The sequence below is a fragment of the Methylobacterium sp. NPDC080182 genome, from assembly GCF_050281105.1.
Classification (GTDB): Bacteria; Pseudomonadota; Alphaproteobacteria; order Rhizobiales; family Beijerinckiaceae; genus Methylobacterium.
The window spans coordinates 1-44378 of record NZ_JBNNWO010000031.1; the positions used below are offsets into that span (position 1 = coordinate 1).

37 protein-coding genes and 4 pseudogenes are annotated in these 44378 nt (G+C 63.5%); 21 read left to right on the forward strand and 20 right to left on the reverse strand.

Annotated features, from left to right (window positions below; genetic code table 11):
* Nucleotides 1-67 precede the first annotated feature (67 nt).
* Nucleotides 68-802, forward strand: coding sequence for a YggS family pyridoxal phosphate-dependent enzyme (locus tag ACQKQD_RS31380; protein ID WP_427510600.1), 735 nt, complete (start codon nucleotides 68-70; stop codon nucleotides 800-802).
* A gap of 145 nt (nucleotides 803-947) precedes the next feature.
* Here ACQKQD_RS31380 and ACQKQD_RS31385 read toward each other — a convergent pair whose 3' ends face one another.
* The 5 genes from ACQKQD_RS31385 to ACQKQD_RS31405 all read right to left on the reverse strand — a co-directional run bounded on the left by ACQKQD_RS31385 (nucleotide 948) and on the right by ACQKQD_RS31405 (nucleotide 7606).
* Nucleotides 948-1682 (reverse strand): AraC family transcriptional regulator, encoded by a 735-nt coding sequence (locus tag ACQKQD_RS31385; protein WP_427510601.1) that lies wholly within the window; start codon nucleotides 1680-1682, stop codon nucleotides 948-950.
* A gap of 13 nt (nucleotides 1683-1695) precedes the next feature.
* Nucleotides 1696-2598 (reverse strand): alpha/beta hydrolase, encoded by a 903-nt coding sequence (locus ACQKQD_RS31390; protein ID WP_427510602.1) that lies wholly within the window; start codon nucleotides 2596-2598, stop codon nucleotides 1696-1698.
* Nucleotides 2599-2859: 261 nt separating this feature from the next.
* Nucleotides 2860-3438, reverse strand: coding sequence for a putative glycolipid-binding domain-containing protein (locus tag ACQKQD_RS31395; protein WP_427510603.1), 579 nt, complete (start codon nucleotides 3436-3438; stop codon nucleotides 2860-2862).
* Nucleotides 3439-3869: 431 nt separating this feature from the next.
* Nucleotides 3870-5360 (reverse strand): HlyD family type I secretion periplasmic adaptor subunit, encoded by a 1491-nt coding sequence (locus ACQKQD_RS31400; protein ID WP_427510604.1) that lies wholly within the window; start codon nucleotides 5358-5360, stop codon nucleotides 3870-3872.
* On the reverse strand, nucleotides 5360-7606 hold the full coding sequence (locus ACQKQD_RS31405; RefSeq protein WP_427510605.1) for a type I secretion system permease/ATPase: 2247 nt from the start codon (nucleotides 7604-7606) through the stop codon (nucleotides 5360-5362). Before ACQKQD_RS31405 ends, ACQKQD_RS31400 begins: the two co-directional genes overlap by 1 nt.
* A gap of 250 nt (nucleotides 7607-7856) precedes the next feature.
* Here ACQKQD_RS31405 and ACQKQD_RS31410 point away from each other — a divergent pair, with 250 nt between their 5' ends.
* The 4 genes and pseudogenes from ACQKQD_RS31410 to ACQKQD_RS31425 all read left to right on the forward strand — a co-directional run.
* Nucleotides 7857-8282 carry a hypothetical protein gene (locus ACQKQD_RS31410; RefSeq protein WP_427510606.1) on the forward strand — a complete coding sequence of 142 codons (426 nt, stop codon included), beginning with the start codon at nucleotides 7857-7859 and terminating at the stop codon, nucleotides 8280-8282.
* A 94-nt stretch (nucleotides 8283-8376) separates the two neighbouring features.
* Entirely contained in the window at nucleotides 8377-9030 is a 654-nt protein-coding gene (locus tag ACQKQD_RS31415; protein ID WP_427510607.1) for a hypothetical protein, read from the forward strand.
* 486 nt (nucleotides 9031-9516) lie between these two features.
* A complete protein-coding gene (gene tnpC / locus ACQKQD_RS31420; protein WP_427510608.1) occupies nucleotides 9517-10797 on the forward strand; it encodes an IS66 family transposase in 1281 nt (426 codons plus the stop codon).
* A gap of 25 nt (nucleotides 10798-10822) precedes the next feature.
* Nucleotides 10823-11098 (forward strand): annotated as a pseudogene (locus tag ACQKQD_RS31425) (IS91 family transposase); the annotation flags it as partial.
* A 393-nt stretch (nucleotides 11099-11491) separates the two neighbouring features.
* On the opposite strand, the pseudogene ACQKQD_RS31430 reads toward ACQKQD_RS31425, so the two are convergent.
* Nucleotides 11492-11799, reverse strand: a pseudogene (locus ACQKQD_RS31430) (methyl-accepting chemotaxis protein); the annotation flags it as partial.
* 180 nt (nucleotides 11800-11979) lie between these two features.
* On the opposite strand from ACQKQD_RS31430, the gene ACQKQD_RS31435 reads away from it, so the two are divergent.
* A complete protein-coding gene (locus ACQKQD_RS31435; protein WP_427510609.1) occupies nucleotides 11980-17703 on the forward strand; it encodes an autotransporter-associated beta strand repeat-containing protein in 5724 nt (1907 codons plus the stop codon).
* A gap of 189 nt (nucleotides 17704-17892) precedes the next feature.
* Here the strand turns inward: ACQKQD_RS31435 and ACQKQD_RS31440 are convergent, their stop codons facing one another.
* Nucleotides 17893-18171, reverse strand: a complete 279-nt coding sequence (locus ACQKQD_RS31440; protein WP_427510610.1) for a hypothetical protein — start codon at nucleotides 18169-18171, stop codon at nucleotides 17893-17895.
* A 294-nt stretch (nucleotides 18172-18465) separates the two neighbouring features.
* On the opposite strand from ACQKQD_RS31440, the gene ACQKQD_RS31445 reads away from it, so the two are divergent.
* Together ACQKQD_RS31445 and ACQKQD_RS31450 are read left to right on the forward strand one after the other, a co-directional pair.
* Nucleotides 18466-18744, forward strand: a complete 279-nt coding sequence (locus ACQKQD_RS31445; protein ID WP_427510611.1) for a BrnT family toxin — start codon at nucleotides 18466-18468, stop codon at nucleotides 18742-18744.
* The gene (locus ACQKQD_RS31450) at nucleotides 18732-19259 is read left to right on the forward strand and encodes a helix-turn-helix domain-containing protein (protein WP_427510612.1); all 528 of its coding nucleotides are present in this window, start codon (nucleotides 18732-18734) and stop codon (nucleotides 19257-19259) included. The genes ACQKQD_RS31445 and ACQKQD_RS31450 overlap by 13 nt, the downstream gene beginning before the upstream one ends.
* Before the next feature lie 883 nt (nucleotides 19260-20142).
* Here the strand turns inward: ACQKQD_RS31450 and ACQKQD_RS31455 are convergent.
* The gene (locus ACQKQD_RS31455; protein ID WP_427510613.1) at nucleotides 20143-20331 is read right to left on the reverse strand and encodes a hypothetical protein; all 189 of its coding nucleotides are present in this window, start codon (nucleotides 20329-20331) and stop codon (nucleotides 20143-20145) included.
* A gap of 521 nt (nucleotides 20332-20852) precedes the next feature.
* Here ACQKQD_RS31455 and ACQKQD_RS31460 point away from each other — a divergent pair.
* Both ACQKQD_RS31460 and ACQKQD_RS31465 read left to right on the forward strand, forming a co-directional pair.
* Entirely contained in the window at nucleotides 20853-21401 is a 549-nt protein-coding gene (locus ACQKQD_RS31460) for a hypothetical protein (RefSeq protein ID WP_427510614.1), read from the forward strand.
* The gene (locus ACQKQD_RS31465) at nucleotides 21398-21673 is read left to right on the forward strand and encodes a hypothetical protein (RefSeq protein WP_427510615.1); all 276 of its coding nucleotides are present in this window, start codon (nucleotides 21398-21400) and stop codon (nucleotides 21671-21673) included. Before ACQKQD_RS31460 ends, ACQKQD_RS31465 begins: the two co-directional genes overlap by 4 nt.
* Before the next feature lie 9 nt (nucleotides 21674-21682).
* Here ACQKQD_RS31465 and ACQKQD_RS31470 read toward each other — a convergent pair whose 3' ends face one another.
* Complete coding sequence (locus ACQKQD_RS31470; protein WP_427510616.1) at nucleotides 21683-22078, reverse strand: hypothetical protein; 396 nt, start codon at nucleotides 22076-22078, stop codon at nucleotides 21683-21685.
* A gap of 207 nt (nucleotides 22079-22285) precedes the next feature.
* Here ACQKQD_RS31470 and ACQKQD_RS31475 point away from each other — a divergent pair, with 207 nt between their 5' ends.
* Nucleotides 22286-22828, forward strand: coding sequence for a hypothetical protein (locus ACQKQD_RS31475; protein WP_427510617.1), 543 nt, complete (start codon nucleotides 22286-22288; stop codon nucleotides 22826-22828).
* A 59-nt stretch (nucleotides 22829-22887) separates the two neighbouring features.
* Here ACQKQD_RS31475 and ACQKQD_RS31480 read toward each other — a convergent pair whose 3' ends face one another.
* Genes ACQKQD_RS31480 through ACQKQD_RS31490 form a run of 3 tightly spaced genes read right to left on the reverse strand, consistent with a single transcriptional unit; the run spans nucleotide 22888 to nucleotide 24069 of the window.
* Nucleotides 22888-23070 carry a hypothetical protein gene (locus tag ACQKQD_RS31480; RefSeq protein WP_427510618.1) on the reverse strand — a complete coding sequence of 61 codons (183 nt, stop codon included), beginning with the start codon at nucleotides 23068-23070 and terminating at the stop codon, nucleotides 22888-22890.
* Nucleotides 23071-23086: 16 nt separating this feature from the next.
* On the reverse strand, nucleotides 23087-23746 hold the full coding sequence (locus tag ACQKQD_RS31485; protein ID WP_427510619.1) for a hypothetical protein: 660 nt from the start codon (nucleotides 23744-23746) through the stop codon (nucleotides 23087-23089).
* Complete coding sequence (locus ACQKQD_RS31490; RefSeq protein ID WP_427510620.1) at nucleotides 23716-24069, reverse strand: hypothetical protein; 354 nt, start codon at nucleotides 24067-24069, stop codon at nucleotides 23716-23718. Before ACQKQD_RS31490 ends, ACQKQD_RS31485 begins: the two co-directional genes overlap by 31 nt.
* Nucleotides 24070-24168: 99 nt before the next feature.
* Here ACQKQD_RS31490 and ACQKQD_RS31495 point away from each other — a divergent pair, with 99 nt between their 5' ends.
* From ACQKQD_RS31495 to ACQKQD_RS31505, 3 genes are all read left to right on the forward strand, one after another.
* Nucleotides 24169-24867, forward strand: coding sequence for a helicase HerA domain-containing protein (locus tag ACQKQD_RS31495; protein ID WP_427510621.1), 699 nt, complete (start codon nucleotides 24169-24171; stop codon nucleotides 24865-24867).
* Nucleotides 24868-25463: 596 nt separating this feature from the next.
* Nucleotides 25464-26750, forward strand: coding sequence for a hypothetical protein (locus ACQKQD_RS31500; protein WP_427510622.1), 1287 nt, complete (start codon nucleotides 25464-25466; stop codon nucleotides 26748-26750).
* Between the two features lie 101 nt (nucleotides 26751-26851).
* A complete protein-coding gene (locus tag ACQKQD_RS31505) occupies nucleotides 26852-28489 on the forward strand; it encodes a DUF7343 domain-containing protein (protein WP_427510623.1) in 1638 nt (545 codons plus the stop codon).
* Between the two features lie 174 nt (nucleotides 28490-28663).
* Here ACQKQD_RS31505 and ACQKQD_RS31510 read toward each other — a convergent pair whose 3' ends face one another.
* The 6 genes and pseudogenes from ACQKQD_RS31510 to ACQKQD_RS31535 form a co-directional block, all read right to left on the reverse strand.
* Nucleotides 28664-29353 carry a hypothetical protein gene (locus ACQKQD_RS31510; RefSeq protein WP_427510624.1) on the reverse strand — a complete coding sequence of 230 codons (690 nt, stop codon included), beginning with the start codon at nucleotides 29351-29353 and terminating at the stop codon, nucleotides 28664-28666.
* Complete coding sequence (locus ACQKQD_RS31515; protein WP_427510625.1) at nucleotides 29350-33528, reverse strand: peptidoglycan-binding protein; 4179 nt, start codon at nucleotides 33526-33528, stop codon at nucleotides 29350-29352. Before ACQKQD_RS31515 ends, ACQKQD_RS31510 begins: the two co-directional genes overlap by 4 nt.
* Before the next feature lie 993 nt (nucleotides 33529-34521).
* A complete protein-coding gene (locus ACQKQD_RS31520) occupies nucleotides 34522-35079 on the reverse strand; it encodes a hypothetical protein (RefSeq protein WP_427510626.1) in 558 nt (185 codons plus the stop codon).
* 79 nt (nucleotides 35080-35158) lie between these two features.
* A complete protein-coding gene (locus ACQKQD_RS31525) occupies nucleotides 35159-35320 on the reverse strand; it encodes a hypothetical protein (RefSeq protein ID WP_238197301.1) in 162 nt (53 codons plus the stop codon).
* Between the two features lie 354 nt (nucleotides 35321-35674).
* A pseudogene (locus ACQKQD_RS31530) lies at nucleotides 35675-35893 on the reverse strand (IS200/IS605 family transposase); the annotation flags it as partial.
* 60 nt (nucleotides 35894-35953) lie between these two features.
* Nucleotides 35954-36331, reverse strand: a complete 378-nt coding sequence (locus ACQKQD_RS31535; protein WP_427510627.1) for a DUF6883 domain-containing protein — start codon at nucleotides 36329-36331, stop codon at nucleotides 35954-35956.
* 346 nt (nucleotides 36332-36677) lie between these two features.
* On the opposite strand from ACQKQD_RS31535, the gene ACQKQD_RS31540 reads away from it, so the two are divergent.
* The 4 genes from ACQKQD_RS31540 (at nucleotide 36678) to ACQKQD_RS31555 (ending at nucleotide 39827) form a co-directional block, all read left to right on the forward strand.
* Nucleotides 36678-36953 (forward strand): hypothetical protein, encoded by a 276-nt coding sequence (locus ACQKQD_RS31540; RefSeq protein WP_427510628.1) that lies wholly within the window; start codon nucleotides 36678-36680, stop codon nucleotides 36951-36953.
* 465 nt (nucleotides 36954-37418) lie between these two features.
* A complete protein-coding gene (locus ACQKQD_RS31545; RefSeq protein WP_427510629.1) occupies nucleotides 37419-37772 on the forward strand; it encodes a hypothetical protein in 354 nt (117 codons plus the stop codon).
* 277 nt (nucleotides 37773-38049) lie between these two features.
* Entirely contained in the window at nucleotides 38050-38484 is a 435-nt protein-coding gene (locus ACQKQD_RS31550) for a zinc ribbon domain-containing protein (protein WP_427510630.1), read from the forward strand.
* 746 nt (nucleotides 38485-39230) lie between these two features.
* On the forward strand, nucleotides 39231-39827 hold the full coding sequence (locus ACQKQD_RS31555; RefSeq protein WP_427510631.1) for a hypothetical protein: 597 nt from the start codon (nucleotides 39231-39233) through the stop codon (nucleotides 39825-39827).
* A gap of 610 nt (nucleotides 39828-40437) precedes the next feature.
* Here the strand turns inward: ACQKQD_RS31555 and ACQKQD_RS31560 are convergent.
* Both ACQKQD_RS31560 and ACQKQD_RS31565 read right to left on the reverse strand, forming a co-directional pair.
* Nucleotides 40438-40644, reverse strand: coding sequence for a helix-turn-helix domain-containing protein (locus ACQKQD_RS31560; RefSeq protein ID WP_427510632.1), 207 nt, complete (start codon nucleotides 40642-40644; stop codon nucleotides 40438-40440).
* A gap of 985 nt (nucleotides 40645-41629) precedes the next feature.
* Nucleotides 41630-41923, reverse strand: coding sequence for a helix-turn-helix transcriptional regulator (locus tag ACQKQD_RS31565; RefSeq protein ID WP_427510633.1), 294 nt, complete (start codon nucleotides 41921-41923; stop codon nucleotides 41630-41632).
* 255 nt (nucleotides 41924-42178) lie between these two features.
* Here ACQKQD_RS31565 and ACQKQD_RS31570 point away from each other — a divergent pair, with 255 nt between their 5' ends.
* From ACQKQD_RS31570 to ACQKQD_RS31580, 3 genes and pseudogenes are all read left to right on the forward strand, one after another.
* The gene (locus ACQKQD_RS31570; protein ID WP_427510634.1) at nucleotides 42179-42652 is read left to right on the forward strand and encodes a hypothetical protein; all 474 of its coding nucleotides are present in this window, start codon (nucleotides 42179-42181) and stop codon (nucleotides 42650-42652) included.
* Nucleotides 42653-42691: 39 nt separating this feature from the next.
* Complete coding sequence (locus ACQKQD_RS31575) at nucleotides 42692-43498, forward strand: hypothetical protein (protein ID WP_427510635.1); 807 nt, start codon at nucleotides 42692-42694, stop codon at nucleotides 43496-43498.
* Between the two features lie 2 nt (nucleotides 43499-43500).
* A pseudogene (locus tag ACQKQD_RS31580) lies at nucleotides 43501-44378 on the forward strand (hypothetical protein); the annotation flags it as partial.

The window sequence follows — 44378 nt, forward strand, 5'->3', positions numbered from 1 at the left end:
GCCATCCCATCCTCCTGAGGCTCCAAACCCGAGGATAGAATCACCCCACAGCCGCCGACGCTACCCCATGAGTCGTGCTCAACAAGGATTGGTATTAGCGATCCTCGAAGATCGAATTTCGGCGGCCTGCCGACGCGCCGGTCGCAGCCGCGCCTCGGTGCACCTGCTGCCGATCACCAAGACGGTGCCGGCGCATATCCTACGCTTGGCCTGGGAGGCTGGCGTCACGAGCTTCGGCGAGAACAAGGTGCAGGAGGCCGTAGCCAAGCGCGAGGCGCTCGCGGATCTCCCCGCGACGTGGGGTATCGTCGGACATCTGCAGACCAACAAAGCGAAGGTCGTCGCACGTTTTGCGAGTGCGTTCCATGCCCTCGACAGCCTCCGGGTCGCCGAGGCCCTCGACGCCCATTTGGAGCGAGAGGGCCGGGTGCTCGACATCTATGTCCAGGTCAACACCTCGGGCGAGGGGAGCAAGTTCGGGTTGCATCCCGATGCGCTACCGCCATTCGTCGAGATGCTGGAGCGCTTTCCCCATCTTCGCCCGGTTGGCCTGATGACCCTTGCCGTGTTCACCACCGACATGGATCGGGTGCGACCGTGCTTTGCCCTGCTGCGCCACTTGCGCGACCAAATTGCTCGCTCTCACCCTACGATCAACACGCTGTCGATGGGTATGTCTGGCGACTTCGAGACGGCGATCGAGGAGGGAGCGGACGTGGTGCGTGTAGGGCAGGCCATTTTCGGACACCGACCGACCCCGGATGGGACGTACTGGCCAGGGCTTGCCGACAGTCGCGCCTAACTTAACCCTGTCTAGGCCAGTGGCATCCACGACGGGGCGCCTCGCGTCCGAAGCTCGGCCGCCGCCTGCGTTGGGCCTCCGGGGCGGTGATGATCGCTCTCGGGATTAACCTCACCATGGTCCGGCGCTCCACCGGTTGACCGTCTCATCCGCAAGACGTCCGGTACTCGCGCGGTGACATCCCCACGAACCGTCTGAACATCGCAGCAAAAGCACCAGTCGTTTCATAACCCAGGGATCGGGCGGCCCCGGTCACAGGCTCTCCGGCAACGAGCATCGGCACAGCCGAGAGAACCCGAGCTTGCTGACGCCACATCGAGAGGGGGCAGCCGAGTTCATGAAGGGCGAGGCGTCCCAGGGTCCGAACCGACGCGCCGGCATGTCGGGCCAATTCGTCGATCCGGTGCTCCTCTCCCGGCTGAGCCAGTATGTTGGCACAGGCCCGGGCGAGGCGGGGGTCTGAGGGCATCGGGAGGGAGATCCCGTCCGGGTCGAGGTCGGCGAGTTCATCCACCAGAACGGCGGTGAGGCGACCGTGGCGCTCTCCATCGCTCGCCGCGCACGGATCGAGCATACGCAGGATCAACTCCCGTACCAGCGGCGGTACCACAAAGCCGCGAGGCACATCGCCCAAGAGCGGCTGGGCGCCCGCCGGTGCGATGTAGAGCGTCCGGAGCGACACGCCTCCCCGTGCCCGGAGTGCATGCGTCAGGCGGGGTGGGATCCAGAGAGCTCGCTGAGGCGGGATGAGCCACAGACGCTGAGCCACCTGGATCTGCATGACGCCGGCCGTGGCATGGATGAGCTGCCCGTCGACATGGCAATGCTCGCCGACGACCGAGCCATTCGCGTAGTCGCGCGCGATGGCGTGCAGGCACACTGGTCCTGCCCCGTCACGCGCTGCCATCGATGAGATGCTTACGGAACCAGTCACGGGCAGCGGTGCTGGTTCGCTCGAAGTGCCGGACATAGGGATCGAAGTGGCCCCCGGTGATCAACATCAACTGCTTGGGCGGCAGCGCCTGCTGGTACGCTTCCAGGCAGAGGTCGGTGGCCGTCAACAGATCGTGGTCAGCTACGATCATGAGGAGCGGGGTGGGGCTGATGCGTGCGATATGGATGGCCGGTTCGTTCTCGCGCGCCAGCTCGGCACTGCGGAGAGTGAGTGCATTGCGCCATGCTGGCGCGAAATCCTGGGTCTGGGTGAAGAACGCGTAGGCGTCGCTGCCTCCCATCGCACACCCCTCGTGCGGATCGTTCGAGACGGCGGGGAAGGTCGCTGGCTCCCCACTCCTGAAACGTGCGGCACGATCGGAGTCGAGATGGGACAGCAATGCCGGTACGAGATCGGCGCGTGTGCGCCGTAGTGCCGAGCGGTATCCGCTGATGGTCGGTACCTGGCTGACGACGCAGCGTACGCGCCGGTCGAGGGCGGCAACCTCCAGCACATGGCCGCCGCTGTAACTCGTCCCCCAGAGGCCGATGCGGGCGGGATCGATCCAGGACACGGTCTGGGTGAAGCTGATCGCATCGCGATAGCCGCGTCGTTGTAGGACGGGATCCGCTTCCTGCCTGGGCAAACCGTCGCTGGCACCGAAATTGGCGTGATCGTACACCAGCACACCGAGGCCGGCGGAGGCGAAGACCTCGGCATAGCGGTCGAGGTATTGCTCCTTCACGCCGGACAGGCCGTGCGCCATGACAATGCAGGGATAGCTCCGTGCGTCGCCCTCTGGCTCGTAGAGCCAGCCGCGCAGGATACGGCCTTCGGACTCGAACTCGACGTCGCGACGCATGTGGGATCCCCGCTTGAGCGGGGATCATCTATGCCGGTTTTTCGGATAGCCTGCGTCGCATGACCGGTCAGAAAAAACGCCGGATCGGTCAACCTTATACTGCGTCTATCATAGTGGCAGACGTCCGCTATCAGCCTTGAGAAACATTACCCTGAACGTCTCGGTAGAGACCCATACCGACCAGCTGGTCAGGGTGGAAAGGCGACAGGCAGGTTTTGAGACGTAACCCTCAATAACTGCCATGACCAGTGATACCAGCCATCAGCTGGACGGCGCTACGGTGCTCACCCTTCGGAATGTATTGGGATAGTCGATGACAAGGCTATCTTTATCAATCTCAAGCTCTGCGGTGAAGAACCGAAACAGACCTTCATAGCGGTATCGCCTGCTTGGAATGAGGCAGGTGTAACGCTGCTCCGCTCGCTGTGGCAGGAACTCTCCACCGATCTGATCGGGAAGTGGAATGTAAGCAACAGTGATGTCTCTGCTCTCATTCATATCGAGATTTAGACGTTTAATTGGGAGTGTGTTCGTGGCCGAGGTAATACCGATATCGACATCAAGGCATCCTGCAAGGAAATCCAACGATCGGTCCCTCACCACATCCCGCCAATTACCTTCTCCATCTGCTTCCACTTGGAGAACCGCGCCGCCGACGTATCGAAGATAGACCTCGCGGGTCCTGAAAGCAGCATCAGTGCGAACTCGGTAGTACCCACCATACAATCCATGGCGGGTTCCTGCGACAACCCCTTCGAGGACCAATCCGTCGCTGTCCTCCCGGCACTCACAATGTTCGAGACCGTGACCGTCCCAATCTTGCCAACGCACTACAGCCATCGACTTCTCCTCGAACACAGCGAACAAGCCGGGAACATTGTTAATGTGCCGACGGGCGGTCAAGGGGAGAAAGGGGGGATTCGCAGGGCTTTGAGCGATTGGGTGGTTGATCGCCGGAGGCTTGGGTTCATCGTGGGCGAAGAGCGGCTGATGGGTCGCTAGGCGGGTCGCGTTTCGGAGCGACGGGCGTCCGCTTTCAGGATTGTCGGGTTCACCCGTGAACGACGCGTAAGGGTCGCAAGCGGATCGTCCGCTTCCGGATGAGGGGCCGAGATCAGACGGCGATCCTCGACCAGCCGTTCGCGTAACGTCGGCTTATGGCATGTGAGGCGGCGAGGTGTCGGAGGGCTCTTGTGGCTCAATCAGGTCGTTCTCGCTGCCGTCGAACGTGATCCTCAGCCGATGATCTTTTTGGTCATCTGTACTCCGGCTCACCGCTCACGCATGGCGCTGGAGGCGATCTCAATGAGGGGCGAGAGCAGATACTCGAGGATGCGCCGCTCGCCGGTGCGGACCTCGACCGTCACCTCCATACCGGGCGTGAGCGGGATACGCTTGCCATCAATCCGCATGAAGGCCTGATCCGGCTCGACGGTGATCGGGAACACCAACCCTTGCGTCGGCTGAGTGGCGCGCGCCCCATCCTGCGCGGCGGCATTTGTGCCTGTGTTCGCTCCCGGTCGGAGGGCGGCCTGTCGCGCATCAACGGCGTCGGTCGAAACGCGTGTGACCCGCCCCGGCAAGGTGCCGTAGCGCGTGAAGGGGAAGGCGTCGATCTTGAGCACGGCCGACTGGCCCGGTTCGAGGAAGCCGATGTCAGCGTTTACCACCATCGCCTCGATCTCGAGATCGGCCCCATTGGGCACGACAGACATGAGCTGCTGCCCGCCCGTCACCACCTGTCCCGGCGTCGTGACGGCGAGTTCCTGGATGGTGCCCGTCACGGGCGCGTATAGCCGGGTGCGCTCGACCCTGGCGGTCGCTTTGACGAGGCTCTGCTGCAGGTCGGATCGCCTGCGTGCGGCCTCTGCGAGCTTGCCCGTATTCTCGGCCACGAAATGCGAGATCGCCTCGCGGGCCTTCTGCTCGAGCGAGGCAATTGCGGCGTGCGTCTCGCCGACCTGCCCCTGGTCGGCGACTAGGTTCGTGCGCGCCTGCTCGAAGTCGTGCAGCGCTACGACAACATCCGCGCGTGTTCCCGCGCCGCGGTCGACTAGCGTGCGCCGCATGTCCAGGCGCTCCTGTAGGGTCGCCAGGACGCGCCCACGCGCCTCAATGCCAGACTCGAGGCGTGCGAGCGTCGCACGCTTCTCCGCAATGCCGGTGGTGAGGCTCTCCAGACGCGCGGCGAGCTGAGCGAGGTCGGCGCGCAGCACGGCCTCTTCTCGGACGCGAACCGCCGGATCGCTCACGGTACCGGGGAAGGTAAGCGTATCTGGCACAGCGATGGGGGTTGCCGCCGCGGCGCGCAAGGCGGCTTGGCGCCGAATGATCTCCGCCTCCGTGCCCATGAGGTCTGCGCGGACGCTGTCGCGTTCGGCCTGGATCTCTGTGGAATCGAGTTCGGCCAAGAGATCGCCGGCCTCGACGTGCGAGCCGTTCTCGACCGTGACGCGCTTGATCCGGCCCGTCTCCATCGGCTGGACAAGCTTGGTGCGTCCGACCGGCTGGACCCGACCGGTAGCGACAGCATGGATGTCGATCCGGCCGAACCACGACCAGGCGAGCGTCGCCGTGAACAGCGCGCAGATCGCCAGCATCAGGCGCACGTGGATGGGGGAAGGTGGCGTCTCCAAGAGTTCGAGCACGCCGGGCAGGAACTGGCGATCGATCGCGTCGAGGCGAACCTGCCGCCGGGACGGCGCGGCGGGGCGCAGGGGCACCACCTTGTCAGACGTTGCACGGGCGTTCGCCGGTCGCATCACGTGCACCTCCCGCCGCTGGCGACGCGCATCTGCAGGCGCCAGAAATGGGCATAGGGGCCGTCTCCGGCCGCGAGCAGGCTCTCATGCGTGCCGTCCTCGACGATCCGGCCATCGCTCACGCTCAGGATACGATCGCAGTCCCGCACCGCCGCGAGGCGATGCGAGATGATGATGACCGTGCGCCCGCGGACGATGTCGCGCATGTTCGCCTGGATCACCTGCTCGCTCTCGTAGTCGAGCGCCGAGGTGGCCTCGTCTAAGATGAGCACGCGCGGGTTGGTGGCGAGCGCCCGGGCGATGGCGATGCGCTGGCGCTGCCCACCGGAGAGATTGGCGCCGCGCTCCTCGATCACTGTGTCGTAGCCGTTCGGCAGTCGGGCGATGAAGTCATGCGCGCCGGCGAGCTGGGCCACGTGACGCACCGCATCGCGCGGCAGTGCCGGGTGAGCGAAGGCGATGTTCTCGTGGAGCGTACGGTTGAACAGGAGGTTCTCCTGCAACACCACGCCGACCTGCCGCCGCAGCCAGACCGGATCGACCTCGGTGAGGTCGTGCCCGTCGAGGAGGACACGGCCAGCTTCCGGCACGTAGAGGCGCTGGATGAGTTTGGTCAGCGTCGACTTGCCCGATCCGGAGGGGCCGACGATACCGACGACCTGACCCGCTGGAATTTCCAGGGAGACGCCACGCAGCACCTCCGGGTCGCCCGGCTTGTAGCGAAAGATGATGTCCTCGAAGCGGATTGCGCCCTGCGCCGGCGGCAGCGTCGCAGCCGTCGCGGGCGGCTGCGCCTCGACCGGAGCGTTGAGGATGTCGCCGATGCGTTCGACAGAGATCTGAACCTGCTGGAAGTCTTGCCAAAGCTGGGATAGCCGCAGGACGGGTTGGGTGACCTGTGCTGCGATCATGTTGAAGGCGATGAGTTCGCCGACGCTCATCGTGCCGGCCATCACGTCCCGGGCGCCGAAGAACAGGATCAGCGCGGTCGTGGCCTTCGAAACGTACTGGACACCGTTCTGTCCCAGCGCCCCGAGTAGCGTCGCACGAAAAGAGGTGCCGACGTAGGCCGCCAGCCGCTCCTCCCACTCGAGCCGCATCAGCGGTTCGACGGCCGCAGCCTTGATCGTCTGGATGCCCACCACTGACTCGACCAGGAACTGCTGGCTCTGCGCTCCTCGATTGAACTTCTCCTTGGCACGTTCGCGCAGGAGCGGGCGGACAAGCGTGGCAACGAGGACGTAGATGGGAGCGGAGAGCACGACCACGAGGGCGAGGGGCGGCGAGTACAGGAACAGAACGGCGACGAGGATGGCAGTGAAGGCGAGGTCGATCGCGGAAGATACGCTCTGACCGGTGAGGAACTGGCGCACCGTATCGAGTTCGCGCGCGCGCGCGACGGTCTGGCCGGCTTGGCGGGTCTCGAAATAGCCGAGCGGCAGGCGCATGAGGTGGGCAAAGAGCCGGGCGCCGAGTTCGGCGTCGATGCGACTGGCCGTATGCGCCAGGACGTAGGTACGCAGGTACTGGAGCGTGACGTCGAAGAGGCCGAGTGCGGCGAGCCCGACCACGAGGACGACGAGGGTACTCAGGCCCTTGTGTACCAGAACCTTGTCGACCACCAGCTGGAAGAACAGCGGCGTGACCAGCGCGAAGAGCTGGATGAAGAGCGAGGCGACGAGTGCCTGGGCGAGTGGCCGCTTGTAGCGCGCGACGGAGGGCAGGAACCAGCGGAAGCCGAAGGTACGCGGATCGAGGCCCGCCCCACCGATCGCACGACGGGTGACGAGGACAACCTCGCCAGTCCAGAGTGCAGCAAGCTCCTCGCTGGCGATGTCCCACGGCGCTCGCGTGAATGGATCGAGGAGGCGCAGCCGGTTCTCATCCAGCCTCCGATCGATGAGGAGGGTGAAGCGTCCGTCTGTCAGCCTGAGGATGCAGGGCAGTGGCGCACGCCAGAGTCGTGCAAGGCTTTGTCCAGACAGATGCCGGGCTCGCAGACCGAGTCTGATGGCGGCTCGAACGACATCCTCGGGCAGATCCGAGTTGTCGTCGCACCGTAGATCCTGAGCGAGTTGAGCTGGGCTCGGGGCGGGGATCCGATAGAAGCCCGCGACCACACCGATTGCTGCAAAGCCGCTATAGGGCGCGGGCGTGTTCTGCGGCCCCTCAAACGGTGACCTCTCGCCCGCACGTGGCGAGCGTGACGCGGGCTCGACGCCGAGACCGGCCTGAGATGTCTGCAATGGGTTGACTCCAGAACAGAACAAATGGAATTACAATGGTCAAGCTCGCATTCGGGGCTTGCCATCGATAACCAAATGATGTGAGATCGACAATGGGTGTTGCGGCAAGCAACCCCAAACAGTCGTCGGAGTGAGCGGCGACGACCTAGTCAACAGAGGTCTTGGGACGAAGCGTGATTCTCTAGCGCCAGCACCTATCGAGCATATTTAGTCCTAAGGGCTCATGCCAAATTAGGAGAATTTTATAGCCATGGCTGATCTTCCAGGAGAATTCGGCTCCGACAATGTCGGCGAGCAGGCATTCGCGCAGACGCTGTACAACTACAGCCCCGACGCGTTCTATGCTTTCAGCGGTACGACCCCAGGATCGGCTTCCGCAATCGGTACCGAGCCGAGCTACGGCACCGGATATGACGCCTACGGGACTACCGCGTACGACCGCTCGGATGCGAGCCGTCAGGGCGGTTATCTCGGAACGGTGCTCGGCGGCGCCATAGGTGCGGATCTGGGGGGACCAGCAGGAGCCTCGGTCGGCGGCCCGACTGGTTCCTACGTCGGCCAAGTCAGCGGCGGATACCTCTACGACGCCTTCACCCAGCCTGTGCCGGTGCCGAACGGCGACTACGGCACACCTTCTCCGGGCAATCTCGATCCTTATACCGGCGTCGGCCCTTGATGAAGACGACCGCTAAATCAGCCTAACGTATCCCGGGTCTGGCGCGCCACCGCGCCGGATCCGGGCGATCTTGTGAAAAGCACGAGGCGGCCTCTTGGCACTCGCGATCAATCTCACCTTCGTCATCCTCACAGTTTCCGTTGTCTCCTATATCCTACGCGTATATCCGGCTGGACTGAAGGCGGTGGTCGTCGTCTCCGCCTTGGACGTCTGCATGGTTGCGCTGGCAATCTGGGTGAACACAGCTTTCCGATCGGCTTTGGCGGCGATACTGCTGATATGTTTTATCGGACCATTGATTGAAGAGTGCACACGATACGGTTTTCGCACGGTAGATGCACGTGGAATAATTACGTCAAAACCGATTTCTCAAGTTCTTGGCGGCATAGAAGCAATTGAAAAAGGGCTGAGATTAAATGTTTCATTTAATCCAAATTATCTAGCGATCGATCATCTAGCCATTCACGCACTTCTAGCCACGTTGATAACTGTTTTATTTCAGGCAAATGTCGGTATTTTATGGGACAGGCGAGCGGTAGATCAAGGTGCGCAGGGAGCAACTTTCGAGATGTTTCTGCTGCATGGCAGCTACAATTTCGTCGTCCTTGCGACGGAACCTCCAACGCTCGGCGGCAAGGTCACCCAAGGATTTGTGCTGCTCGCCTTACAGCTGGCATGCTTTGTATTAATGATCGCGAGGAGTGGGAGCATGGCCAAGGTTCAATCGCAAAAAATTGATCCGCCCTAGTTTTATATCGAAGGTTTATTCGCTTGATTAGCGGATGAGGTTATTATTATTCTTTTGTGTAAGGAAACTAAATAGGTACGCTAGGTGCATATATTTATAGATATATTAGCCTAGTTTTTATTGTTACTTAGAATAAGCTGTCGCGAACCTACACGACTCGGTCATTACAAACCTGTCCGTAAGGGATGGTTCTGCAGGGCTCTATATTCAGGACGTAGTGTCCTCAAGCACACGACCCATTGCGTAGGATGGTACATAGCCTGCAAGAGCATTCCCGGTCTGACGTATTGATCTCATAAGGATCTCCCGAGATTTGCCGGCGATGGCGCCAGCCTTGCGGAAGCCGAACAGATAGGGTCGGACGTCGGCAGGTAACGAGTTAAGCGATAGCCCTAACTCCTTATCGGATAGATGCGCCGTCGAAGCTGCCACCTCGTAATTACCCACGCCCTTGCGCGGGACGGATTTCGCTGATTCTCTCGTGAGATGGGCCGCAGCGACCTTGAACGGCTGAGCCGCGAAGAGCTGATCGAGCTGGTGCTGCGGCTGCAGCGGCCAGAGAAGACCTCGCGCACCTCGTCCAAGCCGCCCGCGACCGATCGCAAGGAGCAGCGGGAGCACTCAAAGCCCGGCGGTGCCAAGCCGGGTCATGAGGGCCATAGCCGCGTCGTCAGCGATGATCCTGACGCAGTCGTCGAGCATCGTCCCGAGGCGTGCGCGTGCTGCGGTGCCAGCCTGCACGCCGCTCTTCCGGCAGAGGTCGTCAGCGTCGCCGAGCAGATCGAGCTGCCCGCGGTGGCGCCGATCGTGACGCAGCACCAGCGTCTCGCGGTCCGCTGCCCGCGCTGTGGGGAGCGGGTGGTCGCACCGGTGCCGGAGGCAGCGCGCGGCACGCCGTTCGGCCCACGGCTGCATGCGGTGGCGACGTACCTGAAGGCCTTTCAGGCGCTCTCATACGAACGGTTGCAGGTGGCGCTGTCCGACCTGTTCGGCCTCACGCTCAGCCAGGGCGGGCTGATGAACCTGCTCCGCCGCGCGCAGGGCTGCTTCCACCCGGGCCGCGACGCGGCCATCGCGACCCTGCGTCGGGCCGAGGTCGTCGCCTGCGACGAGACCGGCGTGCGCATCGAGGGCTCGAACGCTTACCACTGGCTGTTCCACTCGGCCGACGCGGTGGTGCACACGCCGTCTCCGACGCGCGGTGCTGTCGTGGTGCGGGAGATGATGGACGGGCACCGACCGGCGGTGTGGATCTCCGACCGCTACACCGCCCAACAGGGCCATGCGGATAAGCACCAGACCTGCTTGGCGCATCTGGCCCGCGACGTCGCCTACGTCGTCGAGGTCAGCGACGATCCCGTCCCCTGGCGCCTGCAACTCTGGCTACAGAGCGTCTTCGCTCTGGCCGAGCGCGTCACAGACTTGGCTGCCGCGACGCTCTCGGCCAAGCGCCGGAGCCTGGATCAGCAACTCGGTGCCATCCTGGCCACGCCGAGCCGCTGTGACCTGACCCGCGAGCTCCAGGCCAAGATCAGCCGCGCGCGCGATCAGCTCCTGGTGTTCCTCGCCTATCCCGGAAAGGTCGAGCCGACCAACAACGGCTCCGAGCGGCTGCTGCGTCCCGCTGTCGTGCAGCGGAAGGTGACCAACGGCTATCGCGCCATGTGGGCGGCCGAGGGCGAAGCCGCCATTCGCACCGTCGTCGACACCGCGCGCCTCACAGGCAGCAGCCCCTTCAGCACCATCCTCAAAACCACCGGCGCTTGAACCCTGCCATCATAGGCCTGGGTAATTACTGCCGCGCGGCTTCCACCGCATCCGGCACTACGGCTTTCTCACGGGCTCGAACCGGACGGCAGGCCTGGACCGCATCCGCGCGGTCCTCGGCGTCCCGGCCCCGCCGCGGCCCAGCGCCGACGCACCCGATCCGCAAGACAGCCCCGGCCAGGCCCGGCCACCTTGCCCCTGCTGCGGCGGTCCCATGACGATCGTCGGGTCCTTCGCGGGCTGGCATCAGCCCCGTGGGCCGCCGTTCCGCTCCACGTCGCACCGGGCAGGTTCGCCATGACCCGGCATGACCTGACGCAGCCAACCACCCGAGGAACCGCGCCTCGGGGCATGCCTCACCCTGTGCCGAACCTCAGGATGAACCGTGCCCCCGCGATCGCCGAACCCCGGTTCGCTTCGCCAAGCGCTGAGGCCTTGCCAATCCGGGGACTTCCAAGCACGCCACTGGCGAGGTTTGCCCGCCGTCGCTCCGCCACTGGGGGCGACGCCCAGCCCAAATCCCCATAGGCCCGCCCGCCATCCCGCGGGTTCGTTCATCCAAGACTTTCGTACGCCTCGCGGCGACCGAAACTCTTCAGGTTTTCGGCTGGTCCGCTTCCGCTCATAGGTGAGGCGGAAGCGGACGTTCGCGTAGTCGGCCACCTGCGGGCGCGATAGGGAAGGTAGGAGCAGCTCAGGCGGCGCGCACGGTTGCGAGGAATCGGCTGGCCTCGGCACCGAGATGCTCGGATTGCCGCGAAGCTCCGAGCCCACCGACAGCACTTAACCGGCCGCAGTAATCGTTTCCTCCAAGGCCTGCGCCACGCCGGCGATGTTGCCCGACACCTGGCTCGAGCCCGCCGAGGCTTGCCACGTTGCGCACGAGCTCCTGGCTCGCCGCGGCCTACTACTCGAAGGCAGCCGCAATCAATGTCGCCACGACGTCGATCTCGCGGATCCGCCCGGTAATCCGTCGATCGCCGTCTCCGCCTGCGCCGTCAGGCTAGATCAAATGAGGTCCTCAAATCGGGCAGCGACGCCATCTGACGGCCAGCTGTTGCCAAGCGGAAACACATGTCCGCGATTCGGTCAGTCTAACAATTCCGTGAGTGGAGTGCTGCTTTCCACCCACGCAGAGTACGCACGCAATTTTTAGCGGCGCTGCCGTGACGTGAGATCAATATGAACGTATCGAGCAGCATCTTTCGCCGCGCGCTGGCCAGCAGCACAGCGATCGTTGGTGTGGTGCTGCTGACGCCAAAGCTCGCCCATGCGCAAGTACAGTACGGCTCTACTTTCGGCAATCAAGGTCCTGCCCCGGCTCAGGGATTGGGCAGTGTCATCTACAGCGCCGACGACCTCCCGTCTGGGGGCACCACGGCGGGCGCGATCCAGGCAATCGCGGCCGATCCGACAAACGCCAACACTTTGTACGTCGGAGCTATCACTGGCGGTATTTGGAAATCCACTAATGCGGGAACGAGCTGGACGCCGCTGACCGATAATCTCTCGTCGCTGTCAATTGGAAGCCTCTCGCTCGACCCTACGGATGCCACTCATAGGACCATCATCGCAGGTACTGCCGCGATTTCTGCTGGTGGGTTCAACTCAATAAGCATCAACGGCAAGAGCGGTCACGGCGGCAATCTTACCGGACTACTTTATAGCACAGACGGCGGCGCAACTTTCTCTCATCTTGGAACGAGCGCTCTTAGTGGCAAAAGCATAATTGGCGTTGAGGCACGGGGCACCACCATTTTGGCGGCAAGTTGGGAGCCGGCACTCGCGTCGGCCGACAATCCTTACTTCAGCGGCGGTCTGTACAGGAGCACAAACACAGGCGGCTCGTTTACACTCGTTTCTGGAGCTGTCAGCTCCGGCCTACCTGCCGGGCCCATCACGTCCTTGGTCGGAGACCCAAGCAACTCGGACGTTTTCTATGCCGCCGTTGCGGCGAGTAGCGCAACGACTTTCGCTCAAACGGGTGTATATAAAAGTGCCGACGGTGGCGCGACCTGGATTCGTGTATTCGGCGCGGGAGATAGCAACGGGACTATCACAGCAGTCAATCCAACATCAATAAAGCTCGCAGCCGGCCCCGGCGGAACCGTCGCAATTGCCGTGGGCGTGCTGAACGGGGGCGGAGACGACGACGATGGCAGCAATAATGTCAAAAGAAATACCGGATTTGTCGGCCTGTTCTACTCTAACAACGGTGGAGCAAGCTTCTCGCAAAAGACGACTGGGGACGTCAACGACACGGCGGTGCCTCTGCATGGCGCAATCGCCATTGACCCCAGATCACCAAACATTGTCTATTTAGCAGGCAATATCACGCCGCAGTATAATAACGGTTGGTTTCTGTCTGCGGCGCGCATTGACACAGCGACCAACACTGCAACTCCGTTGGGCGATGGAGGGAAGGACAGCGCCGGAAATCCCATTCTCAACAATACTGCGAATGGATCCAACATTCATCCAGATAGCCGTGTCCTCGCGTTCGACTCAAACGGCCGATTGCTTGCCGGCGTCGACGGTGGCCTTTATGTGAGGTCCGACCCGCAAACCACGAACGGTATTTGGCAAGGATTGAACAAAGGCCTATCTACTTACGAGATCTACGCGCTTGCCTTTGATGGGAATAGCAAGCGGATTGTGATCGCAGCTCAGGACAACGGCACGGCTCTACAAGTCGGTCCGGGTGGCGCAGTGTACAACCAGCTTCAAGGCGGCGACGGAGCTAATGCGCGGGTCAATGACAAGAGCTTTGGCTCCTACAGCGCCATCTATGATTCGACCCAAAATCTTGGCGGATTGCAAAGAACAATTGTCGACTCTTCGGGTAATGAGGTCGCGACAGCTAGAATCGTCAATAATGACAACACGCAAGTTCAATTCGGAAAATCAATCACCGGAACATCGTTTTTGAGTCCGATAGTTTTGAATAACGTCGATCCAAGTCGGATCGCGGTTGCAGGCTCAAGCGTCTACATCGCTTCGGACAATAGCCCAATAAGCGCCACGACGGTAAATCTATCGCTGACAAACCTTGGAAGCGCAAGCGGAACTGTCACGTCTATCGACTATGGCACGCGCGACAAAATGAATGCGCTTCTGGCCGGAGCCAACAGTCGTTCCGGCGGAGCCCTCTACCTTAGCGCGACCGGCGCGGCCGGCTCGCTGATGCCTCTGCCAGCCTATACTGGACAGGCACCGACCTCTGTCGCTTTCGATACTCGAACATTCACGCGGTTTTTCGCAGCAGACAGCGTCGATATCTATGGCACCCGCGATATGGGCGCGAGCTTCACCACGCTGACCAGTAATCTTCCGGCGAACCTTATCCGTCCAACCTCGCTGAGCTTCATCGACAACAACGGGGTGGACGCTCTGCTGGTGGGCGGCCTCAACAGCGTCGACAATGCCGGCAACCCTCTGGCCGTAGCTGAGAGCGATGCGGCGGGTAATCTCATTAACTGGCGCCGCTTCGGCTTCGGACTACCGAACGCGCTCGTCTATACGCTCAACTATGACGCGAAGGCCGATACGCTCGTGGTCGGCGAGGATGGTCGCGGTGCGTTTGTTCTTCATGACGTGACCAGCAATTTTGCGAGTGCCTCCGTGCTGCAGTTTGGCCTTGCAAACAACGACTCGATCCCCGATGCCAACGTCCTGTCTGGCAATCGCCCACTTATCAAATACGGAACCGGGACGCTCATCATTGATGGTCCTGCGACCTATACGGGAAGCACCAGCGTTCTGACTGGCGCCGTGACAGCGGGGGCGGCCAACGTCCTCGCACCGCTCTCGACCTTTACGGTGGCGGGTGGAGCGACATTGAATCTGAACAACTTCAACCAGACCATCGGCTCGCTCGCAGGCGCTGGCAATGTGACACTCGGGTCTGGCACACTGACTACAGGCGGCGATAACACGAGCACGGTATTTTCTGGCGTGATCTCTGGCTCGGGTGGGCTAACCAAAATCGGTGCCGGCATATTCTCGTTGGCAGGTGTAAACACCTTCACGGGCAGCGCCGTCGTCAGAGCGGGCACGCTGACGCTAACGGTCACCGGCAGCCTCGTGTCACCCGTCCTGGTCGGCTCGGGTGCGAGCTTCCTCAATTCCGGCTTTGCCTTAGGCGGGGTCAGCAACTTCGGAAGCCTAAGCAACAGCGGCACCATCACCGGGGGCCTATTCAACGCTGGCTATGCCCTCAACAGCGGCGCCATAGCAGGCAGCACGATCAATACCGGAAGCCTGACCAGCAGTGGCACCATTTCCGGAGATATATCAAACATCGGCACACTAACAATTAGTGGCACGATCGTGGGCAGCCTGAATAATACTGGCCAAACACTCAACAATGGCACCATGGCGGGTGGTGTGACCAATAGCGGCAGCCTGAGCAACAGTGGCGCCATCTCCGGTGGCTTGGGCAACGCCGGCACGGCCATCAACACCGGCGCCATCGGCGGTGGCGTCGCCAACAGCGGCATCCTGAGCAACGCCGGCGCCCTCGGCGGCGGCGTGACCAACAGCGGCCTCCTCGCCACCAGCGGCACGATCAGCGGCGGCCTGACCAATGCCGGCACCGTGCTGGCCAGCGCCGGCCGCATCGACGGCGCCATCGCCAACAATGCCGGCCTGCTCGCCGTGTCCGGGACCATCACCAGCGCCGGCACCTTCGCCAACGCCGCCGGCGCGACCCTCGCCGTCACCGGCGGCGGCAGCTACAGCCTCGCCGGCCCCCTCACCAATGCCGGCCTCGTCGCCGTCGCCCAGACCGCCAGCCTCACCGCCTCCGGCGGCCTCAGCAATGCCGGCCTGGTGGCCAGCGACGGCACCCTCACCACAGACCTGACCAACACCGGCCTTGCCCAGCTGTCTGGGCAGCTCAACGGCACGCTCACCAACACCGGCCTCGTGCAGATCACCGGCCCGCTCGCCGGGCTCACCAGCCTGACCAACACCGGCGCCCTCGACCTCGGCGGCACCGCTTTGACCGTCGCCAGCCTGTCCGGCCCGGCCTCCGCGGTCCTGGGCAACGGCGCCCTCACGGTCTCCAACGCGGCCGCCTCGACCTACGCCGGCGCCATCCTGGAGACCGCCAGCCCGACCAGCCTGACCAAAACCGGCCCCGGCACGCTCACGCTCACCGGCCTCGGCCGCTTCTCCGGCCCGACCACCGTCCAGGCCGGCACGCTCTCGCTCAACGGGCTCTGGGCCTCGCCGGTCACCGTCGCGGCCGCCGGCACCCTGCGCGGCATCGGCACCATCGCGGCCCCGGTCACGGTCGCCGGCGCCCTGCGGCCGGGCAACTCCCCCGGCACGCTCACCGTCCTCGGCCCGGTGGCGTTCAACCCCGGCAGCAGCCTCGGCCTCGACATCGACGGCCCGGGCACCGGCACCGGCGCGGGCAGCTACGCCCGCCTCCTGGCGCTCGGCCCGACCGGCACGGTCTCGGCCAGCGGCACCCTGGTGCCGGAGCTGCGCGGCATCACCGGCAACGCGGGCAACGGCTTCACCCCCGCGCTCGGCCAGCGCTTCGGCGTGCTCACCGCGCAAGCCGGGCTGTCGGGCTCGTTCACCGGGCTCGCCCAGCCGGCGGCGGGCCTGCCGGCCGGCACGCGCTTCGACGCGCTCTACGCCGCCACCGGCCTCGACCTCGTGGTCACGCCCGCCGCCTACGGAAACCTCGCCGGGCTCGGCCTCGCCCAGACCGGCAATGCCCGGGCCGTGGGCGCGGCCCTCGACCTCGCCCGCCCGGCCGCCGGCACGCGGCCGGACGCGGCGCGGGCGCGGGTGTACGACCCGCTCTACGCGGCGAGCCCTGCGACCCTGCCGGGCGGCCTGGCGAGCCTGTCGGGCCAGAGCTACGGCGACGCGGTGATGACCGACCTCGCCGCGCGCCGGCTGCTGGCCGACACGATCGACCGGCACCAGCGCGGGCTGGGCGGCGGCGCCAGCGCGTTCAGCGCGGGCGATCCGGGCCCGGGCCCGAACCGCACGGCGCTGCAGGTGCGCGGCGGCGCCGGGGCGGCGGCGGCGCCGCTGGCGGTGGGCGAGGGCCGGGTCTGGGCCGACGCGCTGTACGGGTTCGGCGCGCGCGCCGGCGACCGGGCGGCCACGGGCGCCGGGTTCGACGCGGGCGGCCTGCTGATGGGCGTCGACCGTCAGGTCGGGGCGGACACGCAGGTGGGCGGAGCGTTCAGCTACCTGCGCGCGGGCGGCACGTCGCGGGGCGCGGGGCTGGGGCGGTTCACCACCGACAGCTACGGCGGCACGCTCTACGCGAGCACGCGGTTGGGCGCGGTGGTGCTGCGGGGCACGGCGGGGGTGTCGTACGCGGACGGGCGGGTCGACCGGACGGTGGCGCTGGGCGCGGCGGTGTCGCAGGCGAGCGGGCTGTCGTCGGGCTGGAACGGCGGGGTGTCGGGCTTTGCCGGGTACGCGCTGGCGACCGGCCTGCCGGTAGAGGTCGTTCCGGAGGTGGGCTTCAGCTACGATCGGCTGACGCGGGGCCGGGTGTCCGAGCGGGGCGGTCTGGTCAACCAGGGCTTCGGCGGCCAGGGCTTCGCGGTGGCCGACCTCGACGCGGCGCGCAGCCTGGTCGGCGGGCGCGTGACGAGCTGGGCGCTGGCAGGCATTCCAGATTTGCGCCTGGAGGGCCGGGCGTACTGGGCGCACGAGCTGGCCGACACGGCGGCGGTGATCCGCTCGAGCCTGTTCGGGGCCGGGTTCTCCAGCCGGACGAGCGCGCTGGGGCGGGACGGCGCGGTTCTGGGGGTGAGCCTGACTGGGGCCGTCGCCGAGGGCGTGCAGCTGTCGGTGGGCTATACCGGTGAGTTGCGCCCGAACGCGACCGCACAGGTGATCTCAGCAGGCCTCCAGGCCGCTTGGTAAGACATCTATCGCAGCGCGCTTTGTAAGCAGCCCTCGACACGCTCGATTGATGCTGTCTCATTCATCAGACCGCGACCGCGTTGAGGCTGCTCCGCCGCTGACCCGCGGCGCTTATCGCGTCGCGCTAGTGCTGTCGGCTGCTCCTCCGCTCGTGGTTTCAGGTCCTGGCGGAATCAAGCGGCCGACAGTTCACGGCGGGGTCGGGCTGGCCACCATGATGGCGGCGGCAAGCGCGTTTCGGAACGTCTTCTCTTGCGGGCCGGCGCGTTCAACCCGCGCTAAGGCAGGCGTCGCATCCACGATGCCCGCGAGATCCAAGCTGTGGCCGCTCGGGAAGCGGTGGAGGCCAGCGCCTGGATCCAACATGTTGGCTTCGATCGCCGCGACGATCTCCCGGCTGGTGATGACGCCTGTCTTGCGCAGGTCCGCGAGGGTCGAAGGTCCGGGCGGCATGGTCGCGCTGATCATTCCCTGACGTGACTTAGCCGTGCGCCCCGGCCGACACGGCCCGTTTGGGCTACACCCGTATGACAAGGCTTACCATCGATCCGAGAGTTGAAGCATCATCAAAGGGCTGCCGGAGGCCAGCGGGCGACCTCGAACGAAGCGCGCGCTGGAATCCGCGCGGGTGATGGAGGCTGCTGCACCATGCGCTGACGGTCTGCGGGCGTTCGATGCAGCGGACGGAGCGAACCCCGTCTGGAGACCGCGGGTGGACGCCCCCGCCCTTGTTGGGTGTGCGCATAAAGCGTACACCCCGGGATGGTCTTCGACTGGGACGATGCGAAGGACGAGGCGACCCGCGTCGAGCGTGGCTTCGGCTTCGCAGACGCCGCCGGGATCTTCCTCGGCCGCCGCATCGAGTGGCAGGACAGCCGCCGCAACTATGGCGAGGTCCGCATGGTCACCGTCGGGGAATCGGACGGGCTGTTCTACGCCGTCGTCTACACCGATCGGCAGGACGCCGATGGTCAGCACGTGCGCCGCCTGATCTCAGCGCGGCTGGCGAACAAAAAGGAGCGCAAGGCATGGCGCGCATGACCCTGGAGGAGATCCGCGATCGGGCATCGACGATGGACCGGGCGAAGGTCGATGCGACTAGCGAGGTCGAAATCGAGGCACATCGGGCCGCCGATGGCGACGCTGACCTCGAAGTACCGGTCAACGCCCAGGTGATCGAATCTCCGCGCGCGCTGCGGGTGCGCCTCGGCATGACACAGCCCGAGATCGCGGCAGCGCTTAGCATACCGCTCGGGACGTGGCGGAACTGGGAGCAGGGGCGGGTCAGCCTGGAGCCGGCCGCGGTCGCGCTGCTGCGGGTCGTCTCGCGCGCGCCGGACATCGCCATGGCGGCGCTGAGCACGATCAAGGAAGCTGAGGGGCGGGACCCGATTCAGGCCTATTACGAGGCTCGACAGCAACCCGGCGAGGTCTGGCATTCGATCCCCGGGGGGCAGAAGGTCATGCCCACGTCGATCCGTTCGGCGGCGGGGCAGTACCTTACCGGTCGTAAGTCACCCACGCGGTCTCGTGGCCTCAAGCCGCGGTCCGCGTGATTCCACGACAGCGCGATCAAGGAGCGCACAGCATGGTACGCCACCCAGAGCCATAAACCCCGACGAAGTCCCGCCGCTGACCACCGCCGAGTTGGCGGAGCTGCGCCCCGTTCGCGAGGTCCACACCCCGAGGACTTCGCCGCGCTCACCGCCGTGCTCTGGCGTGGGCGACCGAAGGCGGCCTCGACTGGGGCGAGGAAGTCGTCGGCGATGCGCTGCTGAGCGTTCTACCTGTCCGATGATCGTGGGTCGACGCGCGGCGCGGCGAGTAGGGCTCCGTTAACGACCCTGCGCCACGACGATCCCAGCGACCGGCCTTGTGCCGCGCGCCGGCAGAGCAGCACCGGGAATCGTCTCGCAACGCCCAGGTGCGGCCTCGCCGGCGCAGTCGCGTTCCCTGACCCGAAGCGCCCTTCTCGCACCTTCAATGCGTGTGGTGAGATGCCTTCGCTCCTACCGTAGCCGCTGCCGTATCGCTGCCGTCGGCTACCGGCGTTGCCATACCCTACCGTGGCTCGGCGCAGTCGTGCACGAGCATGCAGGAGCGCGCATAGCTGGGCGACGCGGCCGTTGCTGCCGCGGGGACGGTGCAGATCAGTCCAAGGGCTGGGGGTGCGGCCTCGACGTGCCGGCGTAGCACTTGGGGATCCTCGGGCAGCCATCGTGGGCGTTGTGATGCATCATCGCGACGCCGCCCAGCCCTGAGTAGAGCCCCTGGGTGCGCACCCGGCCGTGACAGGTCGGACAGCGCTTCTCGGCGGCGCGGTGGTGGGCGTGTGCCTCGACCAGCGGTACGCGGTGCCACGCACCGTCGATCCGTACCTCGCATCCGGTCCTGTCGGGAACTGCCATGGCGGACGAGTGCCATGGAAAGGCGGTGCTGTCAGCCTCGACGCTTCCGATCCGCCTCCTCTGCCGCGACCGCCTCGACTGCAGCAATGACGTTCTCCAGCTCGGCGACCTGACGCAGCGCGCTCCCGGCCGGTAGCCCGTCATGCTCGGCCATCGCCAGGATGAGGGTGCGCTGGTGCGCCGTCAGGCGTTCGAGGAGGGCGTCGAGCTTGTCGGACATCGGCAGGTGGTAGCCATGGGGACTGGGGGCGGCAAGCCAAACGCCGGCTCTCACATGCAGTCGAGATCCCGGTAGTACCATTTCAGATCGCGACGGTAGTTTTCTCCGCGCCAACGCTCCCGCGCCAGCTTACGGGCCTCTTGTCTCTTATGATCGTGTCCGCCGAGCTTGTATATCAGAGGCTTCTTTTGCCCGTATAAACGCGTCCAAAGCCTATGGTATGCGACCCGATTGGGATCTAACACGTATCTCACTGTATATTCGTGCTTGTTTAGTATGGTGAAAATTTCTCTATTGCTGAACCCGAGAACTTTCAATTGGCGGACACGCGCTCGCCATTTGGGTTCGGGGAGATCTGTGCCCCGCAGCATCCGACGGATGTTGCCAGCGGCATGAGAGCTCGACAACCCCACAGCCCAACATCCGCAACCGCTATGGTCTGAGGATGTTCGACAGAGCGGCCGCCGGGCAGTCGTATGCCCGTTGGCGCGATCAAGGCGTTCTTGTGCTAAGGAGGCCCCATGCTCGACCCCGCGATCCTGCACAGCCTGGAAGCCCGGATGCCTCCGGAGCCGCCTGCTATGGTTCAAGAGCGGATCGCGCTTGACCCGGCGGGGGAAGAGTTCTTCCGGATCGGGACCCTTATGGCCGACCGCTTCGAGGCCGACGCTCAGGTCTACATCGAGGCCATGGCCGCGACCCAGCGCAAGCTCGACGGATCGAAGCCGACCACCTTCGGCACCCCGGAGGAAATCGCGCGGTTCGCTCAGGCCATCGCGAGCTACGAGGGCGTCGCCGAGCTCCGGGCGCACAACGCCGCCAGGATGCAGAAGCGAGCCGAGAGGCAGGCCAAACTCGAAGCGAAGCTTTATCCGTCCGTGACAGTGGCGCGGCGCAAGATCCTCAAGCGGCTCCTGGAGACCGACCGACGCCTGATTGATGCGGTCCTCGACCACGCGCTGTTCATCCGCGCGCTGCGGTCCGAGATCGACCCGGCGACGCAGGAAGCGCAGACCTTCAGCGATGCCTCTGACCTACGCGGGTATCTCGCCGGCCTCGGGGCGGTGTGAAGGTTTGCCTCACCGTCACCTCCGGCTTCGAGACCGGCCTTCGCAGCCTGCCACCCGACCGGAAGAAGGCCGCGGGCCGCGCGCTGCTCAAGTTCATGGAGGAGCCCGCGCTGCCGAGCCTGCGCCTGCGTGCGTTCGAGGGCCGCGCCGGCTACTACCTGATCAACCCGAACAAGGGCGACCGCATCCTGCTCCGGAAGGAGGCCGACGACCTCTACGTGGCTGTCGATGTCGGGCCGCACGACAACGTGCTGCGACGGTGGAATCGGTGAAGCGCCGTTCTACGACGCGACGCGCGTGACGATCACGTACCGGCACAATCCGTTCGCCTTCGGGGGCGCCAAGGGCGCGACGCTGACGATGACCTCGCCTTTCGCGAACAACTCGTTGAGCTTGCTCTCCAGCCCCGCTCTGAGATGTTCCGCGTGATAGACGCGATATGGCTTGCCGCTCGTGCCGGTCATGGACCCTCGTCGTTCAGTCGAACACCGGGCGATATAGGGCCACCTCGACAGCGGCGCCCACCAAGGTCTGAGGATGTTCGACAGAGCGGACGAGGAGAGGTGGCGGTGACGCGTGAACGGCTCAATATCGGGGGCCATCGCCTCGGGATAGTTCTGGCGGCGCCGTTCGGCGTGATAACCGTCGTCGGGGTTGCTCTCGCGGTCTTCGGCCACCCCTCCGGCCCGCACAGCCCAGTCGCCTTCGCGCTCGTGACCCTCTGCATCGGCACGGCTGTCTATGGGGCCTGTAGGGCCTCCGCGTGGATTGCCGCCGGTTTCTTAGGGGTGTGATCCGGGTGGCCCACCCAGGGCAGTTCATCGATCGCCCGCCGTTGCCTCGCTGTCCTCGACAGCCGCGCTCGCCGCCTCCATCTTGAGCGCATGCCGGACCATCGAGGCCAGACCTATGAGCAGGAGCCGGCGCCCCGAGGCGGCTGGTTCCGCCTGGAGGAGCGGCCGTACCCCGAGCGGTTGGACCAGGCGTTCCGGGTTGTGGCAATCCCCATAGCCATCGCGGCAGACTTCGCTTTTGTGGGCTGGATCTCCAGCGCAAGCGGCAAGCCGATCGACAGCCACGCGGCGTTGGCGGTGATCACGATAGGCCTTGTCGCCGCCGCCATGGCCTACGGCTTCACCCGCGGCATCGGCATACTCGCCGTCGGCATCTACGGCACCGTCCGCGACGGTTCCGAGTTCGTGGTCGACTGGCGAGCCGTGCGCCATGACCTGCCGCTGCGCCGGACCTGGATCGTGGTGATGGAGGGCGTGCTGCTGCTGGCCGCCGGCGGCGTCTCGCTCTGGAGCCTGCCGCTGTTCGTCCGCCAGGGCGAGGGATTCGGCCTCGCCGTGCTCGTCGTCGTTCAGACCATGACCTACTGGCCGCTGATCCGCCGCAGGATCGCAGCGGGCCGGACGCGGGGTTAGTACCCCGCACCCAGCGGCGCCAAGACACGCCCTGCCGAACTGCCGGCGGACACCGCATATCACGGCGGGGGTGCCACGAGGCGCGTCGCACCGCCCTCGAACGACCGCCGAGCCGAGGCCGCACCCACGCCGCCCATGACCGCCCGCGTGCCGACCTTCGCCCCATAGGTGCCCGCGGCCGCCCCGAGGCCGCCGACCTTGAACGCGATCGCCCCCGCGATCAGGTCGACCGCCTTCGCCACCGCCTTTTCGCCGTGCCTACGCCGTCACCGGGTCTACGGCCCGGCGGTCGGTCGGGCTCTGCCCCGTCGTGCCGCGGTAGGCGACGAGGCGCTTGCGCACTTGGTCGAGCTGCCGAAGGCTCGGCCCCTCGCCCGGCTGAAGGTTGAACAGTCCGGGCAGCGCGTCGAGGTCGCTGATCGCCCGCGTCGCGGCCGGCGTCAGAACCGGATCGATCGGCACGTCGGCCCCAAGACGGTCGCGCACCCGGGCGCCGAGGCGATCCAGCGCGCCGGGGGTGAAGGTCGCGGGGATCTGCGCCACCTCGTCGTAGGCGCCCCGATAGGCAGTCCGCCCCTGCGCCGCGGCGTCTCGCACGCCCTGCGCCGCCAGGGTCGCCGCATCCAGCGCATCCGTTTCCCCGCGACCGCGCACGGCCCGCAGGGCATCGTCGACCCCGCGCTGCGCCACGCTCGACCGTTCGGCATCGGCCTGCGCTGCCTGCCGGGCCCTGTCATCGGTCGCGCCGTCGCACTTGATGCCGAAGTCTGCGGCCAGGAGCGGCAGGTTCTGGATGCGGGTTGAGAGCGCGAGGGACACCGATCCGACATCCGGGGTCGCGGCGCTCATCCCGTCGATGGCGCCAGACGAACCCGGCCCGGTGATGGTCAGGCTCGGCACCGCTGTCGGCAGAGCCACCGTCGCCGGGATCTGGGTAATCGGGACCAGCCGGCCGCGTTCAGCGTGGCGATGCCGCCCGGCTGCCCCTTCTGGCCCGCGATGGTGTTGAGACCATCCTGCATGCGCTGAAAGCCGCAGCGGCTGGAGATGCCGTCGAGTCCGTCGGCCCGCTGGCCGAAGTTGAACGCCATCGGGAAGCCCGAGAAGGGCAGGCACGGCGCCGTGGCGGGGCCCGTCGGCGGCTGAAGTCCGAACTGCGCGGCGGCGGGCGTCGTCAGCTCTGCTAGCGGCACAAGCACGATGAGGGCGCGCGCGAAAACGCGCCGGGCGAGCGACTTCATGGCTTGGCTCCAGAATGAGGATGGTCGGTCGGCCCTGAGGGTCGCGACAGTAGTAGGGGGCGCCTACCGGCCGGTCGGTTCACCCCGGACGCACCCGGCGTGAGCTTGCCGCTGCGCCTTCTGCCTCGCCACACCGCAATCTTCGCGGGCTCCGGTTCCGGCAAGACCGTGCTCCTGCGTCGCCTCGTGGAGGAGGCCGCTCTCGCCGGGCTTCCGGCCATCGTGATCGACCCCAACAACGATCTCTCGCGGTTCGGTGATCGGTGGCCCGAGCGGCCCCAGGGCTTTTCCCCCGACGACGATCGCAAGGCGGCGCTCTACGCCGAGCGGGTCGAGGTCGTGGTCTGGACCCCGGGCGTCCATGCCGGCAACCCGCTGTTCCTCTCAGTCCTGCCCGACTTCGCGGAGCTTGGGGAGGACCGGGACGAGCGCCAGCAGGCGATCGAGATGGAGGCGGAGACCCTCGGACCGCTGGCCGGAGCCAATACGAATCTCAAGCGCGGGGTGCTGGCCGATTCGCTGCGCCACTTCGCGGAGCGCGGCGGCGGCAACCTCGCGGCCTTCATGGCCCTGCTGGCAGATCTGCCCGATGGGATCAGCCAGATCGGCAACGCCGCCAAGATCGGGCTCGGCATGGCGGACCAACTCCACGCCGCGATTGCGACAAATCCGCTCCTGAAAGTGGAAGGCACGGTGCTCGACCCTCGGCACCTGTTTTTCGGAAAAGACCCGGCGCGCACCCGCATCTCGGTGATCAACCTGTCGGGTCTCGCTACGGCCGCCGGAAAATCCAGTTGAGATCGCTTTTCTTCAAGCCGCGGAAAGTCCGCTCACTCGGGTCCGCGCTCCCGATGCTCCCCAGCAGGCCCCATCGGGCTCGTATTCCAATAGCAAGGGCTCGTGTATACCACTCGGCAACGGACAATGGTGGTGTCCACCCTGACGCACTGATTCTCGATCTATGCCTCATGTCCAACTAGAGTGCGGTCGGGGGAGGGGGCTGATGACCGGCCCAAGGCACAACTTGGCCGTGTTCCGCTTGGATCACAATTTTTCAGGCGCTACTCGAGCAGTCGTTGCGGGACGGGTATTGCCCCTATGTGTCCGTTGTGGCGCCGCAGTTTCCTGCTGTCCGACCTTTGCGACGTGAGTTTGTGACGCAGACGGGTATAGTCCACGTGCGCAGACTGGTCGGAAAGCCGCGCTCTGTCTGTGAGGATCGTTGCACTCTTTCTTCGCAGCAGCGGCTGTAACAACGTGAGCGTCGGGAGGCATGGCGGAGGGGGCCACTGGGGATTGACAGGAGGCCCGCCAACCGTCTTTGAACGCGGCCCGTCCGACGGGCTCGAGCCCTGCTGGAGCCTTCTGGCTGGAGGGGTAGGGGCCTCATTTACATGACCGGCGTCGAGGAGGCTTGGTTCGAAAGAAGTCGCGTCGATTGGGTCGAAGCGAACCGGATCGCCGACGGAACCACTGGCATTCGAGACGCCATCTATGGACTTTGGCGGGCCATGGCCGCGGCTCCCCTGAATGTGCGCGACCTGTATCGCGGGATTGACGAAGAGTCTCTCATGTCGGCTGCGGCGGACGTTGCCTCTCGGCAATCCCTGCCGGAGCTTCCTTCGCCATACCCCGACAACGCCGCGCGGGATGCAACCTTCACGGCTTTAGCCGTCGGCCTACGTGCGCTCGAACTGAAACTGGCTGGCCTAGCTGATGGTGGAACTCTGCGACGTGGGCAACAATGCCTTGCGTCCTTCGGAGGTGACCGCGCGTACGTCGTTCCCATTCGTCCCCGCCACAGGCGAGCCGCGACACGCCATCCTTTCGCGCGACGCGCGCTCGTGGGTTTGCGCGTGCTCCCTCTCTCGCACATGGGCGTGAACGTGCGAGTCCGGTTCCAAGAAGATCCCAACAGACAGTGCGGCGACCCCAATGAGGATCTACCGATGGCCGCCGCGCTGTTCCCGGGATTGGTCTTCGACGTGGAGGACACATCAGGCGGTTTCCGCATCCGGGGTGCAAATTCGGCCGATCATCTCGGCGTCATCGAGCGCGCGCTCAGGTCGGCCGATGCGTCGGGCTGCCTCGCCTTGACTCTGCCCGAATTGACTGTGGACGACGCAACTCTCGCCGCCGTGCGCACCAAGATGGGGGATGGAACCTGGGTATTGGAAAAGCTTGGTGTCTTCGTTGCCGGCTCGCGGCACGCCGACGTTGGTGGTGGGAGATTCGTCAACGTCGCGACAGTTCTTGATCGTTATGGCGCCGATGTTGCCGAGCACCGGAAGTTGTTTCGCTACAGCGACGGTGCCGGTCCGCATGAGGATATTGCGCTCGGCGACACTATCGAGGTGTTGGTGACAACTGAGGCGATCTTGGCGTTCGGAATATGCCTGGACTTCTGCAATAGAACTGAGCCGTCTCCATATCCTTGGCTCGATGTCGATTATGTTATTGTTCCCTCATGTGGAGGACTTACGACCATGCGCGGCCACGTCGAGCGGTCGAACGAGTTGTTGCAGGTCATGAAGACGCGAAGCATGGTCGTTCAGCAGCATTACGGCGATCATCCGTCAGATGCTCCACCTCTCGGCTATGTCCTTGCGCGCAGGGAAGGTGAGCCGCCATCCGTCGACGAGCTCGCCACCAGCGACGATTGGATCATGGCACGCCTGTAGCGCTGGCGGCGTTGACACCTGACCTAACGAGGTGAAGTGTCGTAAACCTTCCGCCCGGATGATGGACGTTGCATGTGGGCTGGCGCCTGGAGCAGATCTAGATGACTGACGTGGAGGCGGTGGCGACAGCGTCCGTGCCGCCCGGCGAGGCTCTGCAGAGACTTCGAGCCCTTCTGACGGATGTCGAATGCTCGAACGTTGAGGAGGCTGCCGAGACGGCCTACGAAGCGTTGCGAAGCGTCGTGTGGCAGTTCGTGTCAGGGCGCGCCGAAGGCGATGAGCCGCGAGCTTGGGCAGACGTCGTTCTGCGCGTTCGCCAGTCGCTCCGCCTAAAGGGTTCTCCGATAGCCGAGCGGTTGACGACACTCTACGACATGCTCGACCAGACTGTCCGCTTTGGCGAACTCGCGACGGTGCGCCGATCGACGACGGGAGCAAATGTCGCCGCAATATTGAAATGTATACAGGAACACGGTGGCGAGGCTCGACGGGGGCTTATAGCTGAAAAGACCGGCATACGGAGTTCCAATTTATCTCGGATCCTTTCCAATATGTGCGCGGAAGGCCTCATCTCGCGTGCGTCGCGCGGGCGCGAGGTTGTTGTCTCCATCGCTCCAGAGGGGCGAAGGCGGCTGGGCGTTACGACGGATGTCTGTGTGTCCATGCCATGGGACGGTCTCGTCGACGGAGCTGCGGCGCGTCGCATAGTACGGGATCTCTGGCCGTCGACGGGCTGCGTCATGGCGGTTGCGGACCATCATGGTACGTTGGTCGCCTGCGATGCTGGTTTTGCGTCGCTTTTCGGAGTGGAAGAAGCATCGCTCGCCGGCCTGAGCGTAGAGCGTATCCGCTCGCGGTTCGACGAGGCGTTGGACTTGGGGGGCGGTGCGCTCGAAGGGCGGACCCCAGATGGGCGCGTGCTCCAGATCACTGCGCATTCCGCCGAACACGGTACGATCTGGATGGGCTTCGACGTCACGTCGTATAGAGAAGCACTTTCGGCGGCCCGGATCCGTGAACGGCAGTTTGCTAGGGAAGTTACGACAGAGCGAGAGGGCCGAGGACGAACATTGGCCGCCCATCTGCGGCCGAGTGATCGAGGAGCGCGCTGGGCTCTGGATGTGCTTGCGGATCACGGGCCGGAGTTACTAAGCGGTATCACTGCCATAAACTGCTATGCTGAACTCATGACGTCCCAAACTTTTGGACCCGTGGGGAACTGGAGATATGCAAACTATGCCAAGGAGATGGCATTGTGCAGCTTGCATCTGCACGATTTCTTAGGTCACGTCGTGATGGTCGCCGGTTTGAACGACCTCGCGGATGGAGAGCAGATGAATGTTGTTCCCAAGAAACTTCTTGAAGAAGCGGTATCAGGCGTGATCGATCGGACGCAGGAAAAGCATGTCGCTGTTTCCCTTGCGCCGAGCACAGAGGCCACGATCCGAGTGAATGGGCATGCCGCGAGCGCCGTGGCGCAACTCGTGGTCAATGGCATGATTGGAATGGTGCCATTCGGCTCTCCTGTCGCCTTCGCGTCGTTCGTTGAAGCTGGCAGACTTGTATTCAAGGTTACCAGCCAAGGCACTGTTTGGCCGGGGAGGGGGCGCTCCGGTTTTACTACAGCCTGCCAGGGCCTCGCCGACAGCTACGGAGGGGATTTCCGCATGGAGGCAAGCACCGGGGACGGCATCGTGACGACCCTAGCGTTGCCGATTGCAAGTCAGCGTCGAACGTAAGCCAAGGTGACCTCTAATCGTGCGCTCCGCGGCTTAACGAAGTAGCCGCAACCAATTTTCTACGGCGATGATTGGCCTTCGAGGCAGCCGGTTCGATACGCGGGGAAGGCAGGGATTGCCCGCGCAAGGAATGTTTATCTTAGTCTAGAAATTAACTGGCCTTTATCAAAGTTTCTATCTTCGAATTGTTATTGTACGCTTCTCCACGCAGGAAGCCCAAACGCCAGTGCAGCGCAGGCCAGCCCAATGTATCCTGGAGCACCATTGATCTTCCAAATGCGAATTTGGTTCGGCCCGCACTCGAGTTGACGGGCGCACTCGAGGCCTGACCATCCGCGAGTGTCCTTCATGAATCGGGTCCAGGCTGTAAAATCGTTGGCTGTCATCACGGATCAGGGGCATATCGGCGGCCATATCGAACCGAACCGGTGATACCGCGTCTTTATGGCGGACTTCAGGGATTGTACGCCGACCCAGCAACCTTCCGGCTCCGGCGACCGTTCTGGCGCGCTCACCCTCAACATCGCTGAGCGACACAGTCATTTCGAGGCGGCTCGCCTCGGTGAAGCCTGCGAGCAGGCCGGCGTCGGGGCGCAGATCTGGCGTCTCGATGTGGCGGTCGACACCGGCCGGAACCCGATCGATGCGCAGCGTCAGCGGCTGGACCACCGCCGGGCGGCTCTCGATCTGCAGCACGACGTCGCGGAGGTCCGCCTCGGTCGCATTGGTGACGACGATCTCGCAGACGACCGGGATCGCTTTCTCGTGAGAAGCGAGACTGACGTGCTCGGTGGCCACGCACGTGATCCGCACGCCGGGCTGCACCGCCATTTCGGCATCGGCTTCGATCATCGTGTTGCTCACGGTACGATCCAGCGGCTGGTGAAGTGCCCGCCGAGCTTGTACCGGGCGAGCTTGCCCCCGACGTCGTCGCAGGGCTCGCCGAACGGATCACGAATGATGCCGAACTCGGCGTCGTTGATGAACCCGGTGACGTAGCAGACGTCCTGATACTCGCCCTTGATGCGGTTGCGCATCTTGATCCGCGTAGTTGCCAGGGCCGTCTCAAGTGGGCGATCCTTGTACAGGGCCGTGCCGTAGTCGAGCACATGCGTCTCGACCGCCATGAACTCCCAGCGGTCGTCGCGCTGCCCCTGATAGTGCCGGGCGAGTTTTGGGTACCGATCGACGAAGGCAGCCGGTTGAGTGCCGGTGGCGAAAGCGCGGGCTTCTTCGCCGAGCGCCTGCTCGAAGAACCGGGCGCGCTCGCCGTACTGCGAACGCAGGGCCCGTTCCTGGGCGGCCCGACGCACGCCTGCTTCGTTCTGCTTTTCCTGATCGAGTCTCTTGCGCTCTTCGAGTTCGCGCCGCCGCTCGACCTGCTGTTGCGTGTTACGTGTCTTGTCCTGCTCGATCGTGTCCCGCGTCCGCGCGATCTCGGCGGGTTCGATCCAGATCGGCAGGTGGCGGTGCGCGATGCTGTCCCGGTTCATGGCCTCGTCGAGCGCGGCGAGGTCGGTCGTTGCGGCGTAGACCGCACCACATTCGCCGCGCTTGATCGCGATAAATGCGCCGTCGGCCGAGGTCGGCGTCATCAACGGCTGGCCGGGTAACTCGTCTCCGATCCGGGCGTCGAGGCGCGCCAGGATGGCCGTATGCGCCTCCGCGTCGTTCGGTGCGACCCGGCACAGCACGCTCGACGTGTTGGGTACGACGACGATCCCGAAACCGTCGCCTGACCGTGCTCGGACCCACGCCTCGATCTCATTGGCTCTCGCGGCCTCGGCCTGCTTGGCGGCAGTGAGCGCCCCCGCCGCCGCCACGTCGAGCCGTGCAAACAGGTTGCCGTTGACGGCCTCGACCAAGCTGATCACGCGGTCGACCGGTTCGCGCAGGAGGCGTTCGCGCTCGGCGAACACGAGATCCTGTTGGGCGAGATCGTTCGCGGCGCATGATCCGAGCGGCAAATCGAGCTTGGCTCCGAGCGCGGCGCTCCGGTCGCGGACCTGCCGGTTCATGAACACGTCGGACAGCGGGGCGTGATACAGGCACGCGGCGGCGCGCCCGTCCTTGAAGACCAACTCGCCGCGCAGATTGCGCACGACTGACGGGGCCTTGCCGCTGTCGTTGTACAGGATGATTAGATCGCCGCGGTCACCGTCCATCAGGAAGCGGCTTTTCGCCGTGACCGCCCGGGCGAGCCGGGCAGCCTCGTCGATGCGGGCGCGCTTCCCGGCATAGGCATCGGTCAACTCCTCAAGCCTGGCATCGGGGGTCTCCGGCGCTATGGCCGCGACCTCGGCGACGAAGCCGCTGAGGAACGTTTGAAGATCCTGCGGGATGCCGCCCTTGAGCGTGAGCTCGGCCTCGGCCTGATCATGTTTAAGCCGGCCGATGAGCACGACACGGCTACGCGCGGCCGCATCGCGCTCGCGCCGACGCTCGTCCTGCTCGCGGTCGCGCTGTTTGGAAGCCTGCTGCTCCGTCAGCGCGGCCTGCACCTTGCCGACGACTTCGGGCGTGATCCAGATCGGCAGGTATCGGAACGTTACGCCGTCGCGGGTGAGCCCCGTCACGAGCATGGCCAAGTCCTTGGCGGTCCCATAAACGGCTCCGCACTGCCCGCGCTTGATCGACAGGAAGGCCCCGTCGGCGGTCGCCGTGACAGTCGTCGTCACACCGCGTAGCTCCGCCTTCAGCAAGGCCTCGTAGGGTTGCAGGAGTTGATCGTGCAGCGGCTTATCCTCGGTCGCGATGCGGCAGATCGTGCGTGACCCAGGGCCAAAAGCGAGAACTCCCAAGCCGTCCGACGTTCCACGCGCGACTTCGCTCTCGGCCTCGGCGGCGCGGATCCCTTCCGCCTGCCGTGCGGCCTCGATGTCCGACTTCGGCACTGTACCGCCGAGGGTGAACACGCCCGTGTCGACGGCCGAGGCGATGGTCTGGAACACCCCGACCTGCGTGCGTAGGGCGCCGCGCTCGAACACGACGAGATCGGCGCTTTGCTGCTGCGCGCCGCTGCACGGTGGCAACGTCTCCTTAACCGGTGCGCCGAGGCTTCGCGCTTTGGCGACGAGTTGCTCCAGAGCGATGCGCTCGCCCGGCGCTTCAGGCACCGCGCAGGCGACAGTGCGTTCGGGGTCGAACACGAGGTTGCCGTCGAGACCGCGGACGACAGCGACGGCGCGGGGCGAGCTATTGTAGAGCAGCAGCAGATCGCCGGGTTCACCGTCTACGAGAAAGCGGTTTTTTTCGGTGACGGCGCGTTGGATGGCCTCGGCCTCCCGCACCCGTGGCTCGATCTGTGAGAAGCGTTGTTGGATCGCTTCGGCGGCCTTCGGTAGATCTTTTGGCGCAGTGCCGTCGTACTGCTGAACCAGCACGGCGAGTTCCGGCCGGAGGTCCTCCGGTACGGGGCCGGCCAGGAGGGCTTCGACGCGCTTGCGCTGCTCGTCGATCTGACGCTGCGCCTGCAGGCGCGTGCTGCGATCCCGCTCTTCTTCGCCGAGGTCCGCAAGGTAGCCTTCGTAGCGCCGTGCGACGGCGTCGATGCGCGCGGGGAGGCTCGGATCGGTGATTAGCGAGACGCTCGGTGCGGGGGGCAAACCACGCCCGAGCCTGAAGGCGAGCCCGTCACCGAGGAAACCGTCGGCGGTCATGCCTTCAGCCTCGGCGAACGCGACGAGCGCTTTGCGCGTGACACTGCCATAGACGCCGTCTGCGGATGCGTCGGCGGGGAGATACCCAGCGTTGCGCAGCGCGTCTTGGAGGCGAACGTGTTCCTCCAGCGACCGGGAGATCTCCTGTCGGGCCGAGGCCGGCCCTTCACGACCGACGCGGGCGGACCACGCGTCCCGCTGACGCTGGTAGGTTGCGGCGATACAGGGGATGGCCTTCCGAACGGCCGCCGTGACCTTGCCAGCTTCCGGGATCCGACAGGAAGCAAGGGTACGCTTTACGAGGTCGTTCGAGGCCTCTTTGAGCTCGGCCGCGGCCTCAAGGTGAAGCTGCCGGAGTGCGTAGAACGCCCGGGCCATGTCGAGATCGACGCGCCGCAGCCCGGCATCCTCGCAGATCAGGGTCGGCAGGGGCGTGTTCGCACGCTCGCAATCGAACGAGGGCCCAAGGTCGGGCGTCGGACCCGTCACCTTCGGTGTCGTGGCCGGTCGGGGCGGTTCAGAAACCGACACGGCATCTTTGCGCAGATCCGCCAGCCGTTTGCGCAGCCTGTCGGGGGCATCGGATTTGGTGCGGGCCTCGGCTTGGGCGCGCAGCCCGCTCATCCGATCGAGCGCAGCCATGCGCACGGTTTCACCCTGGGACAGTGCGGCCAATCCAGCGATCTCGCGTTGGATCGCCTCGGTATCTGGTGCGGCCGGTCCGGTGCGTGCGCCGAGTTGCTGATCGATGCGGTTCTGGATCCGAGCGATCTCAGACCGAACGATGGGGGAGGGGTCTCGCTGATAGGTCGCCAGTGATCCCTTGAGCACCTGAAGCTGGTCGGCGCGGCCTTGTGCCTCGGCACGGGCGCGACGCGTCTCACGTGCCTCGCGGGTCTCGACGTCAGCGACGATAATCCGGGTGCCAGAGAAGTGCAGCTCGATTGCGTCCCGTGCCTCAACGGGTTGGACGCGGCCATCGCCATCGCGGTAGGCGAACGACTGATTGCAGGTTGTCCCGATCGACCATCCGCTATCGTCCGGCACCGTGCAGCTGAACCCCCGCTTGAGGTTCGGTTCGGTAAAGCGTCGGCACTGTGCGAACACCGCGCTCAACCTGCCGTCGTCCGGACCAATGCCGCGCTGGGTCAAACTGGCGATATCGGCATTCTGACGAGCGAGGGCTCGATCCAGGCACGCACGATCTTGGTTTGGCAGCCGTGCCCAGGCTTCGCGCGCCGCTTGCGTCTGAGCGGCCCCGATCAGGGTACCGAAGATGTCGACCGGTGAGACCTGTGCCTGAGCCGGCACTGCAGAGGCAAGGGCTGCCACCAGCAGAGACCCACACCATCCACCCCGTGCCATGGCGATACCCAACATCTTCGTTCCGAGCTGTGTCGCCGGTTCCGGATCCCTATTCAAGGTTGCAAAAGACACGCACTCGGGGTTTGTCGCTCCAGGGTGAATCGGCAGCGACGGTGACCTTGCCCATGCGATGCGACGACACGCGTCCCACCGAACGCATTCCGGCCTGTAGGACCGAATTCGCGAAGGCTGATCGTTGGTGGCCCTTTCAAGTTCCTGTCGAGCGACGCATCCGCGAGTGCCGAGAGGACGACTAGCGCCGATCGGAAGACCACGCATCGATGGATGCTGGCCGCGAAAACGAGCTTCGTCTTGCCACGCAAGACAACTACGTCGCAGCGAGTTGATTAGATGTTTGGTGGGTTCCAGCAGTATAAAGCGATCGTCTTATCGCTTTGGCATTGCCTTCCTGTGATATCGGGTTCGGCTCAGGGCGAAACCCGGTGCCTGTCGTATGCACGCTGCACATCCTTGTGGAGGCTTGCCCCCCACCCGGAGCGCGTCCTCTCCGCGATCATCTAGACCAGGGCATAGACGTCCGGTCACCCCGGAGTCGGCCCCGCCGCGGCATAATTTGACCGCCGCCTAAGACGCACTTCCAACGTCACGATGGCCTTCGCCGCAGGCGCGTCAAGGCGCGGTCAGCCGGCTCAACGTCGCACCAGCGTCCGAGAGGGCTTGCGAAGGCATGCTCGCGTCCCACCTATTCCAACGCGGCAGCCAGTTCGGCCTCTCACGCAGGGGAGGGCGTCGTTTTGTTGAAGTTGCGCGTAAGCGACGTATCCCTCAGGCGTAGGCACCAGCACGGGAATGCCAGGGCAGCTACGGCGCGCTCTATTACGAAGCTGACCAAGTTGGATAGAGTGCCGCAAGCGTTCTCAGCGGTGGCGGTCATTTCTAGACCGCCCGCAGAGCGATACGTTGTCGCTGACAACGCTTCTGCAGCGAAGCCCGGATTAACCGTCCGATCTTGTCGCTATTACGAACAGCGCGCGATCCGCTATAACATCACGGTCGCAAAAAAATCGCTTTGAGAATCAGCAGAATTGCGCTTGGGGATACCGTTTTGAGTTTCAAAACGTGGCAGGTTGTCTCAATGAAATCAGTCCTTGCGACATCGTCAAGGGATGAATGCAATGGAAACGAATCTTCATTCAAATCTCGGCCATTGACCTTTCGCTCATAAAGCTGCGCAGCACGATATCCAAAATCGAACGCCAGATACTCGCGCCCGTACTTGAGCATAAACTCCTTCGCGTCGTCCAGACCATCTTCGAACACAAAATTCGATACTGGCGACGAGCGGCATAACCAGTAAATCAGATAAGCAGCGCACTTTAGATGATCCGGACGCTGCAATTTCTTTTCAATGAAATCGAGACGCCTCAGATCTTGAGACCACTCGAAGAAGCCATCCAGCGCATTGCGCTTGTTCCAGTAAAAAAGGACCCCCATTTCCTCAGCCCGGTCATAGAAGTCCCGGTAGATTTCTGCCTCGAACACGTCCTTGTCTTGGATGCGCTCGAAGAAATCTCCCGTCAGCCCCTTGCCCAACCGGACGTCCATCAATTTCCTCAGGCGCACAAACACGAAGGGCGCAGCTCACAGCCGCGCCCCACTAACTAATCAACACCGATCGAAGATGTCAGGCGGCTTTGGTCTCGCCAGAAGCCTGAGCACGACGCCAGGAACCCTTCAGTTCTGACTTGCCCTCGACAACCACGCGCTTGTTCGCGCGGAAGCCGTACGGCGACTCGGAAAACTGGGCGAGATATTCTGCGTCTGTGGTCTTTGGCTTCTCAGACATTCTTCCCTGCTCCCCCATGGGTGCTGGTAGCGAAGGTGTATCACTTAGATTGACGCTGTCGAGTCAAATTCGGCCGCCAGAGCGCCCTTTCTGAACTCCGTCGCCTTTTGAGCACGCCTCTCTCAACGGTTCGTTAGCGTGATGGTTCGAGCGTCTTAGCGAAATACGCTTTCTGACGCAACTTCAGGGCATGGCTCGGCCGAGACAAGTCGCCGGACCCAAAACGCATCCTCCTGATCGTCACAGCCCGCTCCCCCGTCACCTTGCCTTTCCCTCAATGCGATTTAATGGGTTAGCGGAACGCGCGCCAATCCCTCTTCCTTCAGGGAGAGGGTGTAGGCGCGATGAGCGACCTTGTTTCTCGATGTACCGCTTCAGGCTTGAGAGCGGCGCACCGCCCACCGATCCGGCGAAGTAGCTCGGTGTCCACAGCACGCCTCGGCTCTTCCTGACGGACCAGAACGAGACGATCTCGGGGAACTCCTTCTTCAGCAGGCGGCTCACGACGCCCTACAGGCTGTTGACGAGTTCCGAGAGCCGGACCTTCGGCGGGTAGAATACCTGACCATGGAGGCTCCCTACTGGGCGGGAAGGGCAGGGGGCCATCGTCCAGCGCCGACGCCCTGGATCGGATCATGGCCGGTGCTGGTCGTAGTGGCGATATCGGCGGGCTTCACGTTGGGTATGCGGTAACGAAGGACCGACGCTTGTCAGAGCCGGTGCTCCGCCAACTCGAGCGCATCCGCGGGCTCGTGTCATCCGGGCATTCGAGCGTCCCCTCGTGGACGTAGGGCGACCATGCTTTGTCGCGTACTCGCCCACGGAACGGCTCGGCCGGCCGTGCCGGAACAGCTCTGCCGTCGAGAGCATATCGAAGTCGACCTGGAAGCCGCGGGCGATGAACCAAGCGGCCTTGTGCCGCCCGACGCGGTGATCGAGATTAAGCAGGTAGCCGGTGATCTTGCTGCTGACGGTCGCCAGCTCCGCCGTCCGGTAGCCGGACTTGGTCATGGCCGCGGCTCAGGCGGCGCGGAGACCTTTGGCCCGCGCGGTCGCAATGCCGGCAGGCTCTAGAAACTCGACCTCATAGGACAGGCCTTCGGGGTAGACCGCGACCACGGTTCCTTTCGTGTCGGCCGGGATCGCAGTGCCCTCATCCGTGCGTACCTCGTAGAGATTCGCGACGACGCTCAGCTACTCGAAAGTCCGAGAAGCCGTCTGCGGCGGGCGCCGTCGATAGAGGATCTCGATCGTCATGGGGTAAATTTGCCGTGCCGGATCTGCTTTCTCGAGGCTTCTCGGGCAAATCTACCAACGCCGCCACCGCCTTGGCAGCATTGTCATCGTCCCAAGTGAGATGCGCTTCGGCATGGTGCGGGAGGAAGTCGAGCGCGTCCTGCGCACCATCGAGATCCTGCCGTATGCCTCCGGGCGTACCGGGCTGCGGTATTATTCGAAGGACGTTGGAGGGCGAGGGCAGGGGGGCTGGCCCAACGACCTGTTGATTGCCGCCCAAGCACACTCCCTGGCGACGATCTTCGTGACCGATAGAGCTTGCGAGTTCGAGCGTATCGACGGGCTGCGGGTGGTCAACCAGTTCGATCCGTCATACTCTAACGACTCTACTAAGTAGGTCCCCTGCCCCGTTTTCGCTCAAGGGTGAAGATGGTTAACAGATCCGCAACAGAATAGCGGGCCACAGGCCTCATGTTCCATAATCTTTCTTATGCGAATTCGGATTTTGCCGCTTCGATCGGCCCGGGGCTCATTCTGACGATTAATGTATTCCAAAAAAATCCGTCATGGGTCTCATTACGGCAAGTTTAAAAAAATTGTTCGAAGCAAATCTATATGCTAACCCAATGGATTGTAAGGGTATTAACTGAGATGGCAGTTGGTAAGTGCCCTCCCCTGTTGCGAATAAGACTTCACTCTGATTTCATTAGGCCCTTGCAGGGGACCCTCGTCATCAGGCCGGGCGTGAATGCGATCCCAACGCGATGCCCGCTTGGCGGCTGGAACGAAACGGGTGCGTCATCGACAAATGCCGCGGGACCGCAGTTTCAAGCTCAGGCTCTGACCCGACGCCGCACAGGCCGTGGCGCTCAAGGCGATGCTCGCCAACTTCTACAGCCTCCACAACGCCTGTATGCAGCAACGCATCGAGGCGTACCGCCTCCAGAGGCGGACGCTGGGTTACGCCAATCAGGCTGGCGAACTGCGCGCTGTACGGGCCGAGGTTCCGGACATGGCGGGCTGGTCGTTTACGGTCCTCAAGCAGGTCCTGCGACGCGTCGAGACCACCTACACCGCATTTTTCCGCCGCGGGCGGGGCTTCCCGCGCTTCCCGGCTGCCAACTGCTACCACGCCGCCATGTCCCGCATTGGCGACAGCCTGTCGTTCCGTGGCATGGACCGGCGCCTGTGCATCGTCGGCATCCCCGGGCGATAAAGGCCGTCTGGCAGAGGGCGTTTCCGCTCGGTGCCAAGCTCGGAACCCCGGTCGTCACTCGCCAGAGCGGTAAGTGATAGGCCGGGTTCTCGGTCGAGGCCGAGTCCGGAGGCCAGCGCGGCGTCGGATACGTCGGGATCGTCCTGCGGCTCACGGCCCTCTTCGCGACCTCGGACGGGCATGTCGAGCCTGGACCTTGCTTCGAGCGCCGCGCCCACAAGGCGCAACGGCGGCGCCAGATGGACTCGCGCGTCGTCAACGCGAGCCCCGGCGCCGCGTGAAGGCACGCGCCCAGCTCGCCGCCGGGTCGGCCCGGATCGCGCGTCAGCGTCGCGGCCAAGCCAACAAGCCCGCCAACGGGCTGGTGGCGCGCTATGCACGCCTCGCCTTCGGGGATCTGAACACGGCGGGTCTGGCGCGCTCACGACTCGCGCGGCCGATCCACCACGCCTCGTGGCGTTTTCTCGTCGATCTCACCACGTACAAGGCTGCAAACTCCGCTGCGGTGGTCCAATTCGTCGATCCCCGGGGCGCGTCGCAGACGTGCCCGGCTTGTGGTGTGATCGCGGCGACGCCGCTCTCGCCGCCCAGGCATGCCTGCGCCTGCGGTTGCGACTTAGATCGCAATGTTGCCGCAGTGCAGGTCAGTCGGGATAGGACATTCGAGCCGGGACACGGCCTCCGGTCGATGAGCGTGCGGTTTGCCGCGTAGCTCGGCCGGTAAGCCTCGTCCTTCTTGGCGGGGATTTGTCACCGGTCCGCGTAACGGTATGTTGCCAGACAGCTGCAGTTCACAGCTGCAAACTGTTTGGCAAAGGTACCTTTGCGGGGCATCGACGCTGTCGCGATGAACGTCGTCCGGATCGATCCTCGGATCAGCGCAGGCTCGTTCTCCGCCGAGGACACTTAGGCTGGACGTACGTGTCGTACTCGCGGTTCGACACCTTCCGACACAAGGCACCCTTCCCTCTCGGCGTAATAGCCGATTGGAGCTGCCGGCAATCTAATTCTAGACAAAGCACAAACAACCCTTTGGCAAGGCCGGGTCAGAGGTGTGCGAAGAACGGTTTATTAGATATTTGGCCAGCACCCAAAACCCGCATGAATTTCTAAATGGTGGCGAGTTAGGTCGCAAAAGTAGTTAAGCGATAAAGCCTAATTTCACTAATTAGTGGCAATAGAATAATATTATATCTAAATATGTACAAATATTTCAGACTTATCTTATGACGTTTCGGGCAGAAGTTGCGCAACAAATTTTATAATTGATCATCGTAGATATTTCTTCCAAGAATTGTTTTTAAGCACATGTCAACCGACAGCTTGACCAGTAAATACGTGGCCACCTCGGCAAGGCGCGCTACCCGGTGTTGTCCCGCGCTTGATCGCACTTTACAGATGCATGTCTTCGGGGTCCTATAAGCTATCAAGTGATTTCGGTGAACCGAAGGCCCTCACGTGAACCTCCGTGACCTGATCCTCCCGCCTGGCGACACGATCGACCGTGAGGGCCTCGATAAAGCTGCCGCCTACATAGAGGCAGCACGCACATGTGGTGCCGAAGCCATCGACATCGTAGAAGGGAGCTATTGCTTCGGCGGTGTTCTCCCCTCGCACCAAGACGACCCGAATGTCGTGCTAGCATTCCAGCTGATCAGTGACGCAGTCCGGATTTGCGAGAATTCCCGTGATTTTCACCTCATGGCTCTTGTTAATTGTTTGAGGTACGATCCAATCAACGTTTCGTATTTAGATCTGATATATCAAGAGATCATTGAATTCATCGCAGAGCGAGACTGCGGTGATGAGGTCGGATTTCGGGCGAGGTGCCTCCTATCTTCCATAGTTCGTATCGAAGTTGCTGCATCAGCAATGAGTATAAGACGATCTGATAGAAGAAAGCTGCATAGTCTATTGGCCGAGGCGCGTTATAATGTGGATGATATCAGAATCGACCGGGATTCGGCCGATAGGGACGAACGTCTGGAACACTGTTACAGTTCTTTGAAGAAATTTTGGGGCAAGCTCAATGGCACACCTTCAGTATGGGACTAGAATTTATTTATTAAGATATAGAAAGTAATTCTTTTTAGCCGACGCGATCGAGATCTATTCTAAGCTTAGCCGCATAATCATGACATATCGGCAGAAGCTCTGGCTCACCGCTGCTCAGCATTGGCTCATTGCAGGGCGGCTGCAGCGGCAACGTGAGCTCTACGGCCCGCTCGACAGGAATAGTGCGATGCGTGGTGGCGGCTAGACATCCCCCTCACCCGCCTTGGCTCGCAGGGAACCCTTACACCCTCCGGGCGGATGATCCGGACGAACACGGCATCAACCCCACCGATATGGAACGCTGATGCTCTCGCACATCAGGGGCGCTGTCACGGGATCCTGATCGTGAGTGCGTCGAGGTTGCAGAGCGGCGTTTCCCTGCTTCCGCTTCTTCACCCGCCAGCGCAGCTTCGGCCTGCTTGAAGTCAGTGGCTTTCGACTGAAGGGCGGCGGCCTCCGTCTTAAGGACGGACCGCGGCGCCCGGTTCAACCACGATCGGCCGCTCCCAGAGAATGTCCGGATTCCGATTGTCGTCTTCGACCGCCGCGACCGCAACAGGTTCGTCTCCGCTCTCCCGGAGATTGCCCAGCTCGGGGGCGTTCATAATCATCAGGCTGGAACTGCCCGGACGGCTTGGACCACCGCGGCGGCGTCCATATCCAAAGCGTCGGCGATCGCCAGAAATTCCACGATATCGATCCGTCTTCCCCCACTCTCGATCGCAGCAATGACGGACTGATACCGGCCGAGCCGAGCCCCCAACTCAGTTTGAGTGAGGCCTGACCGCTCTCGCGCTTCGACGAGCAGTTCGATCAATCTTCGATGTCGTGCAGTCCTAAGGGTGGTGGGCATCGGCCCGTCGGCGTGAACAAGGAAGCCGACGGTCCAGCTAAACCAACTGGTCCATTATCAGAAAATCTGATATTTCGGTCGAGCGGCCGCGATGCCGCCGCCGATCCTGCGGGAGGGGTGCATTGGCTCTTTGGTTCACGGCTGGACACCATTTCGGCCATGCGAACATCATTGGTCTCTGTCGCCGTCCTTTTCGGGATAGCGATGAGATGGACGGCTTCATGGTTGAGCGGTGGAACGCAACCGTGGGCTCGAGCGACGAAGTGTGGCACCTCGGCAATTTCGCCTATCGTTGTGGACCGAATCGAAGGGCGGCTATTTTCAACTGCCTGAATGGTAGAGCAATCCACTTGGTCCGCGGCAATCACGATGGAAAGGCAACGCTATCATTGCCTTGGACGACCATTCAGGACTATGCCGAGGTACGATCTGAGACAGATTTACTCATACTTTTCCATTATGCGCTTCGCGTATGGAATAGATGTCATCAAGGTTCAATATCTCTTCACGGACATAGCTATGGAAATCTGATAGATACGCTGACATCGTGCGACGTTGGAGTGGATGCTTGGAATTTCAGGCCAGCATCGCTAGGCCAGATCCGCTCCAGACTTTGCTCGTCAGGGAGGTCGAGTCCCTGCTGAAGGCCGAAGCGGCCTCGAGCGACCAAGATCCGGCGCAGATGCACTGCAAGCTCCTTTGTAGAAAAGCGCCAGATCCAATCCGGTATCCTTGGATACCCGAACGATGTCGCGCTTCTATCGGCTTTCGGCGCGTCCGAGGATCGGGGCCAGATCTAAATCGGCCTCGGCGCAGCGCTCGTCCCCGGATCGACGCGAAAAGATTTCAGAAGTCGCGTTGTTCGATCACTCCAACCACTTAAATCTTAATCTGAGCCAAAAATTCTTTAATGTAAAACGTTTGGTAGGATTATTGGCCGCGAATTCCATCATTTTCGGTCTGTGGACTTATGCTCGTTCCTCGATGTCATCTTAAGCCTTATCCCAATGCCGTCGACATCGGAGTTGTCAAATTCGATCCCGCCGCCGCTAAGAGTGGCCACAATACGTCGAATAGTCTCAAGCTTCGGTCGGCTCGTCTCCAGCTCGAGCCCAGCGATGCTTCTCTTCGCGACCCCCGATCGAACAGCTAGATCGTTCTGCGTCCAGCCGAGCATCGCCCGCGCGCCTCTGATCTGCGCAGGATGCACTTTTGACGCGTATGGTCCTTGACGCGGATGCATCAATATTGCAGCCTGCGAATCACTGGGCCACCGAGTCGGAACGCGACTTGCGAATGGCGGAGGTCCAGAAGACCTTATCTTTGCCCGACCTGCAAGTCGGTTGCATCCGGTCGACGCCGTTCCTTCGGCGATACCTTCAACGGCAGTTGAAGATGACGCGCTGCGCCTTCGGTCTCCCGATCGGCTCAAGCGACGATGTCCCTCAATTCAGCATCTTCGGTCGACCGCCGTTCGGGCGGTTCGGGAGATTGCGCCATGTCGAAACAATCTACCCGCGTGGGCAATGCGATCGTCACTACCCTTCATGATAGCATCTGTCGCCGGATCCGGATCGCGAACGAGCGTATCGCGATGGCTCGTGGCCTTGAAATCACTGCTAGCTCGCGGCCGGATGTGCTGTCGGTCGTGCCCCGAGGATTGGAAGATATCCCGTCCTATGTGCGCCTGGCCGATATCGGTTTGGCTCACGCCACGTTTCGGCGCGTGGGAGGGACGGTGATCGTTCTGGTCGCGGCCAATCGGGTTTGGCGCAAGCCGGAGCTGAGGAAGCGGCTACTATCCATCAAGCGCGACGCGCGCCGGATCGGTCGCCGTGTTCTGCTCGTCACCAAGCGAGGTTTGGCTCGGCAGACCGGGGAAGATCCGAGCAGACCGGCTCGTCAAGCGGCGTGCCCGTCTAAAGTCGCCAGCCAAGACGACCGATGCGTCGAGGCCCCCGAGCGTCCGTAAGCCTCCGAGCTGATCCAATCCACGTTGCGAGGTGTCGCCATGCCAAATAGGAACATCGTCGAATTTCCATCGGGACGATCGTTCATTCGGCCGCTGAAGAGGTGTCAGACGGTTGCTGCGCTGGTCAAGCGGATCGCCTCTCGCGATGGCCATGTTCCCTCGGCAAGGAAGCGCCATCGTCTGGAGGTCACCCTCGACGATCTGACCGGGGTGTCCGACGAGACCGTCGATCTTCTGACATCTCTCGCCGAAGAGCGTGTCTTATCCCCGGCATCGGCTGCACGGCTTGCGATGCGCCATGCTAACGAGGTTGGTCTTCCGCGCCTCGGATCGGCCGGCATTCCGCAGGCACTCACGTACAGCCATCATCTTATGCTGGCTGGCGATTTGTTCCGACGCTTCGCCTTCCGGATCGAGGAGCGGGCGAGTGGCGCCTGGGTCGCTTGCGCGACGCTCGCCACCCTCGATCTCCTGTCCGAGATCTGCCCGATGGATGGTATGCCGTTCTGCATCCTTCCGGGCCTGGAAGGGCAACGACCGCCCTCGATCATCGTCCGGATGCCGCGCAACTGGCGGATCGAACTTGCAAGTTGGGCAGCCGGTACGGACCGCGCCGCCGAGCGACACGTGCTCGTCGTCGGCGGCCTGCCGGAGTCAGGACGCCGCCGCGCAACGATCGTCGCCGGTGTTCGGGACGGCCTCCGCCGGAACGGCTTTCGTGTGCAACCTAGGCAGTCCTCATCATGCGCTCCCGAAACGGCCAACGAGCGGAATAGGCAGGCGTACCGCCACCTCGTCCTGATCGAGATCGCATTTCCAGGCTTGATCCGAGTCTTAGGAGACTAGCGATGATCAGGGGCGACGAGATTCACGGGTCTCAACACCCGATGCCTTCAGACCCACTGGAGGAGAAGCTCTCCCAGCGCGGGGCGACTGCCAGCGCCGCGCGCTATCGCATCGACCCGGAAGATATGCTGACGCGTTTCGGCCTACAGGATCGTTCCGAGCGACCGCAGTCAGACGCGGACATGGAGCGCGACGATTGTGCGCCGCGCATTAACGCCGTCCATCCGTCCGACGATCCGGCTCCGATCGCGGCAGCCGTACTCATCGGTCGAGCGCTTGCAAAAGACCCGGACGTCTCAAGGCGTATCGTGGAGGAAGCGCCGGTTCTGATCGTGGAATGCTCCAGCGAAGCTTGGATTGAACCGACCGCCGATGCCCTCATGCGCTGTTTCGGATCACGGCCAAGCGGGAAGCTGCCCCCGTCATCGACCGACGCTCGGGATGAGCGGCGAGGCGCCATCGTCATCAAGGCTCGCACCGGACGCTCAGGCGCGCATCCAAACGATGGCGTGCAGGCTGCGCGAGCCCTTCGAGGCTTCCTGCCTCTGATTGGGATCGTCGCTCCCGGCGCAATGCGGCTTCCGGAGGAACTAGAGCGCGCTTGCGAAGCGCGAATTGTCCTCGGAACCATCGAGCCGTCCGATTTGACGCTCGTCGTGAGGCGGATCGTCGGAGCCGCTCCGACAACGATCGTTTGCTCCGAGCTCGCCGCGGAAGTCGGCCCGATTGACCTGCGCATAGCGCTTCATCCGGCGCGCGGCCCAGAAGGCGCACTCGAACGCCTGATACCAATCCTTGTTGAGCACGACTCATGGGGTAGCGTCGGCGGCTGTGGGGTGATTCTATCCTCGGGTTTGGAGCCTCAGGAGGATGGGATGGC

Bases quoted from the DNA above. Each gene is read 5' to 3' on its own strand.
- ACQKQD_RS31435 (WP_427510609.1), top strand. From the start codon at position 11,980: ATGAACGTATCGAGCAGCATCTTTCGCCGCGCGCTGGCCAGCAGCACA.
- ACQKQD_RS31410 (WP_427510606.1), top strand. From the start codon at position 7,857: ATGGCTGATCTTCCAGGAGAATTCGGCTCCGACAATGTCGGCGAGCAG.
- ACQKQD_RS31395 (WP_427510603.1), bottom strand. From the start codon at position 3,438: ATGGCTGTAGTGCGTTGGCAAGATTGGGACGGTCACGGTCTCGAACAT.
- ACQKQD_RS31565 (WP_427510633.1), bottom strand. From the start codon at position 41,923: ATGCATCCGCGTCAAGGACCATACGCGTCAAAAGTGCATCCTGCGCAG.
- ACQKQD_RS31380 (WP_427510600.1), top strand. From the start codon at position 68: ATGAGTCGTGCTCAACAAGGATTGGTATTAGCGATCCTCGAAGATCGA.
- ACQKQD_RS31455 (WP_427510613.1), bottom strand. From the start codon at position 20,331: ATGTCCGACAAGCTCGACGCCCTCCTCGAACGCCTGACGGCGCACCAG.
- ACQKQD_RS31390 (WP_427510602.1), bottom strand. From the start codon at position 2,598: ATGCGTCGCGACGTCGAGTTCGAGTCCGAAGGCCGTATCCTGCGCGGC.
- ACQKQD_RS31475 (WP_427510617.1), top strand. From the start codon at position 22,286: ATGCCGGACCATCGAGGCCAGACCTATGAGCAGGAGCCGGCGCCCCGA.
- ACQKQD_RS31525 (WP_238197301.1), bottom strand. From the start codon at position 35,320: ATGTCTGAGAAGCCAAAGACCACAGACGCAGAATATCTCGCCCAGTTT.
- ACQKQD_RS31505 (WP_427510623.1), top strand. From the start codon at position 26,852: ATGACTGACGTGGAGGCGGTGGCGACAGCGTCCGTGCCGCCCGGCGAG.
- ACQKQD_RS31450 (WP_427510612.1), top strand. From the start codon at position 18,732: ATGGCGCGCATGACCCTGGAGGAGATCCGCGATCGGGCATCGACGATG.
- ACQKQD_RS31540 (WP_427510628.1), top strand. From the start codon at position 36,678: ATGCGCTTCGGCATGGTGCGGGAGGAAGTCGAGCGCGTCCTGCGCACC.
- ACQKQD_RS31490 (WP_427510620.1), bottom strand. From the start codon at position 24,069: ATGAAGTCGCTCGCCCGGCGCGTTTTCGCGCGCGCCCTCATCGTGCTT.
- ACQKQD_RS31570 (WP_427510634.1), top strand. From the start codon at position 42,179: ATGTCGAAACAATCTACCCGCGTGGGCAATGCGATCGTCACTACCCTT.
- ACQKQD_RS31515 (WP_427510625.1), bottom strand. From the start codon at position 33,528: ATGTTGGGTATCGCCATGGCACGGGGTGGATGGTGTGGGTCTCTGCTG.
- ACQKQD_RS31520 (WP_427510626.1), bottom strand. From the start codon at position 35,079: ATGGACGTCCGGTTGGGCAAGGGGCTGACGGGAGATTTCTTCGAGCGC.
- ACQKQD_RS31460 (WP_427510614.1), top strand. From the start codon at position 20,853: ATGCTCGACCCCGCGATCCTGCACAGCCTGGAAGCCCGGATGCCTCCG.
- ACQKQD_RS31500 (WP_427510622.1), top strand. From the start codon at position 25,464: ATGACCGGCGTCGAGGAGGCTTGGTTCGAAAGAAGTCGCGTCGATTGG.
- ACQKQD_RS31535 (WP_427510627.1), bottom strand. From the start codon at position 36,331: ATGACCAAGTCCGGCTACCGGACGGCGGAGCTGGCGACCGTCAGCAGC.
- ACQKQD_RS31400 (WP_427510604.1), bottom strand. From the start codon at position 5,360: ATGCGACCGGCGAACGCCCGTGCAACGTCTGACAAGGTGGTGCCCCTG.
- ACQKQD_RS31440 (WP_427510610.1), bottom strand. From the start codon at position 18,171: ATGATCAGCGCGACCATGCCGCCCGGACCTTCGACCCTCGCGGACCTG.
- tnpC (WP_427510608.1), top strand. From the start codon at position 9,517: ATGGGCCGCAGCGACCTTGAACGGCTGAGCCGCGAAGAGCTGATCGAG.
- ACQKQD_RS31575 (WP_427510635.1), top strand. From the start codon at position 42,692: ATGCCAAATAGGAACATCGTCGAATTTCCATCGGGACGATCGTTCATT.
- ACQKQD_RS31445 (WP_427510611.1), top strand. From the start codon at position 18,466: ATGGTCTTCGACTGGGACGATGCGAAGGACGAGGCGACCCGCGTCGAG.